Here is a 57,671-nt window from a genome sequence, read left to right on the forward strand (position 1 = left end):
CCAGCCGCCGCCATGCTGCGTCTGGCCGGCCAGACGCAGCATGGCGGCGGCTGGCAGACCAACCCGCTGAACGGGGACCATTTGGGGGATGCGGATCTGTGGGCCCTGCGCGGTAAATTACGCTGGAAGCCGGACGCACACACCACTATTCTGCTGGGCGGCCATTTCACGCAGGATAACAGTGATGTTGTGACCGGCGTGCCGGTACACAGGCTGATCGGCAAGCAGCCCTTGCCGGACATGGCCTCATGGCAGCAGGCGGAATGGTCCATGCGCCCTCAGTTCGCAAGACTGGTGGGCCGTAAGGTTGGCCTCAAGCCAAGTGAGCATAACCAGTTCTGGGGTGCGGACCTACATATCGACCATGATTTCGGCCCGTTGACCCTCAGTGCCATCAGCGCGTTCGAGACAGAACGGCAGGGCGAATATACCGATCAGGACGGCACGGCGCTCTCTCAGGCGGATACCTATCGCACGATTGACGCCAATACCTTTACGCAGGAAGTCCGGCTCCATTCCTCCAACACGCGGGACAGGTTGCAGTGGGTGGTGGGGACGCATTACCAGCGTACCCGCATGGATCAGCGGTTCTTCTTTGACTATACGGATTATCGTCCCGCGCGCGGCTATATGATGTCCACCACCTTTGGGCTGAATCAGGATAGTCTCTCAGAATTCGGGCATGTCAGCTATCGGCTGCCGCATGGCGTGATGATTTGGGGCGGTCTGCTGCATGAGCGGGATGAGCGTTCCATAACGGGTTTGCGATCCCAGATTTTTGGGGGTGCCACGAATAATTTCCATGGTGAGAGCACGACGTCAGACCAGTTTGCCGGGCAGGTGGGTGTGTCTTGGCAGATGCTCCAGCATGCTCTGGTTTATTATAAAATGAGCAAAGGGTTTAAACCCGGAGGCTTTACCGCCAACAATACGCAGATTCAGGCGCAGCTTGATCCGTTCAAACCGGAAACTGTGCTGACCTATGAAGCCGGATTTAAAAGCGACCCGATTCCGGACAGGCTACGCATTAACGGGGCTGCATTTTATAATGATTTTCATAATCAGCAGATTTTGGGAACGGTGCTGATACCGAATTACGGGCCTCTGAGCGAGATTACCAATGCGCCAAAATCTGAAAGCTGGGGGTTTGAGGGCACCATTGAGGCACATCCATTCAGCCATTTGCATCTGACGCAAAATCTTGGCTGGCAGCGTGGGAATTTTCAGGATTTCCCGACAGTCAACCGTGCGAAGACCAACGCGTATTACGCGCAACATGGCGTGTGGAAAGCCATAAATGATAATTTTGGCGGTGTGGATAACGGTCAGCCCAAGCTGACACTGAATGGTTCGGCTGAGTGGCGGCAACCTCTGGCACGCGCCTATACGCTGGAATTCGGACCGGACTGGCAGTATCGCGGCAGTCAGGCCATGACGCCGGGTGGCACCGGATTTTATCGTCTGCCGCCGTATTTCCTGCTGGGGGCGCATGTCTCGTTCCGGTCCGCTTCCGGGCGGTGGGAAGCAACAGTGTATGCCCGGAATATTCTGAACCGTCGATTTGCAGAAAGTGGTGGTCAGGCAACAACAACTTATTTTTATATTCCCGGAGAACCACGCTTTATCGGGGGGCGTATTTCTTGCGCATACTAAAAAATCTTTTCTATTTTTCGACAAAACACGCTGTTTAGTGTATTCAATGGAGCATGACACAAGAAGATAGCGATAGATTCACCTTAAAGCCCCCCGCAGCAAGAGGCCGTGAAACCGGTGCTGGAGGGCACGTCGTATGACAGAGCAGGATGCACGTAACGCCACCCATTTTGGCTGGTTCAAGCGCCGGAAGCATCTGACTACCGATGACATTACGGTTGTCGATGGAGAAATGCTCAAGCGTGCCGTTGGTGCAGCGGCGCTGGGCAATGCCATGGAATGGTTCGACTTTGGTGTGTACGGCTATATTGCCGTGACACTCGGGAAAGTCTTTTTCCCTGCGTCCGATCCAACCATCCAGTTAATTGCCACCTTCGCCACCTTTACCGTTGCTTTTCTGATGCGGCCCATTGGCGGCGCGGTCTTCGGTCCGTTGGGGGACCGTTACGGCCGCCAGAAGCTTCTGGCTGCCACCATGATCATGATGGCGCTGGGGACATTCTGTATTGGTCTGATTCCCTCCTACGCGGTTATCGGGATCTGGGCTCCTATTCTGCTGCTGCTCGCTCGTCTAGTTCAGGGTTTTTCCACTGGCGGCGAATATGGTGGGGCCGCGACTTTCATTGCGGAATATTCCACGGATAAAAACCGTGGCCTTATGGGAAGTTGGCTCGAATTCGGTACGCTGGCGGGCTATATTGCCGGTGCGGGTGCGGTCATGGCGCTGCGTTTCCTGCTGGATGACGCGCAGATGATGAGCTGGGGCTGGCGTATCCCTTTCCTGATTGCCGGACCGCTGGGGCTTATGGGTCTGTATATGCGGACCCGTCTGGAAGAGACCCCTGCTTTTCAGGCTTATGCCGAGGAAGCTGAAAAGCGTGAGCATGAAAAACCGGGCTGGCGGTCGCTGTTTGCCGTCCATTGGAGGCAGTTGCTGAAATGTATTGGTCTGGTGCTGGTCTTTAACGTGACCGACTACATGCTACTGACCTATATTCCCAGCTACATGACGGTGACGCTGCATTACCCTGAGAGTAAGGGTCTGCTTCTGATCATTATTGTGATGTTGTTGATGATGCCGCTGAATATACTTGGTGGATACTTCAGTGACAGGTTGGGTCGTCGCCCGATGATTATCAGCGCCTGTGTGGCGTTGATGGTTCTGGCCATTCCGAGCCTGCATCTGATCCGCAGCGGGAATGATATCGGGATTTTCACCGGGTTGATGCTGCTGGGGCTGGCACTGGTCAGCTTTACCAGTTCCATGCCGTCCACATTACCCGCATTGTTCTACACTCCGGTGCGCTATACGGCGCTGTCCGTGGCGTTTAACATCTCCGTCTCCCTATTCGGTGGCACCACGCCGCTGATTACTGCGTGGCTGATGGAAAAGACGCAAATTCTGGACATCCCAGCGTGGTATCTGATGGGCGCAGCCTTGATCGGCCTGCTCACCATGCTGACAGTGCGTGAGACGGCCCGCCTGCCGCTGCGCGGCTCTCCGCCCGCAGTGGCGAGTGATGACGAGGCCGAACTGCTGATGAGCGGCAAACAGCGCCTGACGGTAGACCCCACTCCGCCGCCAGTGCCCTGAAGCACGGCTTGGCTGTCTCTCTGCCGCGCGGTTTTACCAGAACTGCACGGCAGGGCGTGGCCGAGGGTGAGAGCATTAACCGCGAGAAAAACGACCAGAAGCACGATTCCCGCCTGAGGGCAGCAGGGAGCAAAACGGCGGAAGGGGCATGAAATACCGCCTTGCATGCCGGAAATCTGCCATCTCCTCCCGGGGGCAGATGACATACAGTGCAAGTATTGTGCCCAGCGTACTAAGTGCGCCAACCGTTAGCGTTATCAGGCGGGTCCGTGTGTCCTGCCAGACGGCATCATAAAAAAGCAATCAATCAGACAAAAGGTGGAGGGCTCGAAAAACTCTCTGGTTCCGAGTGTTTGTCTGCGTTTCCATTTCCTATGCGTTGAGTGGAGGATGGAGCATGTCCCATCAATCACCAGTTCTTCTATTCCTCCATATGCGTCGGTAAAGGTCGGGCGCATGTAGGAGACCTATGCTAGACAATCTTACACAGGCTCACGCAGGCAGGGCCACACGTAGGAAGAAGAGCAGCACACGGTATGATTAGCCTTTTTGATATTTTTAAAGTTGGTATCGGGCCGTCTTCCTCCCATACGGTGGGGCCAATGCGGGCCGCTCTGCGTTTTATGGAGGCCTGCGGAGAGACGGAAAGTGCGGATGCTGATGGCGTGGATGAGGTCGGTCCGGTCGCGCATATCCGGGTGACGCTTTATGGCTCTCTGGCATGGACCGCCACCGGTCATGCGACCGATAAAGCGGTTATTCTGGGGCTGTGTGGTGAGCATCCGGAAACCGTGAAGCCAGACCAGACCGATGCCATGGTGGAACGTGTCCACACAGAAGGTTGCCTGCCTGCACGCGATGGCAGACCCGTAATCCGTTTCCAGCCGGAGACGGACATTATTCTCGATAAAGAAACCCAGCCGCCTAAACACCCCAATACCCTTCAGTTTGAAGCATTTGACAAGAACGGTACGGTGTTACGGCTTGCTCGGTTCTGCTCGGTGGGCGGCGGCTTTATTACATCGGAAGAGGCCGCGCAGAGCAGTTCTTACGCTCTGCCGAATGTGCCGCATGATTTCCGCTCTGGCGCGGACCTGCTGGCCCGGACCCAGAAAACCGGCCTGAGCATTGCTCAACTGGTTTTTGAAAATGAGTCCGCCTTACGCCCATTATCCGATGTTGTGACGCATCTGGACCTTATTGTCGATGTCATGATGCACTGCATTGAGCGGGGTGTGGCGCAGCCCGGTATCCTGCCCGGCAAGCTGCGGGTACACCGGCGGGCGCATGCGTTGTTTGAGCGGCTGAAGGATAAGGACCGTCGCAACAGTAACCTTCCGCATGAAATTATGGATTGGGTCAGCCTCTTCGCCATTGCGGTGAATGAAGAAAATGCGGCTGGTGGTCGTGTAGTGACAGCGCCGACTAACGGAGCGGCGGGTGTGGTGCCTGCGGTGCTTCGCTATTATCGGGATTACTGCCCCGGGGCGACGGTGGAAGGTATGCGGGATTTCCTGCTGACAGCCTCTGCCATGGGCAGTCTGTTCAAGCTGAATGCCTCCATTTCCGGCGCGGAAGTGGGCTGTCAGGGGGAAGTCGGCGTTGCGTCGTCCATGGCGGCTGCGGGGCTTGCCGCAGTGTTAGGCGCGACCCCGGCTCAGGTGGAAAATGCTGCGGAAATCGCCATGGAACATCATCTTGGCATGACGTGTGACCCGGTGGCGGGATTGGTGCAGATCCCCTGTATCGAGCGGAACGCCTTTGGCGCGATCAAGGCAATTAATGCGGCGTCTCTCGCATTGTGCGGGGATGGGGACCATCGCGTCTCGTTGGATCAAGTCGTGCAGACCATGGCCGAGACAGGCCGGGATATGAACCACCGTTATAAAGAGACTTCACTCGGCGGATTGGCCATGAACTTCCCTGAGTGCTGAGTGCTGAGTGCTGAGTGCTGAGTGCTTAATGCTGAATGACGAATGCTGAACGGAAACACTAAAAAGACATCCGGTTGTGAGCGGAAACAGTCTTAAGATATTCTCTGCGAAGGTACTAAACTGCAAGTTTCACTCGGTACGCCTCATGTGGCGTTTTAGGCACCCTGATAAACGGACATTTTTGTCTTTTAGAACTCGCTTTCCGGGTGCCTATCCTGAGCGTAAGCCTGCTCTTGATCTGCATGCGGATGGGGGGTCAAGTGCTGGTGCTGGTGCTGGTGCTGGTGCTGGTGCTGGTGCTGGTGCTGGTGCTGGTGCGAGGGCGGTGCGCGGTGGTCTACTGAGGCCCGGCGTTGCTGCAATTTATGGTGGAAGGCTGGGGCCGGGCGAGGCTGCTGTGCAGCCATGGCGGCGACACGGGCTGGAGCGTTGGCCAGCATGTGTGGAATAAGCTGTGTTTCCGGCAGGTTCTTCCAGTATTTACGCGGCATTTCAGACAGCATGGCTTTGGTTTTGATACGCGCCGGGTTGAAGGTCGAGACATAATAAGTCTGCCAGAGTTGGTCTATATCATCCGACAGCTTAGGTTTTGCGCAGGGTGTGGGGCTGAAGGCGCAGGTCTCACCATTCCATGCCAGAGAGCCTTTGGGGGTTAAAATCACCCAGTCCATGTCCACAAACCGCTTTGAAAAAAACGGGGCCACATTTGGCAGAATGTAATGGTCGGGCTCAAACCATGCATAAAAGGAACGGCGACCGTCCTGTGTGGCACCATGTTCACGGAAGCGCACATAGGCCGTCATTTTATGTGTATCCTGCCGCACCTGTTTGTGCATGTTCAGTGCGCGGGCAATGTCCGGGTCTGTGGCGATGCTCGCCAGAGCCGGTTCCGTCTGCGCACGCCAGAGAATGCGGTAGGCGAGGGCGAAGCGTGTCTGGTCCGCATGGCGCAGAATGGACCGGAGGAGAGCAAGGCAGTTGCTCCGCAAAACGGGCGGCTTTGCTCCAGTTTTTGGGGTGGGGGCAACCAGCGGCGCATCAAACAGTGTGGTTTCTGCCGAGGCACAGCGCCATTCAATTTCTTCCGGGGTGCGGTTCGCCAGAAAACACTGGCGGGCGAGCGGCCGCCATGTGGAAAAAGAGGAGTGGTCGTCCAGAATAAAACCGTAAGCCATGGTCAGGAAACACGCTTTCAGAACAGGGCGAGTTGCTGGGGGTGTGGTACAAAAAGCTGCCGGATGTTCTGCTGGTCCGCCAACCTGCCGGGGGACCAACCGGTGGCGTAAAGAAAGGGCTTCACCTTGCGGAGGGAGACTTTCAGCTTTGCGAGGTCTTCCAATCGTAACTGCCGGTGGCGGCGCGCGGCAATAATGGCCTGCACGGAACGAACGCCAAGGCCGGGCACGCGCAGCAGCATTTCCTTGGGGGCCCGGTTGAGGTCTATGGGGAAGACCGCGCGGTTCGCCAGCGCCCATGCCAGTTTGGGGTCAAGTTCGAGGTCCAGCATACCATCCGGTCTGCTGGCGGTAATTTCGGAAAACTGGAAACCGTAAAAGCGGAACAGCCAGTCAGCCTGATAGAGCCGGTGTTCCCGCAGGAGTGGTGGCGGTCTGATGGGCAGGATAGCCGAGGCATCTGGAATGGGACTGAAGGCGGAGTAATAAACGCGCCGCAGTTTATAACCCGTGTAGAGGGAGGAACTGCTGGAGAGGATATCGCGGTCACTTGCCTGATCCGCCCCCACAATCATCTGGGTGCTCTGGCCACCGGGAGCAAAGCGTGGCGCTTTTCGGCCAGCGAGGGTGCGGTCCTTCGCCGCATCAATATGCGTGCGCATTTCCCCCATGGAGTGGCGGATTTCAGAGGCGTGTTTTTGGGGCGCGTAGTCGGCCAGCCCCCGCTCGGTCGGCATTTCCACATTGATGGAGAGCCTGTCTGCATAGAGCCCGGCTTCCGCCAGCAAGGCGGGGGAAGCGTTGGGGATGGTTTTAAGGTGAATATAGCCACGGAACTTGTGCGTCTGCCGCAGTTCTCGTGCCACGCGCACCATCTGACTCATGGTGTCATCTGATGAGCGGATGATGCCGGAGGAGAGGAACAGCCCTTCGATATAGTTCCGGCGATAAAATTCCAGCGTCAGCCAGATGACCTCCTCCGGCGTAAACCGTGCGCGGGCAACATTGGAAGAGGAACGGTTGATGCAGTAGGCGCAGTCATAAATGCAGAAATTGGTCAGCAGGATTTTCAGCAGGGAGATGCAGCGTCCATCCGGCGTAAAAGCATGGCAAATACCGTTGCTGACGGAGCCTAGTCCCTTGGTGGCCGCAGAATCCCGTTTGCCAGCCCCGCTGGAGGAGCAGGAGGCATCATATTTCGCGGCATCCGAGAGTAGGGCCAGACGGTCGGACAAGCTTTGCTTCATGGTGTTCATGATATGTTCTTGAGCCAGCCGATGCAAGATTTCTCTTCATGGCTTCCATATTAGACGACAAAATTTCTTGTCTCTTCCTGAAAATAAAGAAGAAAATTTGCAAATGATCTGAGCGGGTAAGGCTGGATTTTGCGGGACTCCAGACAAAATGAGCAGCAATGGCGCATCTTGGACAAACAGGGAACGTGGCTGCGGGGCTGCCGGAAGGAGGAGGCGGTCAGGAATGTTTCAGAGAGAAACGGAAATTCACATATCCGTGCGGTGTATGATTTTACGGGGTCACGCCGGAACGCTCGCGCGCAAGAGGGCGTTGGGTGCAGGCTTTCCTCGCGGAGCCTTAACTAAGAAGAATGAAGGATCTGTTCTATGCAGATTTCTACCGAGACCCTGCTTCAGTCCTACCGTGCGATGCGCACCATCCGGGTGTTTGAAGAGCGCCTGCATCGTGAATTTGCAACCGGCGAGATACCGGGATTTGTCCATCTGTATTGCGGGGAGGAAGCCTCCGCCGTTGGCGTGTGCGCAAACCTGACAGACCAGGATACTATTGCCAGCACGCATCGAGGCCATGGTCACTGCATTGCCAAGGGCGTGGATGTGGGCGGCATGATGGCGGAAATTTATGGCCGCAAATCCGGGGTATGCCGCGGCAAGGGCGGCTCCATGCATATTGCTGATCTGTCCAAAGGCATGTTGGGTGCTAACGGAATTGTCGGTGGTGGGCCGCCGCTGATCTGCGGCGCTGCGCTTTCCCATAAGGTTCTGAAAGATAATGGCGTTGCTGTCGCTTTTTTTGGTGATGGCGCGTCCAATGAAGGCACAACACTGGAAAGCCTCAATCTGGCATCTGTCTGGCAGCTTCCCGCCGTGTTTGTGGTGGAAGACAACGGATATGGTGAGGCCACCGGGGCATCCTATGCCTGTGCGGGCAACCAGAAAGATCGCGCAGCCGGATTTGGCATGCCTTATATGGAGTGTGATGGTTCGGACTTCTTCGCGGTGCATGACACTGCGCGGGATGCTATTGACCATGCTAGATCCGGCAAAGGCCCAGTTATGCTGCATGTGCATTTGCAGCGCTGGTATGGACATTTTGAAGGCGATGCCATGAGCTATCGTGCCGCGAATGAAGTGGCCGATGCCAAGAAAAACCATGACTGCCTTGAGAGTTTCCGCACGCGCGTAGAACAGGAAAAATTGCTGGACCTGAATGCGCTTGATGAGATTGATGCTTCCGTTGCGGATGAGGTCGAAAGCGCTGTTCAGGCCGCCAAGCAGGCTCCGTGGCCGGAAGAGGCTGATCTTATGGCGGATGTGTACGTCAAAATCTGACAGATTTTATATGATGCCACACACGGCGCTGTGTGTGCGATAAGCCCGGATGGGAAAAGACTAATGAGCAAAAAAAGCTTTCGTCAGGCAATTAATGAAGCCCTGCGTCAGGAAATGCGGCGGGACCCGACCGTGGTGCTGATGGGGGAAGACGTGGCTGGGGGGCAGGGTGGCTCTTCCGGCGTAAAGGACGCATGGGGTGGCGTTCTGGGTGTCACCAAAGGCCTGCAGACGGAGTTTGGGGAAAGCCGTGTTCTGGACACGCCCATTTCGGAAGCTTCCTATATCGGCGCGGCAGCCGGTGCTGCGGCGACAGGCCTGCGCCCGGTGGCGGAACTGATGTTTGTTGATTTTGTCGGCTGCTGTCTCGACCAGATCATGAATCAGGCCGCCAAATTCCGCTACATGTTTGGCGGTAAGGCGCGCACACCGCTTGTTATCCGTGCCATGTATGGGGCCGGGTTTAACGCGGCGGCGCAGCACAGTCAGGCGCTTTATCCGCTCTTTACGCATATTCCGGGGCTGAAGGTGGTTGTGCCGTCTTCTCCTTACGAAGCCAAGGGCCTGCTGATTGAAGCTATCCGTGATGATGACCCGGTGATTTTCCTTGAAAACAAAGTCATGTATGATGATGAGGAAGAAGTACCGGATGAGGCCTATACCATCCCGTTTGGTGAAGCGAACCTGACGCGTGAAGGCAATGATGTAACTATTGTTGCGATTGGCCGCATGGTGGGTATGGCGAATGAGGCTGCGGATCGTCTGGCCAAACAGGGCATTTCCTGCACCGTGCTGGACCCGCGCACAACATCCCCGCTGGATGAGCAGACTATTCTGGAATGTGTGGAAGACACGGGTCGTCTTGTTATCGTGGATGAATCCAGCCCGCGCTGTAACATGGCGTGCGACATTTCCGCCCTTGTGGCCGAGCAGGCCTTTGGCGCGCTGAAAGCCCCCATCCGCCGGGTTGTACCGCCGCATACGCCGGTGCCATTTTCCACGCCGCTGGAAAAACTCTATATGCCCAGCGCAGAAAAAATCGAAGCTGCGGTCAAATCCATCATGATGCAGAAAACGCCTGAGGTTGCCTGAACAATGACACATGCACTGACAGCCCTGACAATGCCCAAATTCGGTCTGGCGATGACCGAGGGCAAACTGGCCTCCTGGGCCTTCTCTCCCGGTGATACGGTTAAGGAAGGGGATGAAGTCGCAGATATTGAAACCAGCAAAATTACCAGCGGATATGAAAGTCCGGCCTCTGGTATTTTGCGCAAGCAGGTTGCGCAGGCTGGTGAAACTTTGCCGGTTGGCGCGCTGCTTGGCGTAGTGGCAGATGCGGATGTTTCAGACGCGGATATTGAGGCTTTTATTGCCAGCTTCAAAGCAGACACAGCAGAAGAGGGCGGTGAGGAAGCAGAGGCCGCCAATACGGAACCCCGCCTGATAAAAGCGGGTGACCACAACCTGAATGTGCGTGACGTTGGGAAGGGGGGCAGTGCGCCGCTGCTGCTGATCCACGGTTTTGGGGGTGACTTGAGCAACTGGATGCTCAATCAGGATGTTCTGGCCCGCTCGCATCGCGTGATTACATTTGACCTGCCGGGGCATGGGGCATCTTCCAAAGACGTGGGTGATGGGTCCGTCACGGCGTTGGCCGATGCCGTGTCTGAATTGCTGAAGGCGCTGAATATTTCCAGTGCACATGTCATGGGCCATTCACTGGGTGGTGGTATTGCGCTTGCCTTGCTGCGTGACAATCCGGGGGTTGTGGCCTCGCTCACACTAGTCGCGCCCGCCGGGCTGGGGCGTGAAGTCAACGCACCGGCTCTGAAAGACATGGTGGAAGCAGACCGCACGCGGGATATGCAAAAAGCCTTGGAAGCACTGGTGCATGACAAATCCCTCGTGGGTCGCAAAATGGCGGACAACGTGCTGAAGGTCCGGCGTCTGGACGGCGCGCGGGATGCCTTGCGAACCATTGAGGCGAGTTGCTTTGGTAACGGCCAGCAGTCCTTTGACATGCGGCCGGTTTTGGATGCTGCCCGCGTTCCAGTCACACTGTTCTGGGGGGAAGAGGATGAAATCCTGCCAGTAACCGGGGCCAAAAATGTCCCGGATTCCGTGACCAAGCATATCATGCCGAAGATAGGCCACATGCCACAACTTGAAAAAACGGCTGAACTGAACAGGCTGGTTGAGGCGTTCCTAGAGAAATCTCACGTCACGGCCTGATTTCTTAAAACACTGACACAGGCGGCATCATGCGGAAGCATGGTGCCGTACTGGTGTGTGTAGTGCTCAGCAAAGGCGTCCCGTTCCAGTCGTTCGCAATAATCCAGATAGCGGATGAGTGCGCGTTGGCCGCGTAGTGTGTTGCCGTAGGTGCGTTTGTAGTGCTTCCAAAGGATCAGCACGTTGACGGACCATGCATCATACGCATGGGTCGCCACACGTTGCCTTACCAGCGGGGGAAGCTGGTCAAACGCCTGCCAGTCATCCCCATTATAGCGTCGCCACATCTCGTGGCGCAGGGTGCGTTCGTTGGAGGTCTGGATGTCAGGCATCGGCGTCCAGTTCCTCCGGCTGGCGGTGCCGCCATATAGGGAACGGGTCACTGAGGGTCGCGTAGCGTTCCGGCTGGAAACGTTGGGTATCCGGCGGGGCCAGACATGATTCCAGAGCCGCATGCAAGGCAGATTCTTCCATATCTGCTGTGCCGATAAACACTATTTCCTGCCTGCGGTCCCCATAAACCGGGTCCCATTTGCTGAGTAGCATAGCTTTCCACTCTTCATCATCAGGCCAGTGCTGTGTGGGAATAGCGCACCACCACAGCCCCATGGCCTGTGTGCGGACCAGAGCGCCCGCTTGCCCGAGTTCCCCCACCCATTCCGGGCGGGTGGCCAACCAGAAATGCCCTTTGGCACGGATAACGCCCGGCCAGTTTTGATCAATAAACGCCTTGAACTTTTCAGGAATAAACGGGCGGCGCGCGCGATAGACAAAGCTACGAATGCCGTATTCTTCCGTCTCCGGCGCATGCTCGGCGGCTCCGTAGAGTTCTTTATACCAGAGAGGATGCTGCTCGGCTTTGGCGTGGTCAAACCGATGGGTATTCAATACATGGTCCAGAGGCACTTTGCCTTGGTCGGTTTCCACCAGATCGGCATCAGGGTTCAGGGCGCGGATAATCTGGCGGGCGGCGTCACGCTGTTCTGGCGTGGCTGTTGAAATTTTGTTGAGAATGACGACGTCCGCAAACTCAATCTGTTCCACCAGAAGGTCCACCAGAGCCCGATCATCCTGATCCCCCGCGGTTTCTCCACGATCTTTCAGGAAATCGGTCGAGGCGTAATCCCTAAGCAGATTGACGGCATCCACCACCGTGATCATCGTATCCAGCCGCGCGATGTCCATCAGGCTTTCACCGTCTTCATCCCGGAAGGAAAACGTCGCAGCGACGGGCAGTGGTTCGGCAATGCCGGTTGATTCGATCAGCAGATAATCAAACCGACCTTCATCCGCCAGACGGCGCACCTCTTTCAGCAGGTCATCACGCAGGGTGCAGCAGATGCAACCATTGCTCATTTCTACCAGTTTTTCATCTGTGCGGGAGAGGTCCGAGCCGCCACGCACCAGATCGGCATCAATATTCACGTCACTCATGTCATTAACAATCACGGCCACTCTCCGACCTTCGCGATTGTTGAGAATATGATTAAGGACGGTGGTTTTCCCGGCCCCCAGAAAGCCGGACAGAACAGTAACTGGCAGCCGGTTGGGCATGGTGCTTTTTCCTTCGGAAGAGGGTTCCGGTTATGTATTTGATACGTTATATCATAACAATAAAAAACTAGAAAGCGAAAGCCCATGCAGCCTCTCCCTTCGCCCTTTTCTCATTCAACGCCAGACGCAGCTTTTCACGCTATTTCCCGCCCAGACTGCCATATTGCGCTTGCAGCCCGTGGTCTGGGGCAGGCGTTGGACAACGCGGCTCGGATCTATCTGGAAAATGGTCCGGCACTGATTTTAACAGCGGGCACGCCGTCTGCCCTGCGGCAGGAACTCACGTCCCTCTTTACCGGCGCAACCCGTGTTCTACTGGAGGATGCGCTCGCGCTTGTGGAGCACTATTGCGCGGCAACGGAGATGGAAGCGGTGCGTTTCCGGCTGGAGCGCATTACTCACGATAGTTGCCGTCGCTTTCATGTTGACCATGTCGTTCTGCGGCTGTTGTGTACGTATGTGGGGCCGGGAGTGCAGTGGCGTCTGGCGAACGCGGGAGAGAACGCTGTTGTGCATCAGGCCGATGCAGGAACGGTGGCGTTACTCAAAGGGGGTTGCTACCCCGGTTGGCAACCCGAAGGCGCGGTGCAGCACCGCTCACCGCCACTCTCTTCACTCCCAACGCCGACCACACGGCTATTGCTTACAGTGGATGCGCCACAGGCATGCGGGATGTCGGATGAGCAGCGGCAGGTTGTGCGAGCCTGATTGTCAGGGGTGATGCGGGCAGGTCACACTGTTGATAGCCGTGGCACCATTCGCATCAAACCAGACCGTGCCACCATCAACCATGGCAAGGCTATTATGGACGAACATGTCATGCGGCACAGAGTTTTGCAGGTGGGTGCGCATACAGGGCGTGAAAATGTGGGACCATGAGGCAAATAGGTCCTGCGGTGTTTTCAGGGTGAGAGGGTGATCTCCGTTAAACCGCAGAGGCCATGAGATCAGTTTTGCTGTTTCTGCCTTGTCGCCACTGAGTACACTGTGCAGGAAGCGTTGCACCATGGCTTCAAATGCTGCTGGAGATGCATTGGTTACGTCTTGATACTGGGTGCCGGGAGCACCGCTGTCTATGGCGCTCAGAGTGAGGGTGACAGGGTAGGTTTTTGCACTGTTGGTCCATGTTCCCACTAACGCTGTGGATGTCTGTAAGGTTAGGGGATGAGGCGCCTTCTTGTCTTTTGCTTCAAGATGCAGGGTGAAGTGTCCGCCACCGGGTTCGCTCAGCGTCAGCTGCTCGCCAGTAAACTGGCCGGAGAGTGGAATATCCACCAGTTTGTTCATATAGAAATAATGTGCGCCTGATAGGCTCTGGTTCGGCAGAACCGAGAGGGTAGCCCCGATGGGGTAGGGACCCAGTGTGCCTAGCAGGCGATAATTGTCCGGCACGGGCCGTTCGGGCGATGCCGCTGCGGAGGTTGCCGCAGCAGAGGGCGGTGCCGCGTTGGTAATCACCGGGGCAAGTGGCAGACTGAGCAAGGCAAGAGCCAGCAATCCTGAGGGCATCCGCGTCATAATCCGGTCCTTCTGGTGGGGCTGAAGTCTTATGCAGACTGAGCGTAAAAAACTATCAGGGCAATCTCAATATGCACGGATAGGGTTTTGTGGGCGCATCGCACGAAAACCGGGCGGACGGCGGGATGGAAAGAATACAGAGAGGTTTTTCGCCTTCATGAGGTAAACTCCAGATAAACGCATCATGACGGAGTTTATTACTGTTCTTTTACACAAAAAACTCGATTAATACGAAAGATTGTAAAATCAGTTGCCGCATGTATCTGATTGTTTTGGGTCATGCAGCCTTGGGCCTCGGACTGGGTTTGCGCCGTATGCTCGATGCTTTCAATTCCACGGCTTTTTAAAATTGCATACCCAAAATATGACTCACCATGGATAGCCTTATCGGGTTTAAGAAGAGCTAAAAGTGGCATGGCTTTAACGGCATTTGCGACAATGGGAGAAAGGGGTTCATCGCCGTAGAGAAAGAGGGTGTCGCCAGAATGAAAACCTGCATCGTCCAATGCAGAGGCAATACGCTGTATGTGGAATAGTTCAAATCTTGCATTTTCAGCAAGCAGATTACCGTAGCTGTAGGCAATCACATAAAAATAAAAAAGCGGTGTCAGCGCGATCCAGCGAATTTTTTGTAAACCGGGCTTTAAAAAGAAGAGATTTGTAAAAATGATGCAGGCGGAAAAAGAGGTCAAAATACGAGGTACAAATTCAACGTTTTTCAGAATTAGAAGCATTCCTGATAAAAGTAGTAAGAGTGTAAAGGGAGCAAGTAAGAATAACACGCCAGCGCAAAAATCAGATAGATTTTTTTTACGAAAATAGTGAAAGCCCGTTACAAACGCACCGAGTGCGGCTACGCCATATAAGCCAAGTAAGAGTGGTCTGGCTCCCTGTGTTAGCAACACGGATACTAGAGCCAAAATATTGGTCATATTTTCCGCAAATGCGTGGAATGGGAGCGTCCGTAAATCCAGCGTCACTGCTAGATGGTGCTCAAATGTGCCATGGATGGTGGCAGGAATAATAAAGTCTTTATAGACAAGAGCAGAGGCAATAAAGGCGACTATTTTTACGCCGAGGTCACCCCATGCCGTGGCATTATGTTCATGCTGGTAATCACATAGAAAAATGAGCAACGACAGGGCAAGAAACGTATTGACCCCGGTTTGATAGAAGCTCATCACCCCCATTAACAGCGCAAAGCAGACGGCAAATTTTTGTTTTGACGACCACTGAATAGGTAAAACACAGGCAAAAACAGCCAGTGCCTGAGACATGAGCATTGGTAAAGCATCGAATTTATAAGACAGATTTTGCAGGAAAAACGGCTGCACTGCGAGCGGCAACCCACACAGTGATAAGGCAAATAAATCTGGCTGTGGAGAGTGTGTGACTCTCTGCGTAAAGCGTACAGCGGCAAATGCAAGAACCAGAAAGCCCAGTATTTGACCCAAAGGAGATAGGTCCAGAATATTTCCAAGCCGTAAATCGAGCAGGTTCATTAAGATAGTTGAGAGTATACGGCCGTTTTTGCTCCATGTTGCTCCGTATAGCGCTCTCATATTATCATCATTGTAATAAGAATTAGATAAAAATATAGGAAGACAAAATAAAATATAGAAAAAGAAAATAAAAAATAGGGGTTTTGACTGCTGTAAATTTTTAAATATCATTTTAAAAAGTCCATTTTATAATATAGAAAGCTATTTTGAGAGGTCTCCTATATCATAAAAAGAAAAGTAGGAACCTGTGCTGACAGAAACCGATTCTGGACATGCGGTGCGTGGTCATGGGAGTATATCCCGTTGTTATTTAAGGATATTATTCGAGGAAATAGTACATTTGGTTGTGGGCAATAAGGGCCACGAGATCGATTTCATTCTCTGGGCAAGAAAAATTTCATAATTTTGTAAAAAATAAAAAGGATTTTCCACACTTATTATGCTGGGTTGCATATGATGCATGCATTGCTGTTGCGCGGCATAAGGATGCAGAAAATTGATCCAGATCAAGGGCGGTAAACGCAAAACTGAGGAGGCTCTTCAGAGCGCAGAAGGGCCACGATGGCTGCCCAGTATTGGGGGCTACGAAAAGGCGGAGAGTGTTTCGGGTTATGTGGTGCCGGGCTGCGCTGGATAGAACCTTATGCTTAGCATGGCCACTGGCGTGCTGAGTGTTGGGGTGTCGTGGAAAGCTGAAAGCAAACTGGTCGGGTGGCAGGTTGCATAGGTACGGAATGGATGTTTTTGAAAATGTATTTTTCCTGAAAGGAAAGACCCATGACTGCAAAAACCAATAAGACCGTCGAAATTGCTGGCACGCGCTATGAAATGCTGGGCACTATGAATGATGGAGACTGCAAGGTTCGCCTGAAAAATACCAAAGGCGAGGTTGTGGAAATGACCTGTGACTCTTTTATCAACCAGTTGAATGATGGCACGGCCCGTTACCTGTAAGGCTTTTGACACAAGACGCCAGACATAAAAACGCCCCCTGTGGTCATAAACCGCAAGGGGCGTTTTTTATGCATAAAGGTGCGGTCAGTCCATCCGCACAGAGGGGCGGACAAAGCGGTCCAGCCAGTCAGTCAGGCAGGCAATGGCTCCGCGGGTAACGCCATAAAGCTCAAACTGATGCTGCCGATACAGGGCAGTGTGGCCAAGCCGAGCACTCAGGCCGCGCAGCGCACCCCCCCCAAAGGTCTTGCCATCCGCAAAAGCACCCCAGCCATTGTAATTGCCCAGAGCTACAATCGCGCCCTTGTTGTTGAATTTGAAGGGCGGTACGGGTGTCTGGTTCAAAGCCCATTGCGGCAGATATTTTGCCAGATGGTGGGCTTCCTGCCGTGCAACCTGTGCGGTGGGGGGCAGGGGGCTCTCTGCAATGTAGGAGCAGTCACCGACTGCAAAAATCCGGTCATCCAGCGTGGTTTGTAGGGTGGGTTTAACAACCAGCTGGCCGCCACGCGCGCATTCCAGACCATCCATATCCCGCGTCACGTCCGGGGCTTTTACGCCGGCTGCCCATACACGGAACTGCGCATCCACGCGGGAGCCATCCTTGAGGATAAAGCCTTTCTCATCCACACCGCTGACCATGGCCCCGGTGCGAACGGAAATGTTGAGTGCTTCAAGCTGCTTCCGGGCTTCTTCAGACACATTGTCCGGGAAGGACGGCAGAATACGCGGCCCGGCTTCCAGCAGGGTGATGCGCATTTCCGGCGTTGTGGGCGTAAAGTTGTAAAGAGAGCCGATGTCCAGCGCCTTGTGTAGTTCTGCCGCCAACTGCACGCCGGTCGCCCCTCCACCGACAATAGCAATATCTAGCGGGGTCCCACGCCCGTAGGCTTGCAAAATGGCATGCCGGAAATTTTCGTTAAAGTTGTTGGCTTCCACCACATTATCCAGAAAAATGCAGTGGTCCTTCACGCCCGGTGTACCAAAATCATTCGCACGGCTGCCAATGGCAAAAATCAGGGCGTCATAGTCCAGATAGCGTTCTTCCAGAATGACTTCCTCATCATCTTGCTCCGTCAGCGGGGCGAGGGTCAGCCTGCGGGCCGCACGGTCCAGATTGGAAATTTCTCCGTAGCAGAAGCGGAATCCATGCCCGGCGGCATGGGAGATAAAGGTAATGCGGTCATTCTCATTGCGGGCGGTACCGGCGGCAAAACAGTGGAGCATGGGCTTCCAGACATGGCTGAACCCTTTATCCACCAAGGTGATGTCCAGCTTGCCAGAGCGGCCCATGCTGTTTCCCAACCGAGTGGCGAGTGCCAGGCCAGCAATGCCGCCCCCTACAATTACCAACCGAAACCGATCACTCATAACGTCACTATCCTTCCGTGTTCCGCAAGTATCGGCGGCGGAACAGATCTGCGCAACACACCGCCTCTTGAGGTCACGCAAATGTCTTTACCCGTGCGAGGGCGGTTTCAGCCTGCGGAGAGGTCCACAAGACCGATCATCCCGTCCTCCGTGCCAAAGCCCAGCAGGCAACCATCCGGGCTGTAGGCCAATGCGCTGACAGCACTGCCACTATGCAGGCAGACTGGAAGAACCCGCTGCGTTTCTGGCTCAATAAGGATGACGGATCCATCCGCAAAGCCTGCCGCCAGCATGTCCTGCTCCGGGTTACAGGCTACGCGGGTGCAGAGCGCACCGCCCATACCCGGCAGTTCCACAGGGGGTTTGCCCATAGGGCCGCCGCCAAAGAAAGGCCACATGACCACAACGTCGGCTCCGCTGGTGGCCAGCCATTTCCCGGTTCGGGAGAAGGACATGGACTTTACTTTGGAGGGATAGCCGCTCATGCGGATATTGTGCCCATCCGATAGCCGCCAGCCATGCAGATCATTATCCTGCATGGAGGTAATCAACGCCTCACCGCCCGGATGGATTGCAATGCCAGTATGGCTGCCTTTCCACTCAAGCGGGCGAACGCTCTCGCTTTTAGGCTGCGTGAACCAGACAGAGGCACCGTTATAGTGTGAGGCCGCAATGCGCTTGCCCTTGCTGTCAAACACAATGCCGGTCACGGAAGAGGGGTGCTCCAGTGTTTTCAGCACCGTTTCGCCCCGGCCATCACGTAGTTCCACCTGCTTGCCGGAAGCGCTGGCAATGTAGGCTGCTTTAGCGTCCACATGGGTGGCGACATGCTCCACCCAGCGGCGGGTCTTGCTGAGTTCCTCAATTTCTCCGTGCCTGTCCAGACGGCACAGGCGACCATCATCCCCGCCGGTCAGAAAGCCACCGGGGTCTGTATCCGGTGCCAGCGCGAGGGCCGCGCCATCATGCACTGCATAGGTGGCCCAGCTTGCAGGCTCGGTCAGATCTGCCCGGTGGGCAACAATCACGTCTCCTTCCGCAGTGGTAAAAGCAAAACGCAAATTGTCGCGCGAGGCCGCGCAAGCGGTAATATGGCCTTCAACCGTGTGGGATGCGCCGCGCTTTTCAATCAGGCCACGCAGAGTGCTGGGAATGCTCATGATACAGCGCAGCTTTCAAACCCACGGCGGAGTTGGGGGCGGTTGAGGTTACGGCCAATAAAGACAAGGCGGGATTCTTTGGCTTCCCCCTCTCTCCACGGGCCGATGGAGTTGCCATCCGCCATCATGTGCACGGCCTGAAACGCAAAGCGGTCTGGCTGGCCTTCAAAATTCAGAATGCCTTTGGTGCGCAGGATGTCCGCCCCCTTTTCCTGCAACAGCGCGCTAATCCACATCTGGAAGCGGCCTGCATCCAGCGGGGTTTTGATGGTGAGGGAAATGCTGTTCACATCTTCCTCATGGTGGTGATGCGTGTTTTCCAGAAAATCCGGCACGGTGGATAGCGTGCGCTGGAGATCAAACCCGCCAACATCCATCACGTCCGTCAACTTCACATTGCCTTTCTGTGCTTTGTGGATGGGCGCGAAAGCGTTAATTTTGCGAATGGCGTCTTCCACAGCTTTTAGCTGTGCGTCATCCACCAGATCGGTCTTGTTGAGGATGATGACATCCGCAAAGGCAATCTGCTGATAGGCTTCCGGGCTTTCCTTCAGCGTTTGCAGGAAGTTCAGCGCATCCACTACGGTTACCACGGCGTCCAGTCGGGTTTTTGAACGGACGTCCTCATCGGCAAAAAAAGTCTGCGCGACGGGGGCGGGGTCGGCCAGACCGGTGGTTTCAATAATAATGCCGTCAAACTTGTTTCGGCGCTTCATCAGGCTGCCAAGAATGCGAATCAAATCGCCCCGCACGGTGCAGCAAATGCAGCCGTTGTTCATCTCGAACACTTCTTCATCGGCATCGACCACGAGGTCGTTATCCACGCCAAGTTCACCGAACTCGTTAATGACTACGGCATATTTGCGGCCATGTTCCGCCGTCAGAATATGGTTGAGCAGCGTGGTTTTTCCCGCACCCAGAAAGCCCGTCAGCACGGTGACGGGAACCAGTGTATCCGCAGGCTCGGAAGAAAGGGGCGCGTCAGACATGAGGAAAGGTCTCCGTTAAGATTGCATTCGTGCCTCTTTATATAGGGGGGCAGAGCGCGGAGGGCCAGAGAACGTGCCGCGATAAAGGCGGGCCATTTTTCTGCCTTACTATTTTCCGGAAGTAAGAAGTATTTAAGAGTTTTGATTTAAATAACAGAGTCGCGTTGTGGCAGTCTTTTCTTAAGAAAGATTAAAATATGACCGACTATAAAACAGATTCCGGGGTTGTCTACTCTGTTGCCGTTTCCGGTACAGATTTTTTTGGTAACCCATCTTCCTACTCTATAAAAATTACGGACCCGGATGGAAAGGTAACCAATCTCGGAAACCTCGATGTCGGGCAGGTTGTGGCGAAAAATGGCCAGTCTCTCACTGTTGGAAGCTTTTTGGGTATTGGGGGAAATATCTGCGTCGTTCCAGCGACACTGACTGGACAGATCAGTATAGCATTCAATACGCTGAGTAGCATGACCATCTATGTGGGTGGGACGGCAACGATTACGACGAGCCTGTCCGGGTTGAGCACCACGACGGTCAATGTGGATGGTGGTAACGCCACGCTGGGGAACAATCAGCTGGTTGGGGCATTTTCTGGTTCTGTTATCAATCTGACCAACAGCGGAACATTTAGTAACGGTAACGGTCTGATTGGACTGTTGACAGGCATGACTATCAATTTTGGCAAGGGGGGCGGTAACTTTGTCGCCAATGCCGGTGGAACTATTCTGGATCTATCCACCACCACCATTAACGGCTTCAATGCCGCAAAGGATTTTATCTCTTTTGAAAATCTAAAAGCTGCCCCGGCAACTTATAGCATTTCAAATTCATCTGGCTCGCAGGTTATTACTGTTTCTGATGCCAGCGGAGCGAAAATTGCAGATGTGACGATTGCGGGCCAGAGTTTTGCTGCGGGTAAATATTCTACTACTGGCGCCGGCCCGTTGACGGTGTCCAGCAATGGTTCATCTCTGAGCATTGAAGCTGTGGCGTCCGTCTGCTTTCTGGCAGGCACCCAGTTGCACACACCGGGCGGTGTTGTGGCAGTTGAAGACATTCAGGTTGGCGATAGCCTGCTGACTTTTGAAAATGGTCAGGCTGTTACGCAACCTGTTGTGTGGGTCGGCTCTCGGCAGGCGGAGGTGCGCCCCGGCCTGCCGCTGGATGAGGCCGGTTGGCCCGTGCGTGTGTGCGCAGGCGCTCTGGATGAAGGTGTCCCGAATAAGGACCTCCTGATCACGTCAGAGCATTGCCTGTATTTTGATGGGCAGTTTGTTCCCGTCCGCATGCTCGTGAACGGCCGCACCATTGCGTATGACCAGAGCATGCGCTCCTACACCTATTACCATGTGGAAACCGCGCAGCATGCCGTGATTATGGCGGACGGCGCGCTAACAGAAAGCTATCTGGATACCGGCAACCGCAGCAGCTTTCAGCAGGCGGGTACTGTGGTGCGTCTGCCCGGTCTGGCCCGCTGCTGGGCAAAGGATGCCGCGGCTCCGCTGGTGACCGCGCGTGAGGTAGTGGAACCGCTTTATCAGCGTCTGGCTCTCCGGGCGGAAACGCTGGCGGCGCAGGGCACAGCACCTGAAACACAGCAGGTATCTGTCGGAATGCAGGCGGAAGCTCCGGCTTTCACATCAGAAGCGAACCTGCATCTGGTGACAGAAAATGGCGAAGTGCTGCGTCAGGCGCGCATGCATAAGGGACATGTGGTGTTTATGGTGCCGCCCCATGTGCAGACAGTGCGTCTTGTCTCCCGTATCAGTCGCCCTGTGGATACGGTTGGTCCGTTTGTGGATGACCGGCGCAAGCTGGGCGTTCTGGTCGGGCGTATTGCATTGCAGGAAGGGGCTGCGGAAAGCCGCTTGCTGGAACCTGCAACGGGCACGGTTATCGGGTCAGGCTGGCACGAAGCAGAAGCCGGGCAGACGGCACGCTGGACAAACGGCAATGCTGGTCTGTCTCTGGGAGCACGGCAACCAGAAGCGTTTGGGCTGCTTTTTGTTGAGGTTCTGGCAGGTGGGCCATATCTGGTCAGCGCACCGTCTGCTGTTCGGTTGAGCGTGGGCTAATCCGTTAAACTCTGTTCTGACCACTGCACATGTCTGCCAGTGCGGGGATGTGGGCGTGGTCAGGGCATGGTATTTTGTCCTGATTAGCGGCGTATCATAGCCCGCCCGTGGTTTACTGTGGGCATTGAGCAAGCCTGCGTCTCCTGTTCGGAACGCAGGCTTTGTCATGTACCGAGCCTTGATGTTTGTTCTGAAACTCTTGGAGGCAAATAGTCAGCACCAAGTCTGAACGACAAGGGCGTGATATGCTGCGCTTTTACAGCGTGTGCATGATCCCGGGCGTAGGCGGGAGCAGGTGCGGGCGTTGTGCATGTCTGTTGCGGGAATGCTGGAGAGACCGGCTGGGCTGAGGCGTGTTTTTACCTCCGGCCCATTGTATCCGTGGCCGGGCTGGGAGAGGTGGAACTGTCGGGACGTGGGTCCGCAGAACGCAGGAAGCGGACAGCCAGTGCGCCGTAAAGCGCATGGCTGCACAGGGCGCGGGAGACGCCAAACGCCAGAAACGCGCTGGCCAGCAGGGCAAGCGTAATCTGCTGGTTGTCACACATTTCCATAACAATGACAGTGGCGGTCAGGGGCGCTTGCGTCACCGCGGCAAAATAGGCGACCGTGCCCAGCAGAACCACGGCACCGGGTGAGGTGTGGGGCAGATACTGTGCGACCCAGCCGCCCATGCCCGCCCCCACGGAGAGAGACGGCGCAAAAAGGCCGCCCGGAATACCGGAGCAGTAGGAGACGATGGTGGCCAGAAATTTCAGCACGAAATAGGAGGCCGGATAATCCCCGGACCCCATGATGATGTCCCGCGCCTGCACATAGCCTGTGCCATACGTCATGCCGCCTGACAGTAGGCCGATAATGGCCAGAACCAGTCCGCAAAGGCCGGAGAATAGAATGGGCCTGCGCGCAATGAAGGCCCCTGCGCGGCCCGGAACGCCGCGTGAAATGCGGATGAGCAGGGCGGAAAAGGACCCCCCGCTCAGGCCGCCCAGAATGCCGCAGGTCAGCACTGCCAGCCAGCTCGCGCCCACGGGCACCACGGAACTGGTATGGCCGAAATAGGTGTAGTTCCCTACCATGGCGATGGCTGTGACACCGGCAATGACCACGCAGGTCAGCATGGTGCCGCTGGTGCGTTGTTCGTAAGAATGGGCCAGTTCTTCAATACCGAACACAATGCCTGCCAGTGGGGTGTTGAATGCGGCGGCAACGCCTGCGGCCCCACCGGCTTTAATCAATGCGCGCTGTTTGACGGGGTCATTTACCCCCATGAAGCGACCAACCGTGTGCATGATGGAAGCACCAACCTGCACTGTTGGGCCTTCTCGCCCGATGGAGCCGCCGCACAGCAGCCCAAGGCAGGTCAGGAAGATTTTGGCCAGTGCGATTTTCAGCGCAAGGACTTTATCAACAATACGCAGGTCATTCAGATGCAGGCAGGCAATGGCTTGTGGAATACCGCTGCCCTGCGCCCCACGGAACCATGACCGTGTGAGCCACGTGGAAAGTGCCAGCCCGCCGGGGGTGACAATCAGCATCAGCCATGGGCTAACAGCAATAATCTGGCTGCGTAACCCCGCCGCCTTATCGGCCAGAGCAGCAAAAGCGACGGCCACCACACCGACCATGACCGCGCCGGACCAGTAGATCAGCTTGCGGCGCCAGTTGGCCGTGCCGGCTTTGGCTTGATCACGTAAGTGGCGTAACTGGGCGGACGTGACGGGCACGCTGGCAGACATGAACAATCCTGATCGGCTGAAAACTGGTGGGGTCTTCTAACACGCCTTGCCAACGAGGAAAGCATTGTCTGGTTTTATGTGGTCTCTGTATTGATAAAATGCATACCCGACCAGAGTAATATGCGTGCGGTGGGACGCTGAACGCCTCCTCTGGATTTAAAGCCTGTCGTAAAACAGACATTCGGGTTGCGTGTGCATCACACGCCGCCAGCAAGCCCAGTTTTTCAGCGTGCGGTGGACTCGGTCAGAGGACGCGGCCAGAACACAATCCCTTCATGCTTGGCCATGTTGTCCGGCTCCACATGGATGTGCACCAGCGTATCGCCCATTCTGGCGCGCAGAGCTGCTTCAATCTTATCACAGATGTCGTGTGCTTCTTCCACCGTCATGCTGCCGGGCACGACGAGGTGAAATTCCAGAAAAGTCACCGCGCCGACAATGCGTGTGCGGATATCATGCGCCTCAATCGCCCCCCGGCCGTTGGTGGCAATAATATCGCGAATATCGTCCAGCGTTTCCGGGCCGGGGGCCGCATCCATCAAGCCTGCGATGGACTCTCGCATCATCTCCCAGCCAACCCGCAGCACGTTGAGGGCAATCAGCCCCGCAAGAGCGGCGTCAACCCAGACCCAGCCTGTCAGCGGGATCAGCAACATACCGACCACCAGCCCCGCGCCGGTCCACACGTCTGACAGAACATGCTGCCCCCCGGCCTGAAGCGCCGGGGAACGACGGCTGCGCCCAACCTGAACAAGGGTAAGCCCCCAGACCAGATTGACCACCGTGGCGGTGGCATTGAGCAAAATACCAAGATAGGGCGCGCCAGTGGGGTGGGGGTGTAGCAGACCTTCCACCGCCTCCCGCCCGATGACAAAAGCGGTGACCAGCACCAGAGAGCCTTCCGCCACGGCGGAGAGATATTCCGCCTTGTTATGCCCGTAGGTGTGGTTGTGGTCTGCCGGACGTTCCGCAATGCTCAGCGCCCAAAGGCCACCCAATGCGGAGACGACGTTGATGATCGTCTCCACAGCATCAGAATACAGCGCTACGCTTCCACTTGCGGCATAGGCGGCATATTTCAACGCCAGTGCGACCAGACTGACGGCCAGACTCCATAGAGCAATGCTTTTGTTGCTTTCAGGCAGAGGGAGTTTCATGCGTGGCTGGTCTCAGACAGTGTGCGGATCTGCCAGATGGCAGGGCGATTGGCAGTGCGCGCTTTCAATCTGCACAGTGGGGTGCACGATGCCAAAACGGGTGCGTAGTATTTCCACCGTGTTTTGCAGCAACAGGGTTTCCGTCTGACCTGCGGGGAGGGATGTGGCACGGACCAGATGCACGGTCAGGGCCGTTTCCGTAGTGCTCATGGGCCAGATGTGCAGGTCATGCAGGTCCGCAACGCCGGGTTGTGCGCGCAAGAAGGTTTCCACGCTGTCCCGGTCAATAGAACGCGGCACCCCATCCAGCGCCATATCCAGAGAATCCCGCAGCAAGGACCATGTTGCCAGCACCACAATAACGGAAATGGCGATGCTCATGGCAGGGTCGATCCATGTCAGGCCGGTCATCAACACCAGTCCGCCCGCGATCACCACAGCCAGTGACGTCACGGCATCTGACGCCATGTGCAGGAAAGCCCCGCGAATATTGATGTCGTTTTTCTGGCCGGAGGCAAACAGCAGTGCGGTGCCGCCATTCACCAGAATACCAATAGCGGCGACAATCATCATGGTTTTGCCTGCAACCGGGCCGGGGTTGAACAGACGGTTTATCGACTCCCACACCACGCCGCCGGTGACGAGCATGAGAATGACCGCATTGCCGAGTGCCGCCAGAATGGAGGAGCGCCGCAGCCCATAGGTAAAGCGGGCGGAGGGCGATTTTGCGGACAAATGCTGCGCCAGCCATGCGGCGGCCAACGCCAGCACGTCAGACAGATTGTGTCCCGCATCGGCCAGTAGCGCCAGCGAGTTGGACAGCACACCCCACAGTGCTTCCGCGCCCAGATAAACAGTGTTCAGCACAATTCCGATGGCAAAGGCCGGGCCGAAAGAGGCCGGAGTATGTGCGTGATGATGGCCGAACCCATGGGAATGGTTATGTCCGTCATGGTCATCGTGCCCATGGTCACTGTGATTATGTCCACTGTGATCATGTTCGTCGTGGTTGTGCCCGTCATGCGCACACTGAGCCTGCCCATGATCGGTCGCAGCGTGGTCGCCATCATGAGAGGTGCAGGGTGATGCCGTGTCGCTCGTTTCTGCATCGCATGACCCCGAATGGGGTGTGGTGGTCTGGCTGGCCGCATGATCTTGCACAGTGTTTTGGGTAGGCGTGTGGTCATGCGGTGTGCAGGCAGAATGGTCCGTATGCGGGCCGGAAGAGGCGGACGGCGGTTGAGACATGGTCTGTCCTTGCAGGTTGGCGGGGGGATGCCCGTTGCGTCTGGACGCTGTCCGGCATAGGGAAGCCCCTTGATTGTCTATCACAGGTGATGAAGGTCGCGCCATGCTCAGACTGACCGAACTGCGGCTTCCGCTGGACCATGCCCCCGAAGCACTGGAAGAGGCTATCCGTGCGCGCCTTGAGATCGCGCCGGATGCGCTGGAGCATTATACCGTGTTCCGGCGCGGGCATGATGCACGACGTCGGAGCGCGATTATTCTGGTCTACACCGTGGATTGCGCCGTGCGGGATGAAGCCGCCGTGCTGGCGCGCTACCGTGCGCAACACCCGAAAGACCCGCATGTCAACATTGCGCCGGATATGCGCTGGGCCCCGCCGGTGACGGATGGCGCGGCACTGGCTAGTAAACCGGGGTATCTGCGGCCCATCGTAATTGGCGCGGGGCCGTGCGGCTTTATGGCGGCTCTCACGCTGGCGCAGATGGGCCTGCGCCCGCTGATTCTGGAACGCGGCAAGGTGGTGCGGGAACGCACGGTGGATACGTTTGCCCTGTGGCGCAAAGGCGTGCTGACGCCGGAGAGCAACGTGCAGTTTGGCGAGGGCGGGGCCGGGACATTCTCGGACGGCAAGCTCTATAGTCAGGTGCGGGACCCGCGTTTTCTGGGCCGCAGGGTGCTGGAAGAGTTTGTAAAGGCCGGTGCGCCGGAAGAAATCCTGTATCTGGCGCATCCGCATATCGGCACCTTCCGGCTGGTGTCTATGGTGGAGCATATCCGGGCGGAAATCGAGGCTGCCGGAGGGGAATATCGCTTTGGCACCCGCGTGGATGGTCTGGTGCTGGAAGAGGGGACGCAGCGCGTCAAAGGCGTGCGGACAGCGGACGGTGAGGTGATTGCCGCAAACCATGTGGTGATGGCGGTGGGCCACAGCGCGCGCGACACGTTTGCGATGTTGCAGCAGGCCGGTGTGCAGATGCAGGCCAAGCCGTTTTCTATTGGCGTGCGGATTGAACATCCGCAATCCGTAATTGACACGGCCCAGTTTGGCCCCAGCGCTGGGAACCCGCTGCTGGGCGCTGCGGAATACCGGCTGGTGCATCATGCCAGCAACGGGCGGGGTGTTTATTCCTTCTGTATGTGCCCCGGTGGGACCGTGGTGGCTGCAACGTCTGAAGAAGGGCAGGTGGTGACCAACGGGATGAGCCAGTATTCCCGTGCGGAACGCAACGCCAATTCCGGCATGGTGGTGGATCTGCGCCCCGGCGAGGATTACCCGGATGACCCGCTGGCGGGCATGGCGTTCCAGCGCCATTGGGAGCGCAAGGCGTTTGAGGCCGGGGGCCGATCCTACAAGGCTCCGGCCCAGCGCGTGGGGGATTTTCTGGCTGGTCGCCCGTCTACAACGCTGGGGGAGGTCGTGCCGTCCTACAAACCCGGCGTGACACCGGCGGACCTGTCCACCTGCCTGCCAGACTTTGCCGTGGCCGCCCTGCGGGAAGCCCTGCCGCTGTTTGACCGCAAGCTGAAAGGCTTTGCGATGGAAGATGCCGTGATGACCGGGGTTGAAACCCGCACATCTTCCCCGCTGCGTGTTCCGCGCGGGGCGGATGGCCAGTCCCTCAGCACCCCCGGCCTGTATCCGGCCGGTGAGGGCGCGGGATATGCCGGAGGGATTCTCTCCGCAGGCATTGACGGCATCCGGATTGCGGAAGCCGTGGCGCTGGATCTTGCAGGAAAAACAGTGGACGGGCTGGGGCTTTAACCGGGGTTTCAGGCGGCGGTTTCAACTGGCACCCGTGGGGCTGGCGTACCGTTTTGCGCCTGAACGCGGTGTCTTTTATGTCCCGAAGTTCCGTGGTCACGGCACACAATGTCCTGTCTGCCTTTTAAAGGCTGAACGTTCGAAACCGTCCGTTTATGGCTGGAACACCTCTTCGATCCTGAGGCCGAACACGCCGGCAATGGTGAAGGCGAGCGGCAGGCTGGGATCGTAGCGACCGTTTTCGATCGCGTTGACCGTCTGGCGCGAGACGGACAGGGCTTCGGCAAGGTCGCTCTGGTTCCAGCCACGGGCGAGCCGCAGTTCCTTGATCCGGTTGTTCATCGATAGCGCCATTGGGCGATGAAAAGACCGAAGCCCCAGAAGGCGCACATGATTGGCCAGACCTGAAAGGCCCGTAGATGCGGTAGCCCCGCGGCTTCGGCAAACCCCCACCCGAAGGTGACAAGCGCGGTGCCGAGGAAAGAGATGGCAATGGCATCGAACTGGATACGGCGCTGCATCTCGTCCAGCCTCCAGAGCGCACGCAGGATTACCCATGCGACGGCAAAGGCGCCGAGCATCGGTATCAGATTGATTGCGAGTTTCAGCGCGCCTGTAGGCTCAAGCGTCCGCTCGATCGCGGCAGCGCCGAAGAGCAGGACAGCATACAGCGCAACCGCGCTCCCTAATTCGATGAGATAGCGTTTGAATCGAAACATCAGAGCGTCTCCTTGTAAAGTGCCCTGTACAGGTGTGAACTCGAATTGTAAAGCGTCCTTTCCACTATCGTCATCGGTGCTGAATGGACCTGTGATGAAAGGGGGATGTTGGTGCCGCAAGGCCGGCAACGTTCCCAAAGGGCTGTCCAGACTGGCGCGGGTGTATTTTTGCAGACTGTTGCAAAAATATAATTGCGAGTAATTCTTAGAATCATGTAGAGGGTGATGTCTTCGTGGGAGAAAGAACACCGTGTCTCGTACTGCCTGCCTTTTCATCGTGCTGGGGGTTACCTGTATCAGCCAGCCGCTTCTTGCCGCTGAGCCTGATGGAAAAGGGGCCGCCAAAAAACCTTCTGTTCTCAACAGATCATCGCAAAAAAAGGCAGTCCGCTCTGCCGCAGCGGAAGCCATTAACGTGCAGGGGCGCAGGTTGGCCACCACAGCATCCTCCGCTACCAAAAGCGATACGCCGCTGATTGAAACGGCGCAGTCTGTTTCCGTCATTACCCGGAACGAGATGAATGTGCGTGGCGTCCTGAGCCTTAATCAGGCCGTGCGCTATACCGCTGGTATTACACCTGACCTGCGCGGCGGCATTGGAACGCGGTATGACCAGTTTCTGCTGCGCGGCTTTAGTGTGCCAACCTTTCTGGACGGCCTGAAAATGCAGGACAGCCCAACGGGTTATGCCGTTGGCCAGACCGACACCTTCCGGCTGGAACGGGTGGAAATGCTCAAAGGGCCAGCGTCCGCATTGTATGGTCAGTCCAGCCCCGGTGGCCTTGCCGCACTCTCCAGCAAACTGCCCACGGCCCAGCGGTCTTACGGCGGGGTGACCACAACAGGGGGGATGTTTGATCTCTACCGTGTGGATGCGGATGTGGGTGGCTTTGCCTCAGATAATGGCTCTGTGCGTTACCGGGTTTATGGCACGGTCAACGGCCAGCACACCCAGTTGTCCAAAACCGGAAGCCGCCGCTTTTCCATCAGCCCATCTTTCAGTTTTGGAGGAGACGGGCCGACAACACTGACCATTCTTGGCAATTATCAGTATGACCCGGAAAGTGGCACCTATGGTGGTGTGCCGCTGGAGGGCTCCCTAAAACCCGCATCCTTTGGGTATCTGCCGCGTAATTTTTATGATGGTGATGTTGCCGTTGAAAAATTCAACCGTAAACATGGGGCGTTCACCTACATCTTTACCCATCGCTTTAATAATGACTGGAGCTTTAACTCCCGCGGGCGGTATGATGACATCAAGGTTGAGCAGAGAAGCGTCTATGATGCGGGCTATTACAACAGCCCGGATACTGTGCCGCGCTATGCCTATGGCACCAACGAGCATGTGCATAATCTGGCGTTTGACAGCCAGTTTAAGGGCCATGTGAACACAGGCCCGCTGCGGCATGTGCTGATGTTCGGGTATGATTATATGTGGCAGCAGGCGGGAGAGCTCTATACGCAGGGAACTGCTCCGGACCTGAACGTGCTGCACCCCAACTACCATATGACCTTTGCAGATCAGGTGGCAGGCGCGCGGTACCGCGCGGATTCACACCAGATTGGGGCTTATGGGCAGGATGAAGTGCACTGGGGCGGACTGGTTCTGAATGGCAGCCTGCGGAATGACTGGTATCGGTCCCGTCAGGTTGAGCGGTTCAGCGGGTCTGATACGCGGCAGCGGCCTAGCCAGATTACATGGCGGGCATCTGGCCTGTATCATTTTGATTTCGGCCTTGCGCCCTACATCAGCTATTCTACATCCTTCCAGCCACAATCGGGTCTTGTGTCGAATGATGGTGGCAAGACCATGCGGCAGGCCAGTCCGTCTATCGGCAAACAGCTTGAAGGTGGGCTGAAATATCAGATTCCCGGAACGCCTGTCTTGTTGACCGCCGCAGGTTTCCATATTGAGCAGACCAATGTTCTGGTTTCCGTCGGTAGCCTGCCCTACAGCGTGCAGAGCGGAAAAGTCCATTCCGACGGGTTTGAGTTTGAAGCACATGCCGATGTGTATAAAGGGTTGATGGTCACAGCCGCTGTCAGCGTGCAGAAAGTGCGGGATGATTCAACCGGAAAACCGCTGATCCAGTCAGGCAAAGGTAATGCCTCCCTGTTTGCATTCTACACCATGCCTTCAGGCTCCCTAAAAGGGTTCGGTTTTGGCGGTGGGATGCGGTACACCGCCAGCGCGTATGGTGGGGAGGCCAGTTACGGTAGCGTCTGGTTGCCAAACTATGCGCTGTTTGATGGTTCTTTGCGGTATGATCTCTCCAACCTTTCTCCCTCGTTGCATGGCTGGACGGCGTCTGCCAGTGTCCGCAATCTGTTTGATAAGCATTTTGTGTCAAACTGTCTGGCATATGCGTCTTATGGTCAGGCATTTTGCTATTATGGGGAGCGGCGGAACGCACAGGGCAGCATAGGCTTCTCCTGGTGAAATCCTTCGCGGTCATTCTGCTCGCTTACGCGGGTGCGGCCCTTCTGAGTTATGGGGTGGCGGGCGTCCTGCCAGCCTCTCCGGTTACGGCCGTGCTGGCGGGCGTTTTTGTAGCGCTGGCTGGCTGGCCGCTGCTGGCCATGCTGGGGTTTGCTCGTGTTCGCACCGGTTTTCGCGCCGCCATGACGCAGGTGCACGATATGGCGGGCATTTTCACCGGATGGTTGATTTATGTCATCACGCTATCCGGTACGCTGAGTGTCTTTCGGCCCGAAATCAGTCTTTGGGCGCGGCCGGAACTCCGGGCGGGGGCGGTGGATCCGGTCGCCGCGACCTCTGCCGCTTTTGGCTGGCTCAGCCAGCACGCACCGCATGCTTCGGCATGGTATATTACGCCAGCACGCGCACGCGCACCGTTCAGTTGGGCCGCGTGGGATGAAAACGGGGTTTTTATCCAGCGGGCGCTGGACCCGATAACAGGCGCGCCGGATACAATCCGGGATACGCTGGGCGGTGATTTTTTCTATCGGTTTCATTTTGAACTTCAACTGCCCTACCCGTGGGGGCGTCTGATTGCCGCCATTGCCGCACTCGCGCTGGTGTTTGTGTTGTTGACAGGTATTGTGGCGCACAGGCGGATCTTTCTGGATCTTTTCACATTCCGACCCAAAAAGGGGCAGAGAAGCTGGCTGGATGCCCATAATCTGGCGGGGGTCGCCGCGTTACCCTTCCATCTGACCATTGCGTTTACTGGCGCTGTCACGCTGGCCTCGTTGGTTATGCCGTGGGCGGCACTTGCGCATTATCCAGATGCCGCGGCGTTTGAGAGTGCGCTGGCTCCCTCCCTTTCCTCACCGGAGGCGACGGGCACAGCGGCCACACTGGCCCCCATAGGCCCGGTGCTGGCGGAAGCAGCAGAGCGCCTGAAAACGGAGGGGATGAACCAGATTTACGTCTATAACCCATCCGACAAAGCGGCGACCATTGTTGTTCTGGGGGATAATAACGACCGGATTGCTTTTGGCACGCATGTGCTGCGGTTTGAGGGAAAAACAGGAAAACTTCTGTCAGACACACATGAAGAACGCCCGGTTGTGACGGCTTTTGCCGTGCTGTACGGGCTGCATGTGGCGCATTTTGCCCCTCTGGCCACACGGTGGCTGTATTTTGGCTCTGGTGTTCTGTTGCTGATTGTCACCGGGAGCGGGCTGCGGCTCTGGCTCCGGCGGCGTTTGCGTCGGGGTGACAGTGTCCGGCTTGTGCTGCTTGAGCGTATCAATGTGGGTGTGGTGGCGGGTGCGCCTGTTGCGTTTGCAGCGTTCTTTCTGGCCAACCATCTGCTGCCAGTTACGCTGGCTAACCGTGCGGAGCGGGAAATACAGGTGGTTTTCGCTGTCTGGTTTCTGCTCCTGCTGCTGGCACTCACGCTGCCTGCCCGTAAAGGCTGGCAGATTCTGGCAGTTCTTGGAGCGGCTGAGGCCATCGGTATTAGTGTGCTGAGCGCACCATGGGGAGAGCGCGTGGAGTGCGGCGTCTCGCTTGTTTCACTCTGTCTGGCTGCCTGCTGCATTCAGGCGTTTCGTTCCATGAGGAGGGTGCATGACGGAGTATGATTATTTTTATACAGCCCTGCAAACCTGCGGTGTTTTTCTGTTGTCTCTCAGTCAGGCGGGTATGCGGTGGGCCGGTGGTTTCCTCCTGCCCGCCAGCCTGTGTCTGGATGTGATAAGCACGGAAAACACGGCCTTTGCCATTGTGTTTTGGGTCTGTGCTTTGGCCTTTGCGGTTATCACAACCGCGCTAGTCCATACCGCCAGACGGTGGCTGCGATAACAGGGGAGCGGTGCAGGGAGCGTTTAACGGTTTGCCGCTTACCGTTCCGCAAATTTCTCCACTAGTTCCGCAAAGCGTTTTGGTGCGTCAACATGCACCCAGTGGCCGGCCCCGCTGATGGTTTCCAGCGTGTAGTGCGGAAACAGGCGATGCATGGCAGGGTAGTTTTTGGGCTGGATATAGGGAGAAATTTCGCCCCGGATAAACAGGGTCGGCCCATTATACTGCGTGCCTTCCGGCAGATCCGGCCAGCCCATAATGGTCGGCAGGGCCGTCATGATATCCGCAAGGCCTATGCTCCAGCCGGGGTTATCCCCCAGCCGCATGTTCTGCACCATCATCTGCCGGATGGCCTCATTGGGAATGAGCGGGCGCAGCAGGGCATCGGCTTCAGCGCGGTCCAGATGCGGGGGGAAGTCCAGCTTTTCCAGTTCGGCGGGTACATCCATGCGGGTAAATCCGCCCTCGCCGGGGGCAATGTCCACCACCAGCAGGCTATGCACGCAGTCCGGGTGGCGCAGGGCCAGCATCATGGCGGTTTTGCCACCCATGGAATGGCCCAGCAGCATGGCGGGTAGGGCGTTGTGGTGTTCCAGTGTTTCCCGCACGTCTTCCGCCATGATCTGGAAGCTCATGGGGCCGTGGGGGCTATCCCCATGATTGCGTAAATCCAGTGCCAGAGTGCGGCGGGTGGCGGCCAGCTTGCGTTGCACAAAACCCAGATTGCGGGCGCGGCCAAACAGTCCATGCAGCAGAACAACAGGGGGAAGGCTCTGGGCGTCTGAGGACGCTTCGGGGCCCCGTTCAATCACGTTCAGCAGCACGGCGTGTTTTATCCTATCCAAAACAAGGCTCTGGAGAGCAGGTCCGGCCGAACTTTCGCCCATCTTTCCCGTGAAGGCGAGGGGGCGTGCGCGGTTTTTTATTCACCTTCCTGAGAGACTGGGCTTGTTGCGTATTGCAGCGCTGCACGACTGGCAACTTTTATGTCTATGGTGGCTTGAAGCGAAACCGTCTCCATCCGGCAGTTCTTTTTGCCGTGTGTGATGTGTCTGAGACGGGACAGAACTCGAGACAGAACTAAGGACGGTTTTTATGCAACGCTGCCTCGTTATCCTTAACCGGCCCGAACAGGCCGTGGTGCTGCTCTCTCTGGCGGCATCCCTTATCAAACAGGTGGGCGGAGACCGGATTGACGTTCTGGCCGCGCGGGAACCGCCGGAAGAGGGCCTCGGCCCGATGGGGCTGACGGAAGAAAGCATTTTTGTCATGCGGCAGGACCAGCGGGACTGGGCGGACAGCCTGCATGCAACCTTTCATCAGTGGTTGGAAAAGGAATATGGCTCCCCGGCGGACCGGCTTTCCGCAGTGGAAGTCAACTGGCTGGACCCGGAAATTGCCGTGGAACGGATTATCAGTGGCTATGGCAAAGATGCCGGGCTGATTCTCCTCAGCTTCCCTGACCGGCAAGATAGTGAGCAGAAACAGCGTGCGCTCCGTGCCGCCATTTTTGAGACAAACCGTCCGGTCCTGCTGGTGCCACCGTTCTGGGACCGCCCCTGTGGCCATACCGTGCTGATGGCATGGCGTGAATCCCCGTGCTGCCGTAAAGCGTTTACGGCGTCTCGTGTGCTGTTGGGGCAGGCGGAGGCCGTAACGGTTCTGTCTTCTGAAGGGGAGACAATGCCTGCGGACCTGCTGCCCGGTATTCCATATGGCAGTGCGTATCTGCCGCACCGGCAGGGGCCGGATGCTATCGGGCAGGAATTGCTGGAGATTGCGCATCATGAAAAAGCGGATCTGCTTGTCATGGGCGGTTATCAGCATGGCAAGCTCTATAACCGGATTATGGGCAGCGTGACGGATTATATCCTCCAGCATCCGGCGGTGCCGGTTTTGCTCCACCATTAATCCGGGTGTCCTGTCGCTAAAGCGGCGTTTGCGTGTAGGAGAGCAGGCCACTTCTTGCTAAAGCAGGCCTATGGATATCGCTTTTTCCCGTCCGGCATTACGCCGCTGGCCGCTCTGGCATGTCGCGCTGCTGGTGCTGCTGCCTGTTCTCGTCCATCTGCCGGAGCTGATTGGTCCTTTTCTGCCGGGGCATATCACGTCAGACCCGCTCTCTATCCTGTCCGTCGCCACCACCACCCGGCGGGATTGGCTGGAAGGGGGGCTGCTGCCCGGTCTGCCCGGATGGATTGACGGCTGCGCGGGCGTTATTGTCCAAGCGTTAGGCCATCTTGTTGCTTCTGATTGGCGGCAGGGCATTTTGCCATGGTGGAACCCCTACAGCGGGGTGGGTATGCCGCTCGCGGGCGAGTATCAGCCTGCTGCGTTCTTCTTCCCCTTTGTGCTGCTATTAGGGCTGCCCGGCGGGCTGCTGCTGATGAAAATCGCCCTGCAAATTGTTGCCGGTGTGGCGATGTATGCGTTCTTACGGGCGTTACGGCTGGATGGGCGCGCCGTGCTGGTGGGCGCGGTTTTGTATGCGTTTAACGGCACATATGCATGGGCATCTGACGGACCAAGCCAGCCACTCGCGTTTTTGCCACTGGTCCTGTTTGGTATTGAGCAGGCCAGATTTCATAAGGGCCTAGGGGGGTGGGGCTGGCTGAGCGTTGGGTTAGGGTATTTGCTGCTCTCGGGTTTTCCGGAAACTGCATTTCTGGTTGGTACGCTGGGTTTGTGTTGGGCTGTCCTGCGACTTGTTCAGCAGCCTGCGTCTGCGCGGCTTTCTTTTGCATTGCGTATTCTGGCTGGAGGAAGTGCCGCACTTTTACTGGCGGCGCCACAGATTATCGCGTTTGCAGATTTTCTGCGCGAAGCATGGGTTGGCCCGCATGCGGGGATGATGGATGTCAGTTTGCCGCGTTCAAGCTGGCTGATGGCGCTTTTCCCTTACGTTAACGGGTTGTTTTTTTACGGCCATGCTGAACAGCTTGACGCATGGTGGGCCATGGGTGGCTATACTGGTCTGGTCGTGCCTTTTCTGGCGCTGGTGGCTCTGTTTGGAAAACGCGAGCGCCCAGCCCGGTTGATGTTGGCAGCATATGTGCTGGTGTGTGTGGGCAAGCAGGCCAATCTGCCGGGTATCACGCAACTGGTAGATGCTCTGCCCGGTGTGGGGCGCACTGTGTTTTATCGGCTGTGCTTTCCGGCAGAGCAGGCGGCTCTTCTGATACTGGCTCTGCTCGGGCTGGATGATCTGTGCTGTGCCACGTCAGGGGTACACGCCGTGCAGGTCAGGGAATATTTCAAACGGCCGGTAGTGTGGGCAGGAGCCATCCTGACCGCAGTTATCTGCGGCGTCTGGTGGTTGAATGCGCCCACACGTGCGGCCTTGCGCACGTATAGTCATGGTCCGGTTCCCTCATGGGGGTATGAGGTCGCGTCTGTCCTGTTCGGCGGCATGACGGTTGCGCTGTGTGTGGCGGGCTTGCTGAGGGCAGGCCGCCGGATGACGGCGCGGGGGCGTGTGACGCTTGTCAGCGCGGGGCTGCTGGGGGAAGCGCTGGTGTTATTCTGTGTGCCCCTTGTATGCATGCGGCCTGCCTTGCCGCGTAATGTGCCATTGCTGCAAACCGTACAACGGGAACTGGGGTTGCAGCGTTTCCTGTCTATGGGCGTGATTGCCCCGAATTACGGGGCCTATTTCCGCCTGCCGTCGCTCAACCATAACGGTGTGCCCATGCCCAGCGCATGGGTTGAGCGTATGCAGCACGATTTTGGCCCGGATGTGAATCCGGTAACGTTTGACGGCATTACGCCCAACCGCCCGGATGGACAGTTCTTTCTGGCGGAAACGCTCGCCAAAAGACCAGAAATTTTTGAAAAGCTGGGTGTGGCGCTCGCCCTTGTGCCGCATGGTTTTCCGTTGCCGGGCAGCGAGGCGCTTGCGCCTGAAAACCGCCTGAAGCTGCTGTATTCTGATGCCTCAGCCGATGTCTATCGCCTACCACATGCGGCCCCGTATTTTGAGGCAGGTGCTGGATGTAGCGTGCAGGCAGAGAGCCGGACGCAAGTGCGTACACAGTGCGCGGCTCCGTCTTTTCTTGTCCGGCGGGAGTTGATGATGGCGGGTTGGACCGCCACCCTCAATGGCCACTCTGTCGTACCGATGTTTGAGGATGGTTTGTTTGAACGCATCCTTCTGCCAGCAGGGCAGGCGGATATCCGGTTCAACTTTACGCCGCCGTTTATGGTGTGGGGGTGGGCAGATTTTATGGCAGGTCTGGCTCTGCTGGGGTTGGGGTTTGCCAAAAAAAGGACCTGCTAACCCGGAAACGTGAGTGGGAGAGGGAACAAGGGCGCTTGATCAAAGCGGAGCAGCCATGCATAGTCTGAATTTGCGAATCATTATCATCCGCTGTTACTGCACAGTGTCTTCAGGCTCTTAATTTATAACAGGCTGCTTTTCCCATGCGTAAACACACATTCCGGCGGCTTTCTCCGGCACCTCTGGCTTTTGGTCTGGCTCTGGGATGTGGCTCGGCCTTTCCTGCCATGGCTGCCGACGATTCAACGGGAAAAGAGCCCGCTCTGCCCCCGCGCACGCCTGCTGATACCGCCAATCAGGCCGCTCATCCGCAGGCTGTTTTGGCCAACCCCAAAGGCCACGGTCCTGAGATGGTCAAGGCAGAGGACGGCACCGAGGCCGAAAGCTGGGTGGTAACATCCTCCCCCATGAACACGCTGCGCACGCCCATTGGCATCAGCCGTATGCCGCAGGATGTGCTGCACACACCGCAGACGATTGACGTGGTGCCGCAACTCCTGATGCAGCAGCAGAACGTTAAGTCACTGGATGAAGCCCTTAAAAACGTGCCGGGTATTACGGCATCCGTGGGTGAGGGCGAAGGCGGAATGGCAGGGGATCAGTTCCTTATCCGTGGCTTTGCCGCGCAGAACGATATTTATGAAAATGGTTTGCGGGACTTTGGTGTTTATACCCGTGATTCTTTTGATTATGACCACATAACGGTTATCAAAGGGCCGTCTTCTCAGGTGTTTGGCAACGGCACGACCGGGGGAGCCATTAACATCACCACCAAAACTCCCAATGATCAGAACCATGTTGGGGCCAGTTTCTCCGGCGGGAGTGGCGCGTATTATCGCGGCACGCTGGATGTTACCCGCAAAATTACCGATACCATTGCCGTTCGGGTGACAGGCATGGGGAACGAGAACGATATGGTCGGGCGGGATGCTGTTTCTTCCCACCGCTGGGGCATTGCGCCGTCCATTATTTTTGGTCTTGGCAAAAAAGTAAACTATACGGTGGAATACTTCCACCAGACCGATAATCGTATTCCAGACTATGGGGTGCCTGTGGTGACAAAACCCGGCGCGGCTTATGGCAGGCCGGTTACGGAATACGGTGTGCGGCGTACTACTTGGTATGGCACGACTTTTGATCAGGATAATTCCAACGTCGATATGCTGACGGGCCGCTTGAAGTGGGAAGTAAACCCGTACGTTACTGTTTACAATGATACACGCGGTGGTCTGTATAGCCGGTATTTCTCGGCATCTCAGGAAGACTGTAACGCGGCCTGCACCAGTGCCTTGTTCTCATCCCACCCGCAAACAGCGCAGGTTTCCCGTATTGGCGGGCTTGGCGGCCCTAATCCGTACCAGCAGGATGACTGGTCCGTGCAGAATGTCTCCTCCGCCGTGGCAAATTTTAATACTGGCACTATCAAACACCAGATGATTGCCGGGGTGGATATTGAGCATGTTTATGATCGCCGCCAGAATTACGCCTACAACAATCCCGGAGCGCGCCGCTGGGCTAACCTACTGAACCCGGCAGCTTATATTCCGGGGCTGGATGTTGGTGTGGGGTCTTTGCATCCGGATAATCTGGTGAATATTCCTAATGGTGTAGGCCGTAAGGAATGGAAAACGAGTGCGGCGACAGATGTTGGCGCATTCTTTTCAGAACAGGCTTGGCTGGCCCCGTGGTTTTCAGTCAAGGCTGGTTTCCGGTGGGATCACTGGAGCAGTAATTATAGTGCCACGGGCGGTGTGGCGACAACGGCAGACACGCATCTGAGCCAGAATCAGGATACTTTCAACCCGAATGTGAGCCTGATGTACACGCCGAATGACCATACGATGGTCTATTTCAACTGGGCTGAATCCACCACGCCGCTGGGCCTTTATGTGACCAACAGTTCCGAGCCACTTTCGCCCAAAAACTCGAAATTTGCGCCGGAACGCAGCAGGTTATACGAATTGGGCGCAAAATATTCCGCGTTTCACGACCGGATTGGTTTTACAGCGTCCGTCTTCCGGCTGGAAAAAGGCAACTCTCTGCTGACAGACCCCGGCAATGGCAGCGTTATTAACTCTGGCGATACCCAGCGCAACCAAGGGATAGAACTCAGTGCTTCCGGCCAGATTCTGAAAAATTGGAACGTCATTGCGACCTACGCCCGCTACGATAGTGAAACAACAGGTGGCACACCGGCTGACATTGGCAAGCAGGTTCAGTATGTGCCCCGCAATCAGGCAACGGTGTGGACGACGTATGAAATTGCCCCCAAAAAACCGTACAACCTGACTGTGGGTGGCGGCGTGACATGGCGGGAAGGCGTGTTTCTGGACCCAGCCAATACGGCCCGCGTCCCGGCAAACGTAGAGTTTGATGCCGTTGTATCCCACCAGTTTGGCCCACACTGGAAAGTGGCGATGAATGGCTACAACCTCGATAACCGCCTGAATTACGGCAACCTGTTTGCCAACCGCGTTACGCCGTCTATCGGCCGGGCATTTTTGTTTAATCTTTCTATGACATACTAAGTAAAAATCAGAACAGAGCGCACCTAATGTGCATGTTGCGTGCCCTCTGATTTTGCATGCTAATACCAAGGGCTATCACCTTTGACCTTTATGAGTCCATTTTCTGAGGCCGATGGAACGGATGGTTTTGGGGAGAGCGACGAGATGGAGGGTTCTAAAAACCTCATTTTACATTTTCTGAATATAGCAATATCAATGGGTTACAACTTTCACACAGGCGGAAAAGGAGGGTTTTTAGAACCCTCCAGATTGTTCCACGCGGCATTGATGATGTGGCCTATGTCATTGAAGACGGTGTTGGCTAGCCAGTTAGAGACCTCTAACTTTAAATCGCTGTTAATGGGGTGCGGGTTTTCTGGCAGGTCTGACTCTGCTGGGGCTGGGGTTTGGCAAAAATAGGCGTATCGGCCCGGATTTGTGAGTGGGTAAGGGAGAGGGGCTAGTTCCTTACCGCGTCGTATCTGGAGAATCCGAAAAAAAGGAGAGAGTTTTTACTCTCTTCCTTTTGTCATATTGTTAACATTGCGATTGGAACGCGACCGTAATCCGATTTTCTGTAAACGATGTTGCGACGTGACATGTTTTCATAGTAGGGACGAATTTATTTCCTAGGTTGTATGCATTATCTAAGTCATAATTTATATTATTCATTTTTAAAAAGCCTCTTGAATACCAATCGTAGTTTCTTCCTAGACCTTGCGTTGTCATAAATTTAGCGATTAAAGGATGAACAGCCTTTTTGACATTCATAGAAGATGTGGAGGGATTATCATTAAGGAAAGTAAGTTTTGTTTGTGCGTTCGTTGTATAATGCGCGAGATGAAATTCTATTTCTTTTATCGCATCACCATCGTGTATAAACTCTTGTTTTAGATAATTCCCAAAAGAAAATGAAAGAGCAAGCGTGGGTATTATTTGTATGACACAAAGTGATGCTGCCAAGAATTGATATGCAGGCTTACATGATATGGAAACTAAAATTAAAGGAGCTGAAATCACGAAACCGAACGTACCTAGCAAGACGCGGGGCTGAATGTCAGGGTTTTTCAGGAATACGGTTAAACTTAGAGCGCAAAGTATGATGATACCTATTCCGCTGATATAGGCTGCTAGACGAACCCAGATATTAGTCAGATTTTCAGATTTAGGTTTGCGAATGATAAAGATAATTCCTAAAAAATAAATAATAGAATAAGAAATAATGCAAATATGCATTAAATTTCCATGATAAAAATTAAAAATAAGATGACAAGATGTTTTGATGTTATTTTTTAAATAAATAATACCTTCATGATCAAAATTAATATGCTGTGACATGTTAATGTAAATAAATCTTAGATAATATGGAGCTATAATTTTTGTATAGGTCAGATAAGAAAAAATGACTGTTATTGCGCGGTATATTTGTTGACGAATATTAATATTTCCTCTTAGAGCTGAAATGCATAAATTTATTGACATTAAAGAAATTATTAAATTTAAAGCAGCTTGATAAAAACAAAGTGCAGATAATAAAAAAACGAATATTGGAATTTCTGATAAAATACGGGGCTTTTTTTCTCTTTTAAGGGCGACTATTATTGCTAGACTTAATGAAATATACATTGGAAGTGAGTCGTATTTATAAGAAAAATTTGATATAAAAAACGGATTTAAAATAAATGCAGAACATAATATAATTTTTGTAGTTTTATTGCAGTTTTCTGGAAATAATTTCATTATAAAAGTGCAGCAAAAAACAAACAATACCATACCCAAGATAACAGGTAGGGGAGTGCTGTCGGCCAGAAGACGATTTTGATTGAGCGCCCGCATGGTCCACACCACTAATGGTCGACCGTTGTAATACCACCAATAAGCATCTCCAGTTGATGACCTGAATATATCATCATTATAATCAGCATCAGAAAGAATTCTTGGAAGTATATAAATAAAAGATATTAAATATAAAAATATAAACTCGTATTTAAATTCTAAAAAACACTTCCTAAATTTTTCCATTTTATTTTCCATATTGTATTTTGTCGTCATTTTTCTGAATTCCATAAAATTTATGAAAGGGAAGTGGGGGAATTTTGATGGATTTTTCTTACAAGATATATGGGACGCTGCTTGGTTTCCATGTAAATGCGACCTATATATTCTCCAAGCATACCAATACTGATAATCTGAATGCTACCAAAAAATGTCACGGCAAAGAAGATGGAGGCATAGCCGGGTACGGAATTTCCCAGAAAGAGAGTGCGGCCCACAATAAACAGGCCATAAAGAAGGGCCAGCAGTGCCCCGATAGAGCCAAGATATGTCCAGATGCGGATGGGGAGTGTTGAAAAGCTAGTCAGGCCTTCTAACGCGAAGTTCCATAAGGCAAGCCCCGAGAACTTGGTTTCCCCAGCGTTACGGGCGGCGCGGACATAATCCAGCGTGACGGTACGGAACCCGACCCATGCGAACAGCCCTTTCATAAAGCGCTGGCGTTCTGGAAGTTGCTGGAGTGCATCTACTACGCAGCGGTCCATCAATCGAAAATCTCCAACATTGGAAGGAATTTTGATTTTGGAGAGTTTGTTATGCAGGGAGTAAAACCAAGAGGCTGTCAGGCGTTTGGCGGCACTGTCTGTTGAACGGTCAACGCGCCGCCCCAGCACAACTTCGGCCCCTTGCCGCCACGCCTGTATCATATCGGGAATAAGCTCGGGGGGATCTTGCAGATCAGCATCAATTATGATGATAGCGGCACCCGTTGCAGAATCTAGCCCCGCCGTCATTGCGGCTTCTTTGCCGAAATTGCGGGATAACTCCACCACCCGAAAGCGGCTGTCCTGCGATGCAAGCGCGATCAGCCGTTTGAGTGTATCGTCCTTGCTGCCGTCATCCACACAAACAATTTCCCACTCCGTATCGGAGAGGGTGGAAAGGACCGGCAGAATGCCCTGCGCAAAGAGGTCAACGCTTTCCCCTTCGTTATAAAACGGTACAACTAAAGAAATTAAGCTTGGCATTGATGACCTGCTACCCATGACGACGACATTTCAAAGTGCATTCTGCCAGAATAAGAAAGCGCTGTTTTATTAGAAAAATTTGGTCTCGCAGATACGCGCGGACTATGCCGCATTGGACTGGCGCGGGCAACTATAAGAACTGGCAAGATACTTCTTGTTTTCAGTTTCATAAGAAAGATTTGTTGTTTAAAAATGTCAGAAGTTAAAAATGCAACGTATTAATCTGCTGTTCCGCCTATAAAGCTTTCTACGTGAAAGCGCGGGCGGTGCTTTGTTTCCAGATAAATCTTGCCAATATACTCGCCGATTACACCCAGAGAGAGCATCTGGACGCCTCCCATGAAGAAAACGGAGAGAATAAGGGACGGCCATCCTGCTGTGGTGGCACCGTTGAATTTTTGCACCAGTACAGCCAAACCCGCAGCCAGAGAGAGCAGGCAGATGCAAAGGCCCAGCACCGCAATCAGCCGTAAAGGCGCTGTGGTTGTGGAGGTGATACCTTCCACAGCGAGGGCCACCATTTTACGGAAGGGGTATTTGGAAACGCCTGCCGTGCGGAGCCCTCTGGTATAGCTGATTTCAGTGGACGGGAAGCCAACCAAAGGCACAAGGCCACGCAGATAGGTGTTGCGTTCTGTATAGTGCAGGAGGGCGGTAAGCGCACGGTGACTAAGCAGTCGGAAGTCTGCATGGTTGGGTATTTGCCGCACTTTCATGGCGGTCATCAGCCTGTAAAAACTCTCTGCCGTGGCACGCTTGAACCATGAGTCCGTCTGTCGGCTTTCCCGTACGCCATACACAACATCATATCCAGCCCGGTAGGCCTCAACCATGCGGGGGATGGCCTGAATGTCATCCTGAAGGTCGGCGTCAATGCTGAGAATGGCGTCCGCTTGCCGGACTGCGGTTTCCAGTCCTGCCAGCAGCGCGGACTGGTGGCCCACGTTGCGGGAGAGTTTCAAGCCCTGCACATGCTGATTTTTAGCGCAGGCGTTTTTGATCTGCGCCCATGTTGCGTCCCGGCTGCCATCATCTACAAAGAGAAGAAAGCTGTCCGGTTGGACCGCCTGCTCCTGCACCATGGTATCAAGCAGGTGGCTCAGCTCCCGTTGGCAATACGCAAAAACCTCGTCTTCATTGTAGCAGGGCACCACAATGGCAAGTCGGGGTTTGTTACGCGGCGTTGCGGGCAAGGCTAGCATCAAAAAACAAGCTTTCAATTTGGTCAGAAAACAAAAACTTCTTTAAGATAGAGAATATCATTTTCTGCACCACTTTGCGATAGCTGCTTCTCAGGGGAATTTCTGAAAAAATAGTCTCGTGGGAAAGAAGAATGTAAGATTTTTAGAAATCAAATTCTTCTGTATCCCCGTTTTTTATTTTTGTAAGACTTTTCGCGAAAACCAGAAGCAAGCGGCGCAGAAGGCTATAAGGCCCAATATGGCAGGAGCCCCAGCGGGCAGCCACGGAGCGAGGGAGAGGGCATCGTCTCGCCCCAGTGCGCCGGATAGCACGGCCAGAGCCACGCCAGTCAGGCTTTCTCCCACAATAAAGCCGGATGCCACCATGGTGCCAATGCTGGCATCATGCTCCGTTACAGCTTCTGGCAGGCGGTCTGCCTCGCCAAAGCCGCCTGTTGTGCTGCGGCGTTCCTTCAGCTTACGGTTTAGCGCCCAGCCTAGAACGGCACCTACGGCCAGTGTCACGCTGACCGAGGCGGGCAGGTAGATCCCTACCGCCACGCCCAGCGGCGGCAGCGCCAGATGGCGTCGGCGCAGCAACAGGTCCAGCCCGATCAGCACCGCACCAAGCCCAAAGCCGATGCAAAGCATACTCCAGTCCAGTGATTGCGTGAAAATCCCTTTTGCAATCATCGCAATCAGTGCCGGTTGGGGGGCGGCAAGAGCGTGGGCCGGGTCCATGCCGGGACGTGGCATGGGGGCACCAGCAAAGCCATAGGCCTGATAGAGCAGGTTGAGCACCGGCGGGATCACGGCGGCCCCGACCACACACCCGGCAATCAGCGCGACTTCCTGCTTCCACGGGGAGGCCCCTACAAGCTGGCCGGTTTTGAGATCCTGAAGGTTATCGTTGGAAATGGCGACTGTGGCGGTAATGGCGGACAGCAGCAGGATGGTGAAGCCGGTTGCGAGAGTCTGGCCATCCGCCATCATTTCCGCAGGCATCAGACCAAGGGATTCCAGCGCCAGAATCATCAGGGCGCACAGCACAGCGGCAATAATGATGATGCCGGAAATAGGGGAGGAGGATGATCCGACAATGCCCGCCATATAACCGCAGGCCGCTGCCATAATAAAGCCGAACACCACGCAAAACAGCACGGCCGCGCAGACTGCGGGCCAGATACCATGCGCCATGGGGGCCAGAAATGCAGCAAACAGACCACCCAGCAGCAGGATTGTCACGGCAAAGAGGCCGATCATGCTGCGAGGGGAGAGGTCACGGTCCGCATCTGGTACCATAGTGCCGCTCCGCCCCCGGAAGACGCTGCTCAGGCCGCGCAGCACGGGGCCCATCAGTTCAACCAGTGTCCAGAGTGAGGCAATGGCGATGGCCCCGGCCCCGATAAACCGGACCTTATGGAGCCAGATGGCCGTGGCAAAATCGGCAGCCCCGAGATGCTCAGGGTTGGGCATATGGGCTGTAAGCCACGGCACACCCACGCCCCATGCCAGAACGCAGCCCAGCAGCATGGCAAGACCGCCCGCCAGCCCGACCAGATAGCCCGCACCCAGAAGGGCGAGAGACAGGCCGCCAGAAAGACGGAACACAGCAGCTCCCGCGGCTCCGGTAATGCTGACCGTATCGGCCAGAATTTGCAGGCCGCTACAGGCGAAGGAAAACAGACCGGCGACAATGCCGCCGCCGACCAGCGCGGAGAGGCTTTTGCTGTTGCCGTTCTCTCCGCCCGCGCGCAGAATTTCGGCCGCCGCCACGCCTTCCGGGTAAGGGAGGGCGCTTTCTGTTACCAGTGCGCGGCGCAAGGGGATGGTGAACAATACGCCCGCAATACCGCCAGCCAGCGAGAGGCCCGCTGTCTGCCAGAAGGGAAAGCTGTGCCAGAAACCTGTCATGATCAGGCCGGGGAAGGTGGCAAACACGCAGGACAGCGTGCCCGCTGCCGAGGCCTGACTTTGCACCATGTTGTTTTCCAGCAGGCTGCTGCGCCCAAGGGCGCGCAGGACCGCCATGGAAATAACAGCGGCGGGGATGGAGGAGGCAAAAGTCAGCCCGATCCGTAGTCCGAGATAAACGTTGGACGCTGTGAAGACGATGGTAATCAACGCCCCAAGAATCAGTCCGCGCACGGTGAGTTCACGCACGGAAGGAGTGTGCAGGGGGGATGGAGCGGTCATACCCGGAGCCTCGTCGTCGTATCAGAAGTCATGCCTATTGCGATACGCTGCCTGATGCGGCTTGTCTCCCCTGAATGAACCGGAAAAGCAATGAGAGCGCGAAAGAAGTTGTGCCAGCATGGTACAAAAGCCGCATGCGATGAGGGGAGCGGTTATGAAAACAGGCCTGAGGACCGGGCGGAGCGCGGGACCATCAGGCCTGTATTTTAGAGTGCGGGCGTATTCTCAAAACGTAGGCTGTTTTTAGAACGTGAGTTCCAGATTGCTCTGCACATATGCGCCGGAAGAGGCTCCGGCTTTAATCATGGCGCGGGAAGCGAATATATATTCGCCGTCAAGACTGAAGGTGACGTGTCGGGTGGCCCGCCATGTAAAACTGGCCTGCGGCATGGTGGCTGTGTATCCGCCTTGCGGGCGGAAGTTATAGGCTGCCGTGGGGTTGGCATAAATAGCGTCATTCGTGCTGTTGCGCCAGATAACAGGCACTTTCAACAGCAGGCTGGTGTTGCGGCTGGTGGCAATGGTGGCCAGCGGGCCGACATCAATCAGGTTGGAGTTGCCGATGTAGGTGCTCATATCCAGATAGTAGGCGCTGGGCACGAAGGGGGAGAGGAAGTTCCCCCAACTGCTGGTCTGGCTTTTGCGGGTATCCCCGCCAGAAATGGCATCAGCCTGAATACCAATAGCAGGTTTGCCCCACCATTTGGCAAAGCGCCATGAGAGAGTACTGTTGAAGGAGTAAGCAGAAACGGGCCGTGTCGGGCCATTTTTGGCCGCGTAGAACGTGCCGCCCTGCCACATGCCACCGAGAGAAAATTCAATCGGGCCAGCATTGCCCCAGATACGCATACCGGGTGTGTCACGATGCGTGGAGCCAGCAATGGTTCCGGTTGTTTTGGCAATGGGATTGCTGGCCAGAATGTAGCCCAGATAAAAGGTGTCCACAAAAATCTGGCTGTTTCTGTCCAGAAATTTGAAGTTGGGCACGGCGTAAGACGTGTAAGCCCCGAACAGACGGGTTTTCCAGCCAACCTGATCATGAAACGCGGTGGTGGGAGCGTTGTTGGTCAGGCTGAGGTCGAACAGATCCACGCGGAAACGCTTCCAGAAGGCATAGCCGCGCACGCCGTTCCAAGAATAGGGAACTGTGGGGTAAACGCTGCCTGCCGTAAAGTAAGGAGGGGCATCCAGAAAGGACATGCGCCCAACCATAGCGCCCATATTGGCGCCAAGCAGATGACCTTTGACTTCCAGAAAAGCCTGCTGGGCATCCAGCTTGCTGCGCCAGCGGCCTCCGGCGTAACCGTAGTAATTGATACCTCCGGCTTGCCCGCTTAACAACTCTCCGTAGAGACGCACATGCTCACCCAGATGCAGGTCTGCGCCGGCATTCCAGCGGAGGGTGGAGCGGTAGGACGGGTCTTTCTTGATGGTGCCAAAGCCGGCGCGCTGATCATAAAATCCGTGATGGCGGAAGTTGCCACTCAGCGTGAGGTAGATTGAGCCGCTATTGTTCAGTGGGATATATTTCAGCGGGTCTGCCCAGTCGATGCGGTTTTTCTTGTCGCGTAGATTAGACCAGTCTTCTGCCCAGCGGGAGACTGCGTAATACCCGACTGTGCCAAACCCAGAGGCCGCGCCGGTATTGGCATTAAATACGCCCCATGGCCCCTGATGCAGGAGGGCAGTAGGCAGTGGCTTGAGTTCCAGAGACTGCGGCTGGCCATAGGCTTCTGGACGGCTGGAGAGGGGGGGCAGCAGCATGTTGTCCCAGAAACCGCCGTTGGCCGGGGTTACGGTCGAATGGTGTTCTGGGCCGTTTGTCGCAACAGGCTCTTTCGGCTGCTTACGCACCACGTCTGACAACCGCGCGGGAGCGGTGTCATGCGTGACATTGAGGTTACTGTCAGAATGGACCGGCTCCTGCATGACAGTTGGGGCTGTCGCGGCACTTTGCGCGTGGGCTGCCACAGGGGGCAGCATGGCGGCAAGCAGCGCGCCAACAGGGGCTAGACAGACAAGCCGTACAATAGACAGAGGTGTGGACAGGCTGCTGGAAAAGCTGAACCGGGGAGAGCAGGCGGCTACGCAGTGCGCGAAGTCTGCGCCTGCATTGCGAGCGGACAGGTGCTTCATGACAGAACACTCTGAAAAAGGAGAAAACCGGAGGGAGGCCATAAAACGTGCGTTGGATAGACGCTGCGTTTTAAAAGCGGCGGTTAAACGCGGGCGCGCGAATGGAGCGCCTGCTTAGGGGCTTGTAGGCCCGTAAGGCTGGCGCCGTGTGACCCGCGGCGCCGCGGCGTAACTCCGGGGACATAGAGCAATGGAAAGACAAAGCCCGAACCGGGGCGGGGGAGCATGAGCATGACGGCACGACCTTATTGTCGCCATGGCATATCAAAACGGACAGCCATGCGTTTTTTGTTATTCTGGCGTGCGTTATTGTTATAACTAAATGCGAACGCTGTCCGCTCGCGTTTGCGTGTAACACGAAATGTTTAAGTGCCGGTTCAGCCTGCCTGTGGCAGGCCGCCCAGTCGGCTTAAACAATCCCGCTCACGCGTAATCAGATGGATTTCATGCACGCTGGCCACGGCCTTGCGGGCGTTGCTCTGCCAGTTACGGGACATACCGTGTGGGGAGCAGACAGCGCGAGCGCCAAATAACGGTCCGTCTGTCTGGTCCATGGCGGCTAGCACCTCAGCGGGGTGCGTGGGCAGGGCGCGGCGCATGGCGCTGCGGAGGGAAAGTGCGGTGGCTGGGTCTGCCTCTGGCATCAATTCCGTCAGCATGAGAGCCGCTTCCGGCTGACCTGTCGCAACAGCCTGCCGCACGTCTGACCATTTATGGCTTTTGGTCAGAGTACGGGCGGTCTGTTCCGGCCCATCATTTTCCAGCATGTGGAGAAGATGCGTGGATGGCTGGTTTGCCGCTGTCTGGGTAGCGGGTGTGGCCTCCTGCGGCGCTGAAAATGCCCGCGCCAGCGAGGTGCTGGCTGGCGCTGGAGCGGGTGCTGCGGAAGAGGCCGCAGTCTGCGGCGCGGAGGATTTTGTAGGACTGTTGTCCGTGACGGCCGTGGTCCGGTGCATATCCGCTGCCAGAGGCCGTGGTGGCATGTGAGAGAATGTGGACAGGCTCAGTGCGCCGGCAACCAGAGCGGAAAGGATTACAAAGCGGGGTATGCGCATGAGAAATATCTCCTTTCCTGAACAAGTGGCTCACAGAAAGGAGCCGTAAATAAAAACTGAACTGAAACGATCTCTTGTATGCCCTATTGAGGCAGGCAGAAAATGGCGGTGTGAAGGCAGGAGCACGGAAAGGTTGCGGCGGAGGCGGCGTGTGTCCTATAGCGGGCCGGATTGGTCAGAGCTTTAAGGCGTCTGTCTGTGTAACCCCGCCCCTTGAGGATTTTTTCCCATGAGCAGCACGTCTCCCTCTTCTTCCGAAATTACCCGTTTGCAGACAGCACTGCGCCGCCTGCTGGGGGCCAAAGGCCTCTCCGTCAACCCGCCGCCGCGCGCTGGCATGTCGGTTGAGCTGGCTGTGGACGGTGAAGTGATTGGCACGATTCATCGGGATGATGATGAAGGTGAAGTTTCCTACGCCATCAACATCATCCTGCTGGAAGAAGACCTGCCGGCTGAAAAATAAGCCGCAGCTTTTCAGGCGTTGGACGGTGCCGCGGATGCCTGCATGATGGGCGTGCGCGGGGTGGGAAATTCCACTTTTGTCACTTTCCAACGCCAGTTTTGAATCCGCATTTCAATTTTCAGCGGTGTGTCATGCTCGTGGCCGGGCAGGGGCACGTCCACTTCAAACTGGTCCAGCCGGGTAAAGCGCACGGAGGCCTTTTCCGCCAATGCCATGAAGGACGGCGCAGGCTGATTGGCCGGAATGGCGGCAGGCACAGCCTGATCCACTAATGTGCCAAGATTGGCCTGTGTGACGGTGAAATCCACAGCGTTGGAGACAGCCGTTGTGGCGAAGGACGAGCCGAAGTCCGGCAGATCATCCGACACCTGTTCCAGATGCAGGCCAGAAAGCGTCTGGTGTTTGATGGACGAATCCAACTCAGACCAGTTGATGGCCTGACCAAGCGTTTTCATGTCATGCGTCTGGAGCGCGGAGCCGATGGACCAGAGCGTGACGAACGGAGAGGCCAGATACAGGCCAAGGGCTGCCGCCGATGCGCCGACACACACTCTGCGCGCGGCCTGGAACGTATTCAGACTGGCACGCCGGGTAACAGGCCCGGCTGAGGTGAGGGCGGTCATTGAGGCAGTCCTCCTATGCTAAAATTGCAATTCACTTATAGCAGACGCATGCCACCCATGCATAGTTTCATGAATATGAATTCAGCTTATCACGAAAACGTGAAGATGCGTGCATCCGCCCTTTGCTGAAAAAGCACAGAGCGCGGAAAACCCCGGCATGGCATAAGAGGGGCGTCCGGCTATTTCATCAGACTTAGTCTGCCTATTCCATCCGCAGAGGCACCCTGCCCGCAGCAAGAAGGCGCTCAGATGGCGTTTGATTTCACGGAAGCCGAAATTCAGCGATATTCCCGCCATATTCTCCTGCCTGAGGTCGGTGGGACTGGTCAGGCGGCTCTGAAGGCCGCATCCGTTCTGGTGGTGGGGGCTGGCGGACTTGGTTCTCCCTCAGCCCTGTATCTGGCGGCCGCGGGGGTCGGGCGCATCGGGCTGGTGGATGATGATGCAGTCGAACTCTCCAATCTTCAGCGCCAGATTCTCCACACAACGCAATCTGTCGGCACGCCCAAGGTGGAGTCCGCCCGGGCGCGGCTGGAGGCCCTGAATCCGGGCATTGTGCTGGAAACATGGCCCATGCGGCTGACAGCGGAGACGGTGGATGATCTGGTTAGCCGGTATGATCTGGTCTGTGATGGCTGCGATAACTTCACGACGCGCTATCTGGTGAACGCCGCTTGTGTGCGGGCAGGCAAGCCGCTGGTTTCTGCTGCCGTGCAGCGGTTTGAAGGACAGTTATCCACCTTCCATCCTGCGCGGGGCGGGCCGTGCTACCACTGCCTCTACCCGCAGACTGATGGTTTAGCAGATGGGCTGAGTTGTGGTGAGGCGGGTGTGTTTGGCGCGGTGACCGGCGTGATGGGCACCTTGCAGGCCACAGAGGCTTTGAAGGACTTGCTTGGGCTTGGCACATCACTGGTCGGGCGGCTGCTGATGTGGGATGCTCTGAGCACACGTTTTACAACCATCACCCTGCAACGGGACCCGACATGCCCCGTATGCGGGGCCGTGAACCGGGAGATATCCGATGGCTGACTTATCTGGAAACGCAGGCGGGGTTTTTGCTGGCTCCTCCACCCCTTCCGTAACACCGTCTGGCCGCACTGGTTTTTCCCCTGCTGTGGCCGCATCCGCTTTCCCGCCATGTGACTTGGCATTGATGATTGTGGAAGCCCGCTATGAGCGCATTCATGCGGCTCTGATGCTGGCCGCCACATCCTGCGCGCTGGGGCAGAGTGTGGTGCTGTTTGGTATGGGCGCGGGTGTGGCGGCGTTTTGTGCCAGATGGGAGGGGCTGGAAGATGGCACGCACGCAGACTGGCGCACTGCTGCCGGTGTGGCGGGGCTGGATGACCTGCGGACCGCCCTGCTGGAAATGGATGCGACGCTGATGGTATGCGACTCCGGGTTAAAGACTATGGGTCTTTCCGCCGGGGCTCTGGCTGAGGGCGTGGGAGTTGTGGGCCTGCCTACGTTTCTGGACAGGGCGGGCGCTGCGCGGATGGCGGTTTTCTAAAAACCGCTTGCCCCCGCGTTTCTCTCTTGGCAGGGATGCAGGCATGATGTTCACATTGCCTCTGACCTTCCGGTTCCGACTGCTGTCCTGCTTGGCAGGGTGCGCGGTCGCTCTGTCTGGCGCGGTTGCTGCTGAAAAAAAGCCCACCGCGCACAAGCACCACGCACACCACGCTGAAGCGGGCCATACTGCTGCCAAAAAGAAAGCAGCGGACAAACCCGCTACCAAAAAGGCCGCTGCGGCGGACGGCGGACGTGCGCATCATCATCCTCACCATGAGAGTGCCAGCAAAGCGCACCATGCCGCAGGGCAGGCCGCTCATGGGTCCGCTAAGCGCAAAGCTGCAACCGCTGCCGCCGGTGTTGCTGCCGGAGCCGCAGCAGGTGCCGCAGCCGACCAGCCCGTGCCGCCGCCAGCCACCGCAACGCCCCCAGAACCACCGAAAGGCACTGTGACGGGCCTGCCGTTGCCCCGCTATGCCGCGCTGCGCTCTGATGAGGTGAATATGCGGGCCGGTCCGGGCCGCCGCTTCCCCATTCTCTGGGTTTATCACCGCCGTGGCATGCCTATGCGCATTGAACGCGAATTTGATGTCTGGCGTCTGGTGGAAGATTCCACCGGCCAGAAAGGCTGGATTCAGCAGGCGACGCTGGCTGGCGGACGGGACTTCCTCGTACCGGGAGAACCGCCGGGTGATGAAGCACCGCTTGAAATCAAACTCGATAAAAACGGTAATAAAGAGCAGGCCTCCGGCCATATGGACACGCGCGTTGTAGAAACGCTGCCGACCCCTGCGGATGCCAAGAGCGTGACGGGCGGTGTTGTCATGCACAGCATGGCCAGCAACGATGCGCCTGCGGTTGCTGTTTTGAAACCCGGCTCTGTGGGATCTGTTAAAGAGTGTGCGGCTGGGTCCGAATGGTGCAAGGTCTCGGTCAAGAATTATACCGGCTGGGTTCCCCGTAGTGCGATCTGGGGCGTGGATGCAGAGGAAGTGATCTCTCCCTCCTGAACCCTGCGACGGTCACGTAAGGAGAAGGATTGATTATGCCGACTGCAAACGCGCTTATCTGCCGGACCAAGATTGTTGCAACCCTTGGCCCGGCTTCCAGCGATTACGAGACAATCCGGGATCTGGCTGTGGCCGGGGCGGATGTGTTTCGCTTCAACTTCTCCCACGGTACGCATGAAGACCACGCTGCCCGCCACGCCATTGTGCGGCGGGTTGAGGCCGAACTGGGTGAGCCGATTGGCATTCTGGCCGATATGCAGGGCCCCAAGCTGCGGGTGGGCGTTTTTGCGGATGGCCGGGTGACGTTGAAACCCGGCGCGCCCTTCCGGTTTGACCTGTCAGACGTGCCGGGGGATGAAACCCGTGTTTGCCTGCCGCACCCGGAAATTATCTCTGTGGCCAAACCCGGCAGCCGCCTGCTGATGGATGACGGCAAGCTGGCAGTGGTGGTGAATGCCGTCGGCCCGGACTGGCTGGATGCTACGGTCGATGTTGGCGGTGTGCTCTCCAACCATAAGGGTGTGAACGTGCCGGACGTGGCACTGCCCATTCCGGCTTTGACGGAAAAGGACCGGCGGGATCTGGCATTTGCGCTCAATCTGGGCGTGGAGTATGTCGCGCTGTCCTTCGTGCAGCGGCCAGAGGATGTGAGCGAGGCCCGCGCATTGGTGGGGGATCGCGCCAGCCTGCTGGTCAAGCTGGAAAAACCGCAGGCCATCGACAATCTGGACGCCATTCTGGAACTGACGGACGCCGTGATGGTCGCCCGTGGGGATCTGGGCGTGGAACTTCCGCCAGAAAACGTGCCGCTTGTGCAAAAGCGCATCATCCGTCTGGCTCGCCGCCTTGGGAAGCCGGTTGTGGTGGCCACACAGATGCTGGAAAGCATGATTTCCGCCCCTACACCCACTCGCGCGGAAGCCTCTGATGTGGCGACGGCGGTGTTTGATGGCGCGGATGCGGTCATGCTTTCTGCTGAATCTGCTGCCGGGCAGTATCCGCGTGAGGCGGTTCGCATCATGAACCGCATTATCTGGCGTATTGAGCAGGATGCGGAATGGCAGAGCATGATGGCGCGAGCCCGCATGGCTCCGGAAGATTATGTGGCGGACGCCATTGCCGGGGCGGCGCAGCAGGTGGCCGATACCCTCAAGGCTCCAGCGATTGTGGCCTATACCCACCGGGGGGCCACGGCCTTCCGCATTGCGCGGGAGCGGCCGTCCTGCCCCATTCTGGGCATTACCCCCACGCACGAGGCCGGACGACGCATGGCGCTGGTCTGGGGTGTGCGGGCCTTTGTGAATGAAGGTCGGCAGGTGATGAACGTGGAGGATATGGTGGACTCCGCGCTGGATGTCGTGCGCCGCGCCAGAATAGGCAGTTCCGGCAATTCCATTGTGATTGCCGCTGGGGTGCCGTTTGGGGTGAGTGGTTCCACCAACACGCTGCGGGTTGCCAAAATTCCCTAAGCCACAATTCCGTGAGTATGTGCCCGGCATGTCCGTTCTCCGGGTGGACATGTCACCCGAGGGATGACACTGGAAACGGACACGTAAAGCGCACCCGTCAGGCGTGCGCCGGATGAGGCAGGAGCGCAGACATCATGGCTAAGGCAGTAAGCCGCAACACAGTACCGCGCCGTGCGGTTTTGCAGGGTCTTGCCAGTGTTCCGGCAGGGGTTGCGGCGTTATCCAGCCTTGCACAAGCAGCAGACCGTGGGGTTGTGGCTCCGCCACAGCCAGAAACAACGCGCCCGGCGGATGTGACCACCACCCCGCCCCGCCAATGGGGGCCGGGAGCACCGCCAGCCTACGCGCCGGACCCTGATGTTATTGTGATTGACCGCACCTTCCGCGATCTACTGTTCAGTGCTGGGACCATCCATAGGGTGTGGGACAAGGGAACGTGGCTGGAAGGACCGGCATGGTCTGCTGAGGGCCGGTATCTCCTGCTGAGTGATACGGTAACAAGCCGCCAGTACCGCTATTTGTGGGAAACGGGGGACGTCTCGGTCTTCCGCCCGGAATCCTACCATTCCAACGGCAATACCTTTGATTATCAAGGCCGCCTGATTTCCTGCGAGCACTTCCTCCGCCGCGTGGTCCGTTGGGAGCATGATGGGTCTGTGCGCGTGTTGGCTGACCGATATGAAGGTCATGCCCTCAATTCCCCCAATGATGTGGTCGCTCACCCGGACGGCAGCATCTGGTTTACAGACCCCGGCTACGGCGATGGCTTTACGGAAGGTCACGCGGATGAACCGGGTGGGGAGGCCAATCCAGATGGTCGTATCCGCTGGCGGATTGGAGAAGAACTGACGGGCGAGCTTGGCGGAGCCAAGCGGCAGGCGGACCATACGTTCCGCATTGATCCGTCAGGCCGAATTGAATGCGTGCTGACGCAGGAGCAACTTCCTAACCCCAACGGGCTGTGCTTCTCTCCAGATCATTCTCGCCTTTATGTTATTTCCTCCGGCAAGCAACCCGGTGGCCATGGGCATGATGGAGATCAGGCGGTCCATGTGTATGATGTGCACAAGGATAACACGCTCTCCAACCCGCGCCTGTTTACCAACATGCATTTTCAGGGTGTGCAGATGGGGCCGGATGGGATGAAGGCCGATATTTTCGGCAATCTCTGGTGCGGGGCTAGCGGCCCGCTCGGGCTATGCGGCGTGTTTGTGTTTAACCCGGAAGGCCAGTTGATTGGCCGCATCCGTCTGCCGCATGGTGTCTCTAACCTCACCTTTGGCGGCCCGAAGCGGAACTGGTTGTTTATGTGCGCGGGGGAATCTCTCTACCGCCTTCAGGTCAACACGCAAGGGGCGGGGGCTGCCTGAAGGGGCATCAAGTAGCACAGTTACCTAGGGCGCATTTAAGACCCGTTGGCGGAGAGGATGCTCTGCACAGACCAGATGCCCGGCTGGCCGGGAGTGACTTCCCCCGTTTTATAGAACCGCACAACCGTCTCTTTCATTGGCTTGTCCAGCCGCGTGACGGAAGCCGGAGTGCTGGTTGTGGTCTCATTATAAGAGGTGGAATGACGGCCTGTTTTTGTTACGGTTCCGGTGGTGGAGGATGTCGCGGCGTTCTGCACGTAAGTAGGGCGGTAGCCGTGCTTGTCATCCAGAATCTGGAAATACTGAAAGCCGCGTTGCTGGCCAGTAATCGCGGCCTGCATGAAAACTTTATGGGTTACGCTGGCAAGATCATCAAAAGAAGACCCTTTGCCAGAGATGATTGCGGTGCGTTCATCCAGCATTTCTGTATGCGCACTCAGGCATCCTGAGAGAGAACACAATAAAAAAATAGGAAAAAGGAATTTCTTCATGGAATTTCTCTAAGAGTGCAAAGATCATTTTTCAATAGATGCAAATTTTACCGTTTTTGTGGTGCTGTGCAAGAGAGGCTCCGAGAGCATGCTCAGGCTCTATTTTTCAAAAAGAGTGGTAGTAGCGTAAACAACCCGCAGGCGCAGGAAACGAAAAGCGGCAGGCCGCTGGCGGGAGAAAACGCCATGGAGGAGCCAGCCATGCCCGGTCCGGCAAAAGAGCCGAGCCCCCATGCCAGTGAGGTCGTGGCGTACACGGATACAAGGTCCCCACCAGAAAACCGGCTGCCCACCACGGACATTGCAACAGTATAAAGGGCTGCAAACAGGCCATCCCACACGAACAGAAGCGGGTAGGCCAGCGCTGGGGTGGTAATGGCCGCAGGCCAGAGCAAAGCGCCAAGCGTTGAGGCTGTGCCAAGGCCAATCAGCACCGCCCGTGGGTTTTTTAGCCGGTCGGCCAGCCAGCCCAGCGGGGTTTGTAGCACAATAGCACCCAACAGCATGACGGAGAGAAGCAGCGTTGCCTGTCGCTCTGTCCAGCCCATATGCAGCGCGTATAATGGTAGAAAGGCGGAACTGGCTGCTTCCAGCATAGCCATGAGCAGAGTGACGCAAATGGCTATGGGGGCAAGGCTGATATAGCGCCACAGGCTGCTATGGGCGGGGTGTTCTGGTTTGGGCGCGTGCATCCACGGCATGCTGACCAGCGTAAAAGCCCCCATTACAAAGACGCAGCAAATGGCAAACGGGGCCATGCCGTGTCGCCCTACAAGTGTGAGCAGCACCGGGCCGGTAGCAAAACCGGCGGAAAGCATGGCGCTGTATAGCCCCATTGTGCGGGTGCGCGTGCTGTCATCCGTGCTTTGATTCAGCCAGCTTTCTGACATGATGAGCATGCTTTCCGTCGCCACCCCCAACACCAGCCGGAGCGGGAACCAGAACCAGATGGATGGAACCAGTGGGAACAGCACAAGAGTGGCCGCCGTGCAGGCCAGCGCGGCCAGCAGAACTTTGCGCGGCCCGGCCCATCCCGCCAACCGGGGCAGAAAAGGCGCGATGCCGAGCACACCCACGCCATGCATCATGGCCAGCGCGGCGATGATATGCGGCCCATAGCCGTGGTCCAGCAGGGAAAAAGTGAGCAGTGGTGTGC

Annotated in this window: 48 protein-coding genes (1 of these 48 running past the window's edge); 24 read left to right on the forward strand and 24 right to left on the reverse strand. The window is 56.3% G+C overall.

Features of this window, described 5'->3' with window-relative positions; translation table 11 throughout:
• From AD949_RS04770 to AD949_RS04780, 4 genes are all read left to right on the forward strand, one after another.
• On the forward strand, positions 1-1,653 hold a 1,653-nt coding region (locus AD949_RS04770; protein WP_061504638.1), incomplete at its 5' end, for a TonB-dependent receptor.
• A gap of 136 nt (positions 1,654-1,789) precedes the next feature.
• A complete protein-coding gene (proP, locus tag AD949_RS04775; protein WP_048835880.1) occupies positions 1,790-3,247 on the forward strand; it encodes a glycine betaine/L-proline transporter ProP in 1,458 nt (485 codons plus the stop codon).
• Between the two features lie 8 nt (positions 3,248-3,255).
• Complete coding sequence (locus AD949_RS14050; protein ID WP_156475918.1) at positions 3,256-3,399, forward strand: hypothetical protein; 144 nt, start codon at positions 3,256-3,258, stop codon at positions 3,397-3,399.
• Between the two features lie 384 nt (positions 3,400-3,783).
• Positions 3,784-5,181: an L-serine ammonia-lyase gene (locus AD949_RS04780; RefSeq protein ID WP_048835879.1), complete on the forward strand. Its 1,398-nt coding sequence runs from the start codon at positions 3,784-3,786 to the stop codon at positions 5,179-5,181.
• 188 nt (positions 5,182-5,369) lie between these two features.
• On the opposite strand, the gene AD949_RS04785 is transcribed toward AD949_RS04780, so the two are convergent.
• On the reverse strand, positions 5,370-6,356 hold the full coding sequence (locus tag AD949_RS04785) for a TIGR03915 family putative DNA repair protein (RefSeq protein ID WP_082786034.1): 987 nt from the start codon (positions 6,354-6,356) through the stop codon (positions 5,370-5,372).
• A 17-nt stretch (positions 6,357-6,373) separates the two neighbouring features.
• Positions 6,374-7,603, reverse strand: coding sequence for a putative DNA modification/repair radical SAM protein (locus tag AD949_RS04790; RefSeq protein ID WP_048835920.1), 1,230 nt, complete (start codon positions 7,601-7,603; stop codon positions 6,374-6,376).
• A 375-nt stretch (positions 7,604-7,978) separates the two neighbouring features.
• On the opposite strand from AD949_RS04790, the gene AD949_RS04795 reads away from it, so the two are divergent.
• The 3 genes from AD949_RS04795 (at position 7,979) to AD949_RS04805 (ending at position 11,179) form a co-directional block, all read left to right on the forward strand.
• Positions 7,979-8,944, forward strand: coding sequence for a thiamine pyrophosphate-dependent dehydrogenase E1 component subunit alpha (locus AD949_RS04795; protein ID WP_048835878.1), 966 nt, complete (start codon positions 7,979-7,981; stop codon positions 8,942-8,944).
• Positions 8,945-9,007: 63 nt separating this feature from the next.
• Positions 9,008-10,036 carry an alpha-ketoacid dehydrogenase subunit beta gene (locus AD949_RS04800; protein ID WP_048835877.1) on the forward strand — a complete coding sequence of 343 codons (1,029 nt, stop codon included), beginning with the start codon at positions 9,008-9,010 and terminating at the stop codon, positions 10,034-10,036.
• Between the two features lie 3 nt (positions 10,037-10,039).
• Positions 10,040-11,179 carry an acetoin dehydrogenase dihydrolipoyllysine-residue acetyltransferase subunit gene (locus AD949_RS04805; RefSeq protein ID WP_048835876.1) on the forward strand — a complete coding sequence of 380 codons (1,140 nt, stop codon included), beginning with the start codon at positions 10,040-10,042 and terminating at the stop codon, positions 11,177-11,179.
• On the opposite strand, the gene AD949_RS04810 is transcribed toward AD949_RS04805, so the two are convergent.
• Complete coding sequence (locus AD949_RS04810) at positions 11,164-11,511, reverse strand: DUF6525 family protein (RefSeq protein WP_048835875.1); 348 nt, start codon at positions 11,509-11,511, stop codon at positions 11,164-11,166. The two genes, AD949_RS04805 and AD949_RS04810, sit on opposite strands and share 16 nt — an antisense overlap.
• On the reverse strand, positions 11,504-12,733 hold the full coding sequence (gene zigA / locus AD949_RS04815) for a zinc metallochaperone GTPase ZigA (RefSeq protein ID WP_048835874.1): 1,230 nt from the start codon (positions 12,731-12,733) through the stop codon (positions 11,504-11,506). Before zigA ends, AD949_RS04810 begins: the two co-directional genes overlap by 8 nt.
• A gap of 84 nt (positions 12,734-12,817) precedes the next feature.
• On the opposite strand from zigA, the gene AD949_RS04820 reads away from it, so the two are divergent.
• Positions 12,818-13,441, forward strand: a complete 624-nt coding sequence (locus AD949_RS04820) for a DUF1826 domain-containing protein (RefSeq protein ID WP_048835873.1) — start codon at positions 12,818-12,820, stop codon at positions 13,439-13,441.
• Between the two features lie 3 nt (positions 13,442-13,444).
• On the opposite strand, the gene AD949_RS04825 is transcribed toward AD949_RS04820, so the two are convergent.
• Together AD949_RS04825 and AD949_RS04830 are read right to left on the reverse strand one after the other, a co-directional pair.
• On the reverse strand, positions 13,445-14,251 hold the full coding sequence (locus AD949_RS04825) for a hypothetical protein (protein WP_048835872.1): 807 nt from the start codon (positions 14,249-14,251) through the stop codon (positions 13,445-13,447).
• Between the two features lie 197 nt (positions 14,252-14,448).
• Positions 14,449-15,924, reverse strand: a complete 1,476-nt coding sequence (locus tag AD949_RS04830; protein ID WP_082064716.1) for a glucosyltransferase domain-containing protein — start codon at positions 15,922-15,924, stop codon at positions 14,449-14,451.
• A gap of 325 nt (positions 15,925-16,249) precedes the next feature.
• Between AD949_RS04830 and AD949_RS14055 the strand changes: the two genes are divergently transcribed.
• A complete protein-coding gene (locus AD949_RS14055; protein WP_156475919.1) occupies positions 16,250-16,390 on the forward strand; it encodes a hypothetical protein in 141 nt (46 codons plus the stop codon).
• A 140-nt stretch (positions 16,391-16,530) separates the two neighbouring features.
• Positions 16,531-16,707, forward strand: coding sequence for a hypothetical protein (locus tag AD949_RS14215; protein ID WP_167334770.1), 177 nt, complete (start codon positions 16,531-16,533; stop codon positions 16,705-16,707).
• A gap of 84 nt (positions 16,708-16,791) precedes the next feature.
• Here AD949_RS14215 and AD949_RS04835 read toward each other — a convergent pair whose 3' ends face one another.
• The 3 genes from AD949_RS04835 to AD949_RS04845 form a co-directional block, all read right to left on the reverse strand.
• Positions 16,792-18,078 carry an NAD(P)/FAD-dependent oxidoreductase gene (locus AD949_RS04835; protein WP_048835870.1) on the reverse strand — a complete coding sequence of 429 codons (1,287 nt, stop codon included), beginning with the start codon at positions 18,076-18,078 and terminating at the stop codon, positions 16,792-16,794.
• Positions 18,079-18,185: 107 nt separating this feature from the next.
• Positions 18,186-19,238, reverse strand: coding sequence for a WD40 repeat domain-containing protein (locus AD949_RS04840; protein WP_048835869.1), 1,053 nt, complete (start codon positions 19,236-19,238; stop codon positions 18,186-18,188).
• Positions 19,235-20,227, reverse strand: a complete 993-nt coding sequence (locus tag AD949_RS04845) for a CobW family GTP-binding protein (RefSeq protein ID WP_048835868.1) — start codon at positions 20,225-20,227, stop codon at positions 19,235-19,237. Before AD949_RS04845 ends, AD949_RS04840 begins: the two co-directional genes overlap by 4 nt.
• Before the next feature lie 197 nt (positions 20,228-20,424).
• On the opposite strand from AD949_RS04845, the gene AD949_RS04850 reads away from it, so the two are divergent.
• Entirely contained in the window at positions 20,425-22,302 is a 1,878-nt protein-coding gene (locus AD949_RS04850; protein WP_048835867.1) for a Hint domain-containing protein, read from the forward strand.
• 359 nt (positions 22,303-22,661) lie between these two features.
• On the opposite strand, the gene AD949_RS04855 is transcribed toward AD949_RS04850, so the two are convergent.
• The 3 genes from AD949_RS04855 to AD949_RS04865 all read right to left on the reverse strand — a co-directional run bounded on the left by AD949_RS04855 (position 22,662) and on the right by AD949_RS04865 (position 26,446).
• A complete protein-coding gene (locus tag AD949_RS04855) occupies positions 22,662-24,041 on the reverse strand; it encodes a chloride channel protein (protein WP_048835866.1) in 1,380 nt (459 codons plus the stop codon).
• 224 nt (positions 24,042-24,265) lie between these two features.
• A complete protein-coding gene (locus tag AD949_RS04860; RefSeq protein ID WP_048835865.1) occupies positions 24,266-25,198 on the reverse strand; it encodes a cation diffusion facilitator family transporter in 933 nt (310 codons plus the stop codon).
• Between the two features lie 12 nt (positions 25,199-25,210).
• On the reverse strand, positions 25,211-26,446 hold the full coding sequence (locus AD949_RS04865; RefSeq protein WP_082064715.1) for a cation diffusion facilitator family transporter: 1,236 nt from the start codon (positions 26,444-26,446) through the stop codon (positions 25,211-25,213).
• Positions 26,447-26,549: 103 nt separating this feature from the next.
• Here AD949_RS04865 and AD949_RS04870 point away from each other — a divergent pair, with 103 nt between their 5' ends.
• Complete coding sequence (locus AD949_RS04870; protein ID WP_048835918.1) at positions 26,550-28,208, forward strand: NAD(P)/FAD-dependent oxidoreductase; 1,659 nt, start codon at positions 26,550-26,552, stop codon at positions 28,206-28,208.
• 153 nt (positions 28,209-28,361) lie between these two features.
• Here AD949_RS04870 and AD949_RS04875 read toward each other — a convergent pair whose 3' ends face one another.
• Positions 28,362-28,550, reverse strand: a complete 189-nt coding sequence (locus AD949_RS04875) for a helix-turn-helix transcriptional regulator (protein ID WP_048835864.1) — start codon at positions 28,548-28,550, stop codon at positions 28,362-28,364.
• The gene (locus AD949_RS04880) at positions 28,547-28,927 is read right to left on the reverse strand and encodes a hypothetical protein (protein ID WP_048835917.1); all 381 of its coding nucleotides are present in this window, start codon (positions 28,925-28,927) and stop codon (positions 28,547-28,549) included. Before AD949_RS04880 ends, AD949_RS04875 begins: the two co-directional genes overlap by 4 nt.
• A gap of 250 nt (positions 28,928-29,177) precedes the next feature.
• Here AD949_RS04880 and AD949_RS04885 point away from each other — a divergent pair, with 250 nt between their 5' ends.
• The 3 genes from AD949_RS04885 to AD949_RS04895 are packed head-to-tail and all read left to right on the forward strand — an operon-like array spanning position 29,178 to position 33,200.
• A complete protein-coding gene (locus AD949_RS04885) occupies positions 29,178-31,367 on the forward strand; it encodes a TonB-dependent siderophore receptor (RefSeq protein WP_082064714.1) in 2,190 nt (729 codons plus the stop codon).
• The gene (locus AD949_RS04890) at positions 31,364-32,980 is read left to right on the forward strand and encodes a PepSY-associated TM helix domain-containing protein (protein WP_244463370.1); all 1,617 of its coding nucleotides are present in this window, start codon (positions 31,364-31,366) and stop codon (positions 32,978-32,980) included. Before AD949_RS04885 ends, AD949_RS04890 begins: the two co-directional genes overlap by 4 nt.
• Positions 32,967-33,200 (forward strand): hypothetical protein, encoded by a 234-nt coding sequence (locus tag AD949_RS04895; RefSeq protein WP_048835863.1) that lies wholly within the window; start codon positions 32,967-32,969, stop codon positions 33,198-33,200. Before AD949_RS04890 ends, AD949_RS04895 begins: the two co-directional genes overlap by 14 nt.
• A gap of 38 nt (positions 33,201-33,238) precedes the next feature.
• Here AD949_RS04895 and AD949_RS04900 read toward each other — a convergent pair whose 3' ends face one another.
• Positions 33,239-34,024, reverse strand: a complete 786-nt coding sequence (locus tag AD949_RS04900) for an alpha/beta fold hydrolase (protein ID WP_048835862.1) — start codon at positions 34,022-34,024, stop codon at positions 33,239-33,241.
• A gap of 271 nt (positions 34,025-34,295) precedes the next feature.
• Between AD949_RS04900 and AD949_RS04905 the strand changes: the two genes are divergently transcribed.
• The 3 genes from AD949_RS04905 to AD949_RS04915 all read left to right on the forward strand — a co-directional run bounded on the left by AD949_RS04905 (position 34,296) and on the right by AD949_RS04915 (position 40,004).
• The gene (locus tag AD949_RS04905; RefSeq protein ID WP_048835861.1) at positions 34,296-35,111 is read left to right on the forward strand and encodes a universal stress protein; all 816 of its coding nucleotides are present in this window, start codon (positions 34,296-34,298) and stop codon (positions 35,109-35,111) included.
• Between the two features lie 70 nt (positions 35,112-35,181).
• Positions 35,182-37,476, forward strand: coding sequence for a glycosyltransferase family protein (locus AD949_RS04910; RefSeq protein ID WP_048835860.1), 2,295 nt, complete (start codon positions 35,182-35,184; stop codon positions 37,474-37,476).
• A 143-nt stretch (positions 37,477-37,619) separates the two neighbouring features.
• Positions 37,620-40,004 (forward strand): TonB-dependent receptor, encoded by a 2,385-nt coding sequence (locus AD949_RS04915; RefSeq protein WP_048835859.1) that lies wholly within the window; start codon positions 37,620-37,622, stop codon positions 40,002-40,004.
• Between the two features lie 516 nt (positions 40,005-40,520).
• Here the strand turns inward: AD949_RS04915 and AD949_RS13710 are convergent.
• The 6 genes from AD949_RS13710 to AD949_RS04945 all read right to left on the reverse strand — a co-directional run bounded on the left by AD949_RS13710 (position 40,521) and on the right by AD949_RS04945 (position 49,574).
• Entirely contained in the window at positions 40,521-42,035 is a 1,515-nt protein-coding gene (locus AD949_RS13710; RefSeq protein ID WP_158319953.1) for a glucosyltransferase domain-containing protein, read from the reverse strand.
• 20 nt (positions 42,036-42,055) lie between these two features.
• A complete protein-coding gene (locus AD949_RS04925) occupies positions 42,056-43,006 on the reverse strand; it encodes a glycosyltransferase family 2 protein (protein WP_052944560.1) in 951 nt (316 codons plus the stop codon).
• 218 nt (positions 43,007-43,224) lie between these two features.
• Positions 43,225-44,208 carry a glycosyltransferase family 2 protein gene (locus AD949_RS04930; RefSeq protein ID WP_048835856.1) on the reverse strand — a complete coding sequence of 328 codons (984 nt, stop codon included), beginning with the start codon at positions 44,206-44,208 and terminating at the stop codon, positions 43,225-43,227.
• A 174-nt stretch (positions 44,209-44,382) separates the two neighbouring features.
• Entirely contained in the window at positions 44,383-46,383 is a 2,001-nt protein-coding gene (locus AD949_RS04935; RefSeq protein WP_048835855.1) for an OPT family oligopeptide transporter, read from the reverse strand.
• Between the two features lie 243 nt (positions 46,384-46,626).
• The gene (locus AD949_RS04940) at positions 46,627-48,519 is read right to left on the reverse strand and encodes an alginate export family protein (RefSeq protein WP_082064712.1); all 1,893 of its coding nucleotides are present in this window, start codon (positions 48,517-48,519) and stop codon (positions 46,627-46,629) included.
• Between the two features lie 377 nt (positions 48,520-48,896).
• Positions 48,897-49,574 carry a hypothetical protein gene (locus tag AD949_RS04945; protein WP_048835854.1) on the reverse strand — a complete coding sequence of 226 codons (678 nt, stop codon included), beginning with the start codon at positions 49,572-49,574 and terminating at the stop codon, positions 48,897-48,899.
• Positions 49,575-49,803: 229 nt separating this feature from the next.
• On the opposite strand from AD949_RS04945, the gene AD949_RS04950 reads away from it, so the two are divergent.
• Positions 49,804-50,037, forward strand: coding sequence for a DUF3126 family protein (locus AD949_RS04950; RefSeq protein ID WP_048835853.1), 234 nt, complete (start codon positions 49,804-49,806; stop codon positions 50,035-50,037).
• 11 nt (positions 50,038-50,048) lie between these two features.
• Here the strand turns inward: AD949_RS04950 and AD949_RS04955 are convergent, their stop codons facing one another.
• On the reverse strand, positions 50,049-50,660 hold the full coding sequence (locus tag AD949_RS04955; protein WP_048835852.1) for a DUF2939 domain-containing protein: 612 nt from the start codon (positions 50,658-50,660) through the stop codon (positions 50,049-50,051).
• A gap of 249 nt (positions 50,661-50,909) precedes the next feature.
• On the opposite strand from AD949_RS04955, the gene AD949_RS04960 reads away from it, so the two are divergent.
• The 5 genes from AD949_RS04960 to AD949_RS04980 all read left to right on the forward strand — a co-directional run bounded on the left by AD949_RS04960 (position 50,910) and on the right by AD949_RS04980 (position 56,024).
• Entirely contained in the window at positions 50,910-51,692 is a 783-nt protein-coding gene (locus tag AD949_RS04960; protein WP_048835851.1) for a HesA/MoeB/ThiF family protein, read from the forward strand.
• A complete protein-coding gene (locus AD949_RS04965) occupies positions 51,685-52,173 on the forward strand; it encodes a DsrE family protein (RefSeq protein WP_048835850.1) in 489 nt (162 codons plus the stop codon). The genes AD949_RS04960 and AD949_RS04965 overlap by 8 nt, the downstream gene beginning before the upstream one ends.
• A 43-nt stretch (positions 52,174-52,216) precedes the next feature.
• Entirely contained in the window at positions 52,217-53,185 is a 969-nt protein-coding gene (locus AD949_RS04970; protein WP_048835849.1) for an SH3 domain-containing protein, read from the forward strand.
• Positions 53,186-53,220: 35 nt separating this feature from the next.
• The gene (pyk, locus tag AD949_RS04975) at positions 53,221-54,654 is read left to right on the forward strand and encodes a pyruvate kinase (protein ID WP_048835848.1); all 1,434 of its coding nucleotides are present in this window, start codon (positions 53,221-53,223) and stop codon (positions 54,652-54,654) included.
• A gap of 134 nt (positions 54,655-54,788) precedes the next feature.
• Entirely contained in the window at positions 54,789-56,024 is a 1,236-nt protein-coding gene (locus tag AD949_RS04980) for an SMP-30/gluconolactonase/LRE family protein (RefSeq protein ID WP_048835847.1), read from the forward strand.
• Positions 56,025-56,059: 35 nt separating this feature from the next.
• Here AD949_RS04980 and AD949_RS04985 read toward each other — a convergent pair whose 3' ends face one another.
• A complete protein-coding gene (locus AD949_RS04985) occupies positions 56,060-56,446 on the reverse strand; it encodes a hypothetical protein (RefSeq protein ID WP_048835846.1) in 387 nt (128 codons plus the stop codon).
• A gap of 161 nt (positions 56,447-56,607) precedes the next feature.
• Positions 56,608-57,671, reverse strand: the 3' portion of a protein-coding gene (locus AD949_RS04990) for an MFS transporter (RefSeq protein WP_244463369.1). It continues 94 nt past the right edge of the window; only the last 1,064 of its 1,158 coding nucleotides appear in the window; its start codon lies off the right edge, out of view; its stop codon occupies positions 56,608-56,610.

The sequence above is a fragment of the Acetobacter orleanensis genome (assembly GCF_001581005.1).
GTDB lineage: Bacteria > Pseudomonadota > Alphaproteobacteria > Acetobacterales > Acetobacteraceae > Acetobacter > Acetobacter orleanensis.

What these genes read in the sequence shown, in the direction of transcription:
- AD949_RS04895 (WP_048835863.1), top strand. Translation starts at nt 32,967, where the DNA reads ATGACGGAGTATGATTATTTTTATACAGCCCTGCAAACCTGCGGTGTT.
- AD949_RS04940 (WP_082064712.1), bottom strand. Translation starts at nt 48,519, where the DNA reads ATGAAGCACCTGTCCGCTCGCAATGCAGGCGCAGACTTCGCGCACTGC.
- AD949_RS04955 (WP_048835852.1), bottom strand. Translation starts at nt 50,660, where the DNA reads ATGACCGCCCTCACCTCAGCCGGGCCTGTTACCCGGCGTGCCAGTCTG.
- AD949_RS04965 (WP_048835850.1), top strand. Translation starts at nt 51,685, where the DNA reads ATGGCTGACTTATCTGGAAACGCAGGCGGGGTTTTTGCTGGCTCCTCC.
- proP (WP_048835880.1), top strand. Translation starts at nt 1,790, where the DNA reads ATGACAGAGCAGGATGCACGTAACGCCACCCATTTTGGCTGGTTCAAG.
- AD949_RS14215 (WP_167334770.1), top strand. Translation starts at nt 16,531, where the DNA reads ATGACTGCAAAAACCAATAAGACCGTCGAAATTGCTGGCACGCGCTAT.
- pyk (WP_048835848.1), top strand. Translation starts at nt 53,221, where the DNA reads ATGCCGACTGCAAACGCGCTTATCTGCCGGACCAAGATTGTTGCAACC.
- AD949_RS04790 (WP_048835920.1), bottom strand. Translation starts at nt 7,603, where the DNA reads ATGAAGCAAAGCTTGTCCGACCGTCTGGCCCTACTCTCGGATGCCGCG.
- AD949_RS04850 (WP_048835867.1), top strand. Translation starts at nt 20,425, where the DNA reads ATGACCGACTATAAAACAGATTCCGGGGTTGTCTACTCTGTTGCCGTT.
- AD949_RS04915 (WP_048835859.1), top strand. Translation starts at nt 37,620, where the DNA reads ATGCGTAAACACACATTCCGGCGGCTTTCTCCGGCACCTCTGGCTTTT.
- AD949_RS04905 (WP_048835861.1), top strand. Translation starts at nt 34,296, where the DNA reads ATGCAACGCTGCCTCGTTATCCTTAACCGGCCCGAACAGGCCGTGGTG.
- AD949_RS04875 (WP_048835864.1), bottom strand. Translation starts at nt 28,550, where the DNA reads ATGAACAACCGGATCAAGGAACTGCGGCTCGCCCGTGGCTGGAACCAG.
- AD949_RS04865 (WP_082064715.1), bottom strand. Translation starts at nt 26,446, where the DNA reads ATGTCTCAACCGCCGTCCGCCTCTTCCGGCCCGCATACGGACCATTCT.
- AD949_RS04835 (WP_048835870.1), bottom strand. Translation starts at nt 18,078, where the DNA reads ATGAGTGATCGGTTTCGGTTGGTAATTGTAGGGGGCGGCATTGCTGGC.
- AD949_RS04845 (WP_048835868.1), bottom strand. Translation starts at nt 20,227, where the DNA reads ATGTCTGACGCGCCCCTTTCTTCCGAGCCTGCGGATACACTGGTTCCC.
- AD949_RS04880 (WP_048835917.1), bottom strand. Translation starts at nt 28,927, where the DNA reads ATGTTTCGATTCAAACGCTATCTCATCGAATTAGGGAGCGCGGTTGCG.
- AD949_RS04820 (WP_048835873.1), top strand. Translation starts at nt 12,818, where the DNA reads ATGCAGCCTCTCCCTTCGCCCTTTTCTCATTCAACGCCAGACGCAGCT.
- AD949_RS04860 (WP_048835865.1), bottom strand. Translation starts at nt 25,198, where the DNA reads ATGAAACTCCCTCTGCCTGAAAGCAACAAAAGCATTGCTCTATGGAGT.
- AD949_RS13710 (WP_158319953.1), bottom strand. Translation starts at nt 42,035, where the DNA reads ATGACGACAAAATACAATATGGAAAATAAAATGGAAAAATTTAGGAAG.
- AD949_RS04855 (WP_048835866.1), bottom strand. Translation starts at nt 24,041, where the DNA reads ATGTCTGCCAGCGTGCCCGTCACGTCCGCCCAGTTACGCCACTTACGT.
- AD949_RS04930 (WP_048835856.1), bottom strand. Translation starts at nt 44,208, where the DNA reads ATGCTAGCCTTGCCCGCAACGCCGCGTAACAAACCCCGACTTGCCATT.
- AD949_RS04795 (WP_048835878.1), top strand. Translation starts at nt 7,979, where the DNA reads ATGCAGATTTCTACCGAGACCCTGCTTCAGTCCTACCGTGCGATGCGC.
- AD949_RS04910 (WP_048835860.1), top strand. Translation starts at nt 35,182, where the DNA reads ATGGATATCGCTTTTTCCCGTCCGGCATTACGCCGCTGGCCGCTCTGG.
- AD949_RS04945 (WP_048835854.1), bottom strand. Translation starts at nt 49,574, where the DNA reads ATGCGCATACCCCGCTTTGTAATCCTTTCCGCTCTGGTTGCCGGCGCA.
- AD949_RS04950 (WP_048835853.1), top strand. Translation starts at nt 49,804, where the DNA reads ATGAGCAGCACGTCTCCCTCTTCTTCCGAAATTACCCGTTTGCAGACA.
- AD949_RS04825 (WP_048835872.1), bottom strand. Translation starts at nt 14,251, where the DNA reads ATGACGCGGATGCCCTCAGGATTGCTGGCTCTTGCCTTGCTCAGTCTG.
- AD949_RS04840 (WP_048835869.1), bottom strand. Translation starts at nt 19,238, where the DNA reads ATGAGCATTCCCAGCACTCTGCGTGGCCTGATTGAAAAGCGCGGCGCA.
- AD949_RS04985 (WP_048835846.1), bottom strand. Translation starts at nt 56,446, where the DNA reads ATGCTGGATGAACGCACCGCAATCATCTCTGGCAAAGGGTCTTCTTTT.
- AD949_RS04925 (WP_052944560.1), bottom strand. Translation starts at nt 43,006, where the DNA reads ATGCCAAGCTTAATTTCTTTAGTTGTACCGTTTTATAACGAAGGGGAA.
- AD949_RS04805 (WP_048835876.1), top strand. Translation starts at nt 10,040, where the DNA reads ATGACACATGCACTGACAGCCCTGACAATGCCCAAATTCGGTCTGGCG.
- AD949_RS04810 (WP_048835875.1), bottom strand. Translation starts at nt 11,511, where the DNA reads ATGCCTGACATCCAGACCTCCAACGAACGCACCCTGCGCCACGAGATG.
- AD949_RS04980 (WP_048835847.1), top strand. Translation starts at nt 54,789, where the DNA reads ATGGCTAAGGCAGTAAGCCGCAACACAGTACCGCGCCGTGCGGTTTTG.
- AD949_RS04785 (WP_082786034.1), bottom strand. Translation starts at nt 6,356, where the DNA reads ATGGCTTACGGTTTTATTCTGGACGACCACTCCTCTTTTTCCACATGG.
- zigA (WP_048835874.1), bottom strand. Translation starts at nt 12,733, where the DNA reads ATGCCCAACCGGCTGCCAGTTACTGTTCTGTCCGGCTTTCTGGGGGCC.
- AD949_RS04800 (WP_048835877.1), top strand. Translation starts at nt 9,008, where the DNA reads ATGAGCAAAAAAAGCTTTCGTCAGGCAATTAATGAAGCCCTGCGTCAG.
- AD949_RS04780 (WP_048835879.1), top strand. Translation starts at nt 3,784, where the DNA reads ATGATTAGCCTTTTTGATATTTTTAAAGTTGGTATCGGGCCGTCTTCC.
- AD949_RS04960 (WP_048835851.1), top strand. Translation starts at nt 50,910, where the DNA reads ATGGCGTTTGATTTCACGGAAGCCGAAATTCAGCGATATTCCCGCCAT.
- AD949_RS04970 (WP_048835849.1), top strand. Translation starts at nt 52,217, where the DNA reads ATGATGTTCACATTGCCTCTGACCTTCCGGTTCCGACTGCTGTCCTGC.
- AD949_RS04870 (WP_048835918.1), top strand. Translation starts at nt 26,550, where the DNA reads ATGCTCAGACTGACCGAACTGCGGCTTCCGCTGGACCATGCCCCCGAA.
- AD949_RS04830 (WP_082064716.1), bottom strand. Translation starts at nt 15,924, where the DNA reads ATGATATTTAAAAATTTACAGCAGTCAAAACCCCTATTTTTTATTTTC.
- AD949_RS04935 (WP_048835855.1), bottom strand. Translation starts at nt 46,383, where the DNA reads ATGACCGCTCCATCCCCCCTGCACACTCCTTCCGTGCGTGAACTCACC.